Source organism: Lysobacter sp. GQ73 (assembly GCF_059758755.1).
The window spans coordinates 1-57,368 of the sequence record NZ_JCAXEE010000011.1 but is presented as its reverse complement, the minus strand read 5'-3'; the positions used below and the strand labels follow the sequence as shown (position 1 = coordinate 57,368).

The 57,368-nt window shown below is 68.5% G+C and carries 42 protein-coding genes, 3 pseudogenes and 1 riboswitch (1 of these 46 running past the window's edge); of the genes and pseudogenes, 21 read left to right on the top strand and 24 right to left on the bottom strand.

Translation table 11 applies throughout. The features are described from left to right. The 11 genes and pseudogenes from AC6CH2_RS21920 to AC6CH2_RS21870 all read right to left on the bottom strand — a co-directional run. Nucleotides 1-366: pseudogene (locus AC6CH2_RS21920) on the bottom strand (threonine dehydratase); its annotated part reaches 640 nt to the left of the window's first position; the annotation flags it as partial. Nucleotides 367-370: 4 nt separating this feature from the next. Then, the gene (locus AC6CH2_RS21915; RefSeq protein WP_498271066.1) at nt 371-1,492 is read right to left on the bottom strand and encodes an aminotransferase class IV; all 1,122 of its coding nucleotides are present in this window, start codon (nt 1,490-1,492) and stop codon (nt 371-373) included. Further along, nucleotides 1,483-1,719 (bottom strand): ACT domain-containing protein, encoded by a 237-nt coding sequence (locus AC6CH2_RS21910; RefSeq protein WP_031370333.1) that lies wholly within the window; start codon nt 1,717-1,719, stop codon nt 1,483-1,485. Before AC6CH2_RS21910 ends, AC6CH2_RS21915 begins: the two co-directional genes overlap by 10 nt. Beyond that, nucleotides 1,703-3,472, bottom strand: a complete 1,770-nt coding sequence (gene ilvG, locus AC6CH2_RS21905; RefSeq protein WP_498271065.1) for an acetolactate synthase 2 catalytic subunit — start codon at nt 3,470-3,472, stop codon at nt 1,703-1,705. Before ilvG ends, AC6CH2_RS21910 begins: the two co-directional genes overlap by 17 nt. Continuing rightward, nucleotides 3,472-4,500 (bottom strand): ketol-acid reductoisomerase, encoded by a 1,029-nt coding sequence (ilvC, locus tag AC6CH2_RS21900; RefSeq protein ID WP_498271064.1) that lies wholly within the window; start codon nt 4,498-4,500, stop codon nt 3,472-3,474. The genes ilvG and ilvC overlap by 1 nt, the downstream gene beginning before the upstream one ends. Nucleotides 4,501-4,550: 50 nt before the next feature. Then, entirely contained in the window at nt 4,551-6,281 is a 1,731-nt protein-coding gene (gene ilvD, locus AC6CH2_RS21895) for a dihydroxy-acid dehydratase (RefSeq protein ID WP_498271063.1), read from the bottom strand. Nucleotides 6,282-6,883: 602 nt separating this feature from the next. Next, the gene (thrC, locus tag AC6CH2_RS21890; RefSeq protein ID WP_498271062.1) at nt 6,884-8,176 is read right to left on the bottom strand and encodes a threonine synthase; all 1,293 of its coding nucleotides are present in this window, start codon (nt 8,174-8,176) and stop codon (nt 6,884-6,886) included. A 201-nt stretch (nt 8,177-8,377) separates the two neighbouring features. Further along, the gene (locus AC6CH2_RS21885; RefSeq protein ID WP_498271061.1) at nt 8,378-9,370 is read right to left on the bottom strand and encodes a homoserine kinase; all 993 of its coding nucleotides are present in this window, start codon (nt 9,368-9,370) and stop codon (nt 8,378-8,380) included. After that, a complete protein-coding gene (thrA, locus tag AC6CH2_RS21880; RefSeq protein ID WP_498271060.1) occupies nt 9,367-11,958 on the bottom strand; it encodes a bifunctional aspartate kinase/homoserine dehydrogenase I in 2,592 nt (863 codons plus the stop codon). Before thrA ends, AC6CH2_RS21885 begins: the two co-directional genes overlap by 4 nt. Before the next feature lie 360 nt (nt 11,959-12,318). Beyond that, nucleotides 12,319-12,867, bottom strand: coding sequence for a YbhB/YbcL family Raf kinase inhibitor-like protein (locus AC6CH2_RS21875; protein WP_498271059.1), 549 nt, complete (start codon nt 12,865-12,867; stop codon nt 12,319-12,321). A gap of 126 nt (nt 12,868-12,993) precedes the next feature. Continuing rightward, the gene (locus AC6CH2_RS21870) at nt 12,994-13,662 is read right to left on the bottom strand and encodes a hypothetical protein (protein WP_498271058.1); all 669 of its coding nucleotides are present in this window, start codon (nt 13,660-13,662) and stop codon (nt 12,994-12,996) included. Between the two features lie 110 nt (nt 13,663-13,772). Beyond that, nucleotides 13,773-13,881, top strand: a riboswitch (TPP riboswitch). A gap of 80 nt (nt 13,882-13,961) precedes the next feature. Between AC6CH2_RS21870 and thiC the strand changes: the two genes are divergently transcribed. The 6 genes and pseudogenes from thiC to AC6CH2_RS21840 all read left to right on the top strand — a co-directional run bounded on the left by thiC (nt 13,962) and on the right by AC6CH2_RS21840 (nt 24,462). After that, complete coding sequence (gene thiC, locus AC6CH2_RS21865; protein WP_498271057.1) at nt 13,962-15,839, top strand: phosphomethylpyrimidine synthase ThiC; 1,878 nt, start codon at nt 13,962-13,964, stop codon at nt 15,837-15,839. Between the two features lie 425 nt (nt 15,840-16,264). Then, the gene (locus AC6CH2_RS21860) at nt 16,265-16,951 is read left to right on the top strand and encodes an ion channel (RefSeq protein ID WP_498271056.1); all 687 of its coding nucleotides are present in this window, start codon (nt 16,265-16,267) and stop codon (nt 16,949-16,951) included. 265 nt (nt 16,952-17,216) lie between these two features. Beyond that, on the top strand, nt 17,217-19,526 hold the full coding sequence (locus AC6CH2_RS21855) for a winged helix-turn-helix domain-containing protein (RefSeq protein ID WP_498271055.1): 2,310 nt from the start codon (nt 17,217-17,219) through the stop codon (nt 19,524-19,526). A gap of 143 nt (nt 19,527-19,669) precedes the next feature. Continuing rightward, nucleotides 19,670-20,518: pseudogene (locus AC6CH2_RS21850) on the top strand (helix-turn-helix domain-containing protein); the annotation flags it as partial. 710 nt (nt 20,519-21,228) lie between these two features. Beyond that, complete coding sequence (locus AC6CH2_RS21845; protein WP_498271054.1) at nt 21,229-24,150, top strand: TonB-dependent receptor plug domain-containing protein; 2,922 nt, start codon at nt 21,229-21,231, stop codon at nt 24,148-24,150. A gap of 57 nt (nt 24,151-24,207) precedes the next feature. Then, nucleotides 24,208-24,462, top strand: coding sequence for a hypothetical protein (locus AC6CH2_RS21840; protein WP_498271053.1), 255 nt, complete (start codon nt 24,208-24,210; stop codon nt 24,460-24,462). A gap of 351 nt (nt 24,463-24,813) precedes the next feature. Here the strand turns inward: AC6CH2_RS21840 and ppa are convergent, their stop codons facing one another. After that, complete coding sequence (ppa, locus tag AC6CH2_RS21835; RefSeq protein ID WP_031370347.1) at nt 24,814-25,368, bottom strand: inorganic diphosphatase; 555 nt, start codon at nt 25,366-25,368, stop codon at nt 24,814-24,816. Between the two features lie 340 nt (nt 25,369-25,708). On the opposite strand from ppa, the gene AC6CH2_RS21830 reads away from it, so the two are divergent. The 4 genes from AC6CH2_RS21830 to AC6CH2_RS21815 all read left to right on the top strand — a co-directional run bounded on the left by AC6CH2_RS21830 (nt 25,709) and on the right by AC6CH2_RS21815 (nt 29,737). Then, nucleotides 25,709-26,701: a sterol desaturase family protein gene (locus AC6CH2_RS21830; RefSeq protein ID WP_498271052.1), complete on the top strand. Its 993-nt coding sequence runs from the start codon at nt 25,709-25,711 to the stop codon at nt 26,699-26,701. Beyond that, the gene (locus AC6CH2_RS21825) at nt 26,698-27,201 is read left to right on the top strand and encodes a discoidin domain-containing protein (RefSeq protein WP_498271051.1); all 504 of its coding nucleotides are present in this window, start codon (nt 26,698-26,700) and stop codon (nt 27,199-27,201) included. The genes AC6CH2_RS21830 and AC6CH2_RS21825 overlap by 4 nt, the downstream gene beginning before the upstream one ends. 121 nt (nt 27,202-27,322) lie before the next feature. Continuing rightward, nucleotides 27,323-28,864 (top strand): M91 family zinc metallopeptidase, encoded by a 1,542-nt coding sequence (locus AC6CH2_RS21820; RefSeq protein ID WP_498271050.1) that lies wholly within the window; start codon nt 27,323-27,325, stop codon nt 28,862-28,864. A gap of 198 nt (nt 28,865-29,062) precedes the next feature. Further along, nucleotides 29,063-29,737, top strand: coding sequence for a hypothetical protein (locus AC6CH2_RS21815; protein ID WP_498271049.1), 675 nt, complete (start codon nt 29,063-29,065; stop codon nt 29,735-29,737). Between the two features lie 90 nt (nt 29,738-29,827). Here the strand turns inward: AC6CH2_RS21815 and AC6CH2_RS21810 are convergent, their stop codons facing one another. Next, the gene (locus AC6CH2_RS21810; RefSeq protein WP_498271091.1) at nt 29,828-30,343 is read right to left on the bottom strand and encodes an OmpA family protein; all 516 of its coding nucleotides are present in this window, start codon (nt 30,341-30,343) and stop codon (nt 29,828-29,830) included. 12 nt (nt 30,344-30,355) lie between these two features. Then, a pseudogene (locus AC6CH2_RS21805) lies at nt 30,356-32,380 on the bottom strand (sodium-translocating pyrophosphatase); the annotation flags it as partial. Between the two features lie 610 nt (nt 32,381-32,990). On the opposite strand from AC6CH2_RS21805, the gene AC6CH2_RS21800 reads away from it, so the two are divergent. Continuing rightward, a complete protein-coding gene (locus AC6CH2_RS21800) occupies nt 32,991-33,182 on the top strand; it encodes a hypothetical protein (RefSeq protein WP_435394744.1) in 192 nt (63 codons plus the stop codon). 215 nt (nt 33,183-33,397) lie between these two features. Continuing rightward, the gene (locus AC6CH2_RS21795; protein WP_498271090.1) at nt 33,398-33,913 is read left to right on the top strand and encodes a hypothetical protein; all 516 of its coding nucleotides are present in this window, start codon (nt 33,398-33,400) and stop codon (nt 33,911-33,913) included. Between the two features lie 143 nt (nt 33,914-34,056). Here the strand turns inward: AC6CH2_RS21795 and AC6CH2_RS21790 are convergent, their stop codons facing one another. The 5 genes from AC6CH2_RS21790 to AC6CH2_RS21770 all read right to left on the bottom strand — a co-directional run bounded on the left by AC6CH2_RS21790 (nt 34,057) and on the right by AC6CH2_RS21770 (nt 39,027). Beyond that, nucleotides 34,057-34,863, bottom strand: coding sequence for a hypothetical protein (locus AC6CH2_RS21790; protein WP_498271048.1), 807 nt, complete (start codon nt 34,861-34,863; stop codon nt 34,057-34,059). Between the two features lie 285 nt (nt 34,864-35,148). Further along, the gene (locus tag AC6CH2_RS21785; protein ID WP_498271047.1) at nt 35,149-35,589 is read right to left on the bottom strand and encodes a VOC family protein; all 441 of its coding nucleotides are present in this window, start codon (nt 35,587-35,589) and stop codon (nt 35,149-35,151) included. A 127-nt stretch (nt 35,590-35,716) separates the two neighbouring features. Further along, complete coding sequence (locus AC6CH2_RS21780) at nt 35,717-36,547, bottom strand: helix-turn-helix domain-containing protein (RefSeq protein WP_498271046.1); 831 nt, start codon at nt 36,545-36,547, stop codon at nt 35,717-35,719. 74 nt (nt 36,548-36,621) lie between these two features. Then, nucleotides 36,622-37,656 carry a hypothetical protein gene (locus tag AC6CH2_RS21775; protein ID WP_498271045.1) on the bottom strand — a complete coding sequence of 345 codons (1,035 nt, stop codon included), beginning with the start codon at nt 37,654-37,656 and terminating at the stop codon, nt 36,622-36,624. Nucleotides 37,657-37,770: 114 nt separating this feature from the next. After that, nucleotides 37,771-39,027 (bottom strand): 6-phosphofructokinase, encoded by a 1,257-nt coding sequence (locus tag AC6CH2_RS21770; protein ID WP_498271044.1) that lies wholly within the window; start codon nt 39,025-39,027, stop codon nt 37,771-37,773. 185 nt (nt 39,028-39,212) lie between these two features. Between AC6CH2_RS21770 and AC6CH2_RS21765 the strand changes: the two genes are divergently transcribed. The 3 genes from AC6CH2_RS21765 (at nt 39,213) to AC6CH2_RS21755 (ending at nt 43,503) form a co-directional block, all read left to right on the top strand. Continuing rightward, entirely contained in the window at nt 39,213-39,791 is a 579-nt protein-coding gene (locus AC6CH2_RS21765) for an adenylate kinase (RefSeq protein WP_498271043.1), read from the top strand. Between the two features lie 295 nt (nt 39,792-40,086). Further along, the gene (gene mpl, locus AC6CH2_RS21760) at nt 40,087-41,466 is read left to right on the top strand and encodes a UDP-N-acetylmuramate:L-alanyl-gamma-D-glutamyl-meso-diaminopimelate ligase (protein WP_498271089.1); all 1,380 of its coding nucleotides are present in this window, start codon (nt 40,087-40,089) and stop codon (nt 41,464-41,466) included. Between the two features lie 1,446 nt (nt 41,467-42,912). Next, entirely contained in the window at nt 42,913-43,503 is a 591-nt protein-coding gene (locus tag AC6CH2_RS21755; protein ID WP_498271042.1) for an LON peptidase substrate-binding domain-containing protein, read from the top strand. A gap of 56 nt (nt 43,504-43,559) precedes the next feature. Here the strand turns inward: AC6CH2_RS21755 and AC6CH2_RS21750 are convergent, their stop codons facing one another. Continuing rightward, nucleotides 43,560-45,575 (bottom strand): bifunctional DedA family/phosphatase PAP2 family protein, encoded by a 2,016-nt coding sequence (locus AC6CH2_RS21750; RefSeq protein WP_498271041.1) that lies wholly within the window; start codon nt 45,573-45,575, stop codon nt 43,560-43,562. A 201-nt stretch (nt 45,576-45,776) separates the two neighbouring features. On the opposite strand from AC6CH2_RS21750, the gene AC6CH2_RS21745 reads away from it, so the two are divergent. Beyond that, complete coding sequence (locus tag AC6CH2_RS21745; RefSeq protein WP_498271040.1) at nt 45,777-46,436, top strand: protein kinase family protein; 660 nt, start codon at nt 45,777-45,779, stop codon at nt 46,434-46,436. Between the two features lie 346 nt (nt 46,437-46,782). Further along, a complete protein-coding gene (locus AC6CH2_RS21740; protein WP_435394733.1) occupies nt 46,783-47,601 on the top strand; it encodes an SDR family oxidoreductase in 819 nt (272 codons plus the stop codon). 727 nt (nt 47,602-48,328) lie between these two features. Here the strand turns inward: AC6CH2_RS21740 and AC6CH2_RS21735 are convergent. Continuing rightward, nucleotides 48,329-49,906, bottom strand: a complete 1,578-nt coding sequence (locus AC6CH2_RS21735; protein ID WP_498271039.1) for a M20/M25/M40 family metallo-hydrolase — start codon at nt 49,904-49,906, stop codon at nt 48,329-48,331. 357 nt (nt 49,907-50,263) lie between these two features. Here AC6CH2_RS21735 and AC6CH2_RS21730 point away from each other — a divergent pair, with 357 nt between their 5' ends. From AC6CH2_RS21730 to AC6CH2_RS21720, 3 genes are all read left to right on the top strand, one after another. Further along, a complete protein-coding gene (locus AC6CH2_RS21730; RefSeq protein ID WP_498271038.1) occupies nt 50,264-51,484 on the top strand; it encodes an acetylornithine/succinyldiaminopimelate transaminase in 1,221 nt (406 codons plus the stop codon). A 24-nt stretch (nt 51,485-51,508) separates the two neighbouring features. Next, nucleotides 51,509-51,928 (top strand): HIT family protein, encoded by a 420-nt coding sequence (locus AC6CH2_RS21725; protein WP_498271037.1) that lies wholly within the window; start codon nt 51,509-51,511, stop codon nt 51,926-51,928. 133 nt (nt 51,929-52,061) lie between these two features. After that, nucleotides 52,062-54,167 carry a TonB-dependent siderophore receptor gene (locus tag AC6CH2_RS21720; protein ID WP_498271036.1) on the top strand — a complete coding sequence of 702 codons (2,106 nt, stop codon included), beginning with the start codon at nt 52,062-52,064 and terminating at the stop codon, nt 54,165-54,167. Nucleotides 54,168-54,326: 159 nt separating this feature from the next. Here AC6CH2_RS21720 and hemL read toward each other — a convergent pair whose 3' ends face one another. Both hemL and thiE read right to left on the bottom strand, forming a co-directional pair. Continuing rightward, nucleotides 54,327-55,610, bottom strand: a complete 1,284-nt coding sequence (gene hemL, locus AC6CH2_RS21715) for a glutamate-1-semialdehyde 2,1-aminomutase (RefSeq protein WP_498271035.1) — start codon at nt 55,608-55,610, stop codon at nt 54,327-54,329. Further along, entirely contained in the window at nt 55,603-56,241 is a 639-nt protein-coding gene (gene thiE, locus AC6CH2_RS21710) for a thiamine phosphate synthase (protein ID WP_498271034.1), read from the bottom strand. The genes hemL and thiE overlap by 8 nt, the downstream gene beginning before the upstream one ends. 35 nt (nt 56,242-56,276) lie before the next feature. On the opposite strand from thiE, the gene AC6CH2_RS21705 reads away from it, so the two are divergent. Beyond that, nucleotides 56,277-56,501: a rubredoxin gene (locus tag AC6CH2_RS21705; protein ID WP_223621016.1), complete on the top strand. Its 225-nt coding sequence runs from the start codon at nt 56,277-56,279 to the stop codon at nt 56,499-56,501. A gap of 160 nt (nt 56,502-56,661) precedes the next feature. Here AC6CH2_RS21705 and AC6CH2_RS21700 read toward each other — a convergent pair whose 3' ends face one another. Beyond that, the gene (locus tag AC6CH2_RS21700; protein ID WP_498271033.1) at nt 56,662-57,105 is read right to left on the bottom strand and encodes a DUF192 domain-containing protein; all 444 of its coding nucleotides are present in this window, start codon (nt 57,103-57,105) and stop codon (nt 56,662-56,664) included. Between the last annotated feature and the right edge of the window lie 263 nt (nt 57,106-57,368).

Below are 57,368 nucleotides of genomic sequence, written 5' to 3'. Positions count from 1 at the left end.
CAGGCGCACGGTCGCGCCCCAGTGGGCGACGCCGGCGATCTTGGTCTGCGGCGCGCAGCGCGGCATCACCGTGATGACGTTGATGCCCAGGCGGTAAGCCGCCCAAGCCAGGCCTTGCGCATGGTTGCCCGCGGAGGCGGCGATCACGGTGCGGTGATCGCCGCGCTCGCGCGCCGCCAGCAGTGCGTTGAGGGCGCCGCGCACCTTGTAGGAGCCGGTGCGCTGCAGGTTCTCCAGCTTCAGCCAGCAACCGAAGCGCTCGGCGTGATGCAGCGGGGTGGGTTCCAGGTAACGCCGCAGCCGCGCCTGCGCCGCCAACAGATCGGCGGCGCTGACTTGGGCCAGGCTGGCTACGTCGCAGTCCACGGGCTCAGACCGGGGTCAGCCACGAGGCGTAGCGCGATTCTTCGCCCCGCACCACGCGCGCGTACAGGGCGGCCAGCTCGCGCGTGACCGGGTTGTCGCCGAATTCGCGGCGGTCGAGCACGGCGATCGCGGTGGCCTCGGCGGCGGTGCCGCAGACGAAGACCTCGTCGGCATCGAGCAGTTCGTGCAGGGTGACTTCGCGCGACTGCGCGCCCGACAGTTCGATCATGGTGTCGCGGGTGATGCCCGGCAGGGCGTCGCGATGATCGACCGAGGTGATCGCGCCGTTCTTGACCATGAACACGTTGGCGCCGGTGCATTCGACGACGTAGCCCTTGTCGTCGGTGAACAGCGCCTCGTCGAAGCCGCGTTGCTTGGCTTCGCGCTTGGCCAGGATCGAGTTGACGTAAGCCCCGCTGAGCTTCAGCGCCGGCAGCGAAGTGGCGGGGTTGCGCTTCCACGGCGACACGGTCAGGCGGGTGCGCGCGCCGCCCAGGTGCACGACCTTGGCCAGGGTGGCGATCATCAGGTGCTGGGTCAGCGGATCGACGTCCAGGCCGATGCTGCCGGTGCCCATCCAGGTCAGCGGGCGGATGTAGGCGTCGCGATGGCCGTTGGCGCGCAGGGTCGCCAGAGTCGCCTCGCTCGCGCGCTCGACGTCGAAGTCGATGCCGAACATCTGTGCGCCCTTGCGCATGCGTTCCATGTGCTCGGGCAGGCGGAACACCGCCGCGCCGCCGTCGGCGGTGGCGTAGCTGCGGATGCCCTCGAACACCGCGGTGCCGTAGTGCATCGCGTGGGTGGTCAGCGGCGCTTCCGGGGTGTCGCCAGCGATGAAGTTGCCGTCGAACCAAATGAGCGGTTGCTGCGAAGAAGCCGGGACCTCACTGCGAGCGCGGGACTCGGAGTTTTCAGCACAGGTCGGCGCTCCGACTTCAGCACGGGGGACTTCGCTCCGAGCATGGGACTCAGAGCCGCGAGCGGCGGTCGAACTGGCGACTTCAGCGCTCGGGGCTTCGCTCCGCGCCGGCGCATAAGCCCGCTCGCGCATCGCCGCCGCAGCCTGCGCGGACGACTGCGTCTCGGCTTGCGCCGGACGCTCCAGGGTTTCGGTATTCAGGTGCATGGGGAAACCTCGACAGCAAGACAGTCGTACAGCTTGGCGAGTTGGCTCTGCAGGGCGGAGTCGGCGCGGTCGCCCTCCACCGTCATGCGCAGGTGCCAGCGATCGCCGTCGGGTTGCGCTTCGCCGTCCACCGACAGGGGACGGAAGCCGCGACGCTCGGCGGCGCCCAATACGCGAGCCAGCGCGCCTTCGGCCTGGCGCAGGGTCAGTTCAAGCTGGTATCGCATGGGCGTCCTCCTTTTCGGCGGTGGCGGGCGGCGTCAGACCGACGATCGCGTCGGCGTCGTGGGCCTCGGGGTCGAGCATCTGGGCGTTGTTGTGGTTCGGCGGGACCAGCGGCCAGACGTTGGCGGCCTGGTCGATGGCGACGTGCAGCAGCACCGGGCCCGGGGTATCGAGCATGTAGGCCAGCGCTTCGGCGACCGAGTCGGCGCGGTCGACGTACATCGCCTTTACCCCGAACGCGCTGGCCAGGGCGCAGAAGTCCGGGTTGTCGGACAGGTCGATCTCGGAGTAGCGGCGTTCGAAGAACAGTTCCTGCCACTGCCGGACCATGCCCAGGGCCTGGTTGTCGAGCAGGACGATCTTGATCGGCAGGCGATAGCGCGCGGCGGTCGCCAGCTCTTGCACGTTCATCAGGAACGAGCCGTCGCCGCTGACGCAGATGACCTGCGGCTCAGGCTCGCCGTCGCGCCGCAGCGCCAGTTGCGCGCCGATCGCCGCGGGCAGGCCGAAGCCCATCGCGCCGAGGGCGCCGCTGGTCAGGTGCTTGCGCGGGTCGTCGAAGCGCCAATGCTGGGCGACCCACATCTGGTGCTGGCCGACATCGCAGCTCACCACCGCCTCCGGCGCCAGTTCCGACAGACGCTTCAGCAACGACGGCGCGTACACGCTTTCGCCGGGCGCGTCGTAGCGCGGCGTGCAGTCGCGCTTGCGCTGCAGGCAGGTGTCGCGCCAACTGCGGCGCGCATTGCCGTTGCGGCCGCGCAACTGCGCGGTGCACGGCGGGGTCAGCGCGTCGAGGGCGCGGCGCAGATCGCCGTTGACCGCGGCGTCGGCGTGGCGCAGCTTGCCGATCTCGCAAGCGTCCAGGTCCATGTGGACCACGCGCGCGTTCGGCGCGAATTCGGCCAGCTTGCCGGTGGCGCGGTCGTCGAAGCGCGCACCGACCACGATCAGCAGGTCGCATTCCTGCACCGACATGTTGGCGGCGCGGTTGCCGTGCATGCCGAGCATGCCCAGGTTCAGGGGATGCGCGGCCGGCAGGGCGCCGAGGCCCTTGAGGGTCAGCACCGCCGGAATCTGGCAGCCGTCGACGAAGGCGCGGAAGGATTCGACCGCATCGCCCAGGGCGATGCCGCCGCCGCCGTAGATCAGCGGCTTTTGCGCATGCGCGATCAGCGCCGCGGCTTCGTGATAGGCCGCATCCGGCGCGCTCGGCACCGGGTCGGTCGCCAGCGGCACATGCGGCGCCAGATGGCCGGCATCGGCGTTCTGCACATCCTTGGGCAGATCGATCAGGACCGGGCCCGGACGGCCCGAACGCGCCAACCGGAACGCTTCGGCGACCATGCCCGGCAAGTCGTCGACCCGGCGCACGACGAAGCTGTGCTTGACGATCGGCATGGTCATGCCGAACACGTCGAGTTCCTGGAACGCGTCGGTGCCCATCAGCGAAGTCGCGACCTGGCCGGTGATGGCGACCATCGGCACCGAGTCCAGCATCGCATCGGCGATGCCGGTGACCAGGTTCGACGCGCCCGGGCCGGACGTGGCTACGCATACACCGACTCGCCCGCTGGCACGGGCATAGCCGTTGGCCGCGAAAGCCGCGCCTTGCTCGTGACGGACCAGCACATGCTTGAGGTCCGACCCGTGCAGGGCATCGTAGAAAGGCATGATCGTGCCGCCCGGATAGCCGAACAGCGTGTCCACGCCTTCTGCGGCCAGTGCTTGCACCAGCCAGCGGGCACCGTTCATCAGGCAGCCTCTTCCTGTCGTTCGCCACGGGGCGCGGCGGGAGCGGCGGCCGGCGCCTTGGGCGCGGTGTCCAGCCACTTCATGTTGGCGCGCAGCTTCTTGCCGACCGCTTCGATCGGATGGTCGAGATCGCCCTGCTTGAGCGCCTTGTAGTTAGCGTTGCCCGAGGCGTACTCGGCGATCCATTGGCGGGCGAAGGTGCCGTCCTGGATTTCGGTCAGCACTTTGCGCATCTGCGCCTTGGTGTTGTCGTCGACCACGTAGGTGCCGCGGGTCAGCGCGCCGTACTGCGCGGTCTCGCTGATGAACTCGTGCATGCGGGTCACGCCGCCTTCGTAGAACAGGTCGACGATCAGCTTCAGCTCGTGCAGGCACTCGTAATAGGCCACTTCGGGCTGATAGCCGGCCTCGACCAGGGTTTCCCAGCCGGCCTGGACCAGCTTGGTCGCGCCGCCGCACAGCACCGCCTGTTCGCCGAACAGATCGGTCTCGGTCTCTTCCTTGAAGGTGGTCTTGATCGCGTTCTGGCGCGCGCCGCCGATGCCGCCGCAATAGGTCAGGGCGAATTCCTCGGCGCGGCCGCTGCGGTCCTGATGCACGGCGTAGACGCTCGGCACGCCGCGGCCGATTTCGTATTCGCGGCGGACCAGCGCGCCCGGGCCCTTCGGTGCGACCAGCACCACGTCGAGGTCGGCGCGCGGTTCGATCTGGCCGTAGTGCACGTTGAAGCCGTGCGCGAACAGCAGGCAGGCGCCCTGGGCGATGTTGGGTTCGATCACTTCGCGGTAGAGCTGCGCCTGCACCATGTCCGGGGTCAGCACGGCGACGAGCTCGGCGCCGGCGACGGCTTCGGCCGGCGACTTGACGGTGAAGCCGTCGGCCTTGGCCTTGATCTCGGTCGGGCCGCCCGGGCGCAGGCCTACGGTGACGTCGAAGCCGGAGTCGCGCAGGTTCAGCGCATGGGCGCGGCCCTGGCTGCCGTAGCCGACGATGGCGATCTTGGGGCGGGAGGCGGTGCTGGTGGTCATGACGGTCTCGTAAGGAGGAGTGAGCGGAGAGGGGTGAGCGATGGAGCGGGTCAGGCGGGTTGGGGCAGCGCGGTGTCGATCAGTGCCGCGTCGATCTTTTTCGGGGCCGGCGATTGCCGCGGGCCGGGCGCGGTAACCGCACCCTGCGAAGCCGAGCCGACCAGACGCGCGTACTTGGCCAACACCCCGGTGGTCACGCGTGGTTCGATACGCGCGGGCTCGCGCGTGGCCAGGTCGGCGGCGACGTCGAGGCGGCGCGTCTTGACGTCGATGCTGACCACGTCGCCTTCGCGCAGGCGTGCGATCGGGCCGCCGTGCGCGGCTTCCGGCGAGATGTGGCCGACCATGAAGCCGTGGGTGGCGCCGCTGAAGCGGCCGTCGGTGATCAACGCGACGTCGTTGCTCAGGCCCTGGCCGACCAGCGCGGCGGTGACCGCCAGCATTTCGCGCATGCCGGGGCCGCCGGCCGGGCCCTCGAAGCGGATCACCACGATGTCGCCGGCGTTGATCTTGCGGGCTTGCACCGCGGCGAACGCGGCTTCTTCGGAATCGAACACGCGCGCCGGGCCGGCGAAATGCTCGCGGCCGTGGCCGGCCAGCTTGAGGATGCAGCCTTCCGGCGCGAGGTTGCCGTACAGGATCGAATAGCCGCCGCGCGGCTTCAGCGGGTCGGCGATCGGCCGCACCACGTCCTGGACGTCGGCCATGCGCGCCTCGGCCAACTCCTGGAAAAAGGAACGGCCGGTGACCGTCGGAATATCCTCGATCAAACCGGCCGCCTTGAGTTCGCGAGCCACCAGTGCCGCACCGCCGAATTCGAACATCTCCGCGGCGGTGTAACGGCCGCCTGGTTTCAGGTCGGCGATGACCGGCGTATGCGCGGCGGCCTCGAATTCTTCCAGGTCGAAAGCGACGCCGGCTTCGTGGGCGATCGCCAACAGGTGCAGGGCGGCATTGGTGGAACCGGCGGTGGCCGAGACCGCGCGCGCTGCGTTGCGCAACGCATGGGGAGAGAGAAGCGCACGCGGTCTCGGCCCGCCATTGCGCAACTGCTGCATGACCATCTCGCCGCAGGCGCGCGCGGCCTCGGGCTTGTCGGCGTGGATCGCCGGGATGTCGTTGAGGCCCAGCGGCGACAGGCCCAGGAAGGTCAGCACCATCGCCATGGTGTTGGCGGTGAACTGGCCGCCGCAGGCGCCGGCGCCGGGGCAGGCGTGCGATTCGATGCGATGCAGCTCGGCGTCGTCGATGCGACCGGCCGAATGCGCGCCGACCGCCTCGAACACGTCCTGCACGGTCAGCGGCTTGTCGTCCTGGCCGGCTTTCGACGGGCAATGGCCCGGCATGATCGTGCCGCCGTAGAGGATCACGGTCGGGATATCCAGGCGTGCCGCGGCCATCGCCGCGGCCGGGATGGTCTTGTCGCAACCGACCAGCAGCACCATCGCGTCCAGGCAATGGCCGGACACCGCCAGCTCGATCGAATCGGCGATGGTTTCGCGCGAGGCCAGCGAGGCGCGCATGCCGTCGGTGCCCATCGCGATGCCGTCGGTGACCGCGATGGTGTTGAACTCGATCGGCGTGCCGCCGCCGTCGTGCACGCCGCGGCGCACGTGCTGGGCCAGGTCGCGCAGGGTGATGTTGCAGGGTGAAACGTCGGACCAGGTGTGGACGACGGCGACCAGCGGTCTGGCGATGGCCGCGTCGTCGAGGCCGGTCGCACGCAACATCGCGCGTGCGGGGGCTCGGGCCGGGCCTTGCTTGATGGCGTTGCTTCTCACGAACGGGTGTTCCTAAAGTCGTTGGCGACAGGAACCCGGGTCTCCAGAAACGAAAAACCCCGCGCCTTTCGGGCGCGGGGTCTAGGTTCTTTCGACCTGGGTTGTGTGGTTTTGCTACACGAACCCGACTCCCGCGCTGGTTAGCGAGGTAATAAGTACGAGGACGAGAATAAGCGTGGCGATAGCCGGACCGTGTCGGAGCGCAACGCGCGCGGCGTCGTTCGAGGCCTGCCGGGCCTGGACCGAAGTCGTCTGCGAGTGGTTGTTGCGCTGCGTCATGTCAGCGAGAAGAACATGCCCGTTCCGGGCTTGTCAATAGTTTCTTGGAAAACCATCGCAGGCCGCGCAAGCGGTCACACCTCGGCTTGGCCGAGCGAATGTGCTTTGTCTTCCGGCGCCACTTCCTCTCTCTACTATCTGAAAGGGGAATCTGCGTTCCTCCCTTTGAAAAAAGGGGGCGGGGAGGTTTGCTCCGGCTGCGAACTCGAATTCCGAAGCAATTTCCACGCATCGGTGCGTTCAGACTTCCTGTCTGCGCCGGGCGTGGCCCCTTTCCGAAGGGGGCATAGTCGGCGCGCGTTACCTCAGGCGCCACCCACCAACTAGGCCCCTGCTATCAACCGCTCGCGTAACGCCGCGTAGTCGGCCGCCAACGGTTCGGCGCTCGCCGGTCGCGCCAAGGACTCGGCCAAGGCCGGGGGCGGTTCGACCGCATGGCCGACCAGCGGCTCGACGATGCAGTCGAACTTGGCCGGGTGCGCGGTCGCGACCACCGCCCAGGGGCGTTCGTCGCCGCGCGCGCGCAAGGCCTCGAGCAGATGCAGGCCGGTCGCGGTGTGCGGGCAGGGCACGATGCCGTGGCGCAGCGGCGCGTTGCGGATGGTCTCGACGATGGTCGCGTCGTCGACGCCGACCGCGCGCACGGCGGCGCGCAGCTCGGCGTCGTCGCGGTGCCAATGGCGCAGCCGCTCGAAGTTGCTCGGCGCGCCGACGTCCATCGCGTTGGCGAGGGTGGCGCGGGTCGGCTGAGGCAGATAGTCGGCACCGGCGAAGTAACGCGGCAAGGCGTCGTTGGCGTTGGTCGCCAGCACGATCTCGCCGACCGGCAGGCCCATGCGCTTGGCGACGAACGCCGCGCAGGCGTTGCCGAGGTTGCCGGTCGGGACGATGAAGTTGAGCGGCTCGCCGCGTTCGGCGTAATGGCGCGCGGCGGCATGCGCGTAGTACGCGGCTTGCGGCAACAAACGGCCGAGGCTGATGCTGTTGGCCGAACTCAGCGGCCTCAGCGAGCGCAGGGCTTCGTCCGACAAGGCCTGCTTGGCCAGGCGCTGGCAGGCGTCGAAATCGCCGTCGACGCGCAGCGCGCGGACGTTGTCGCCCCAGCAGCCCAGGCCGTGCGCCTGGCGCGGCGACACCCGGCCGTCGGGATACAGGATCACCACCTCGAAGCCGGGACGGCGATGGAACGCGGCCGCGACCGCAGCGCCGGTGTCGCCCGACGTCGCGACCAGGATCGTGGTCGGCGCTGCGCCGGGCGCGCGCAGGCCGGCGAGCGCTGCGGCCAGAAAACGCGCGGCGTAATCCTTGAAGGCGGCGGTCGGGCCATGGAACAACTCGAGCAGCCAGTCGTCGGTACGGGCAAGCGGACGCAGCGGCGCATCGAACGAGAACGCGCGTTCGCAGATCTCGGCGAGACCTTCGCGCAGGCGCGAGTGTTCGAAATACGGCGCCAGGACCGCGTATGCAGTGTCGGCGAGGCGTTCGGCTTCGAGTGGTTGTGCCAGAGGCGGGATGCGTTCGGGAACATACAGGCCGCCGTCGGGCGCGAGACCGGCGACGAGCGCCTGGTCGATCGCAGTCGGCGGAGTGTTGCCGCGGGTGCTGAGGAAGTTCATGCGGTGTCCGGAAGTGATGGGGTGGCGGTTGTTGCGTGAACAGCAACTTCCCCCTCGATCCTTTTGTCAAAGGGGGAAAACAAGCACGTCGGATAGGCGGATGCCGGAAGTGGATGGAAGTACGGAGCTTGCCTTTGCTCTCACCTTTGACGGAGGGACTGGGGGGTTGTTGCTTATGTTCTCAGCCCCCAGGCCACCTCCCTACCCGATCACCTCCGCGCGCGGTCCCGCCACCGGCGTGACGTAGGCGCGCGAATCGAAACCGGCGTCGGCGAAGGCCTGCCGCATCGACGGCGCCGCCGCGGCCGCTTCGGCGCGCGAGCCGAACCAGGCGAAGCAGCTCGGGCCGGCGCCGGAGATGCTCGCGCCGAGCGCGGCGTGATCGAGCGCCGCCGCCTTGACCGCGGCGAAGCCGGGGATCAACGGGGCGCGACGCGGTTCCACCAACAAGTCGACCAGGCCTTCGCGCAACAGGCTCGCATCGCCGCGCTGCAGTCCGGTCAGGAACAAGGCCAGGTGCGCGCTCTGCTTCACCACCAGCGGCAGACCGTAGGGGTCGGCGAGCACGGCGCGGGCGCGCCGCGTTTCCAACACTTGGTCCGGGTGCACGACCACCGCATACAGCCACTCGGGCACCGACAACGGAATCATCCGGGTCGGGGTCGCCATGACCACGCCGCCGAGCAACATCGGCGCGACGTTGTCGCCGTGGCGGCTGCCGCTCGACACCGACTCGCCGTCGAGGGCGAACTCGTACAGCGCATCGCGCGACAGCGGTTGCGCGAGCACCGCATTGGCGGCGACCAGCGCGGCGACGCAGGACGCCGCCGAGCCGCCGAGGCCGGAGCCGAGCGGTATGCCCTTGTCGAGTTCGAGTTCGAAGCCATGGCTCAGGCCGAGTTTCTCGCGCAACGCGATCAAGGCCTGGCCGGCGGTGTTGCGCGCGGCTTCCAGCGGCAGCGAGTCGGCGCCGGGGACGCCGCCGCGAATCGCGCGGATGCGCACTTGCGGCGCGTCGATGCGGCGCACCGTGGCGACGTCGCGCGGGCCTTCGATCGAATGGCCGAGCAGGTCGAAGCCGACGCCGATGTTGCCGACGCTGGCCGGCGCGAACGCGCTGGCCTGGCGCCGGTCCGCGGCGGCGCCGGAGCCGGCCGGAGCGGACGAGGAAGCGGAAGAAAAAGCGGCGCTCATGCACGGGCTCCAAGGGTTTGCGCGATCGTCAGCAGGTCGCCGAAGACGCCGGCGGCGGTGACGTCCGGGCCCGCGCCGGGGCCTTGCACCACCAGCGGATTATCGGCGTAACGGCGGGTGCGGAACTGGATCAGGTTGTCGGTGAGCGCGCCGTGCAAGGCGGCATGCCCCGGCGGCGGCGAGACCACGCCGACGCTGGCGCGGCCGTCGCGATCGAGGCGGGCGAGGTAACGCAGGCTCAGGCCGGCGGCGCGCGCGGCGTCGAAGCGTTGCTGCAGCGGCGCATCGAGTTCGTGCAGGCGCGCGAAGAATTCTTCCTTGGATACCTGGCGCAGCGCTTGCGGTACCAGGCTCTCGACCTCGATCTGCTCCAGCGACAGGGCGCGGCCGGCTTCCCGGGCGAGGATCACCAGCTTGCGGGCGACGTCGGTGCCGGACAGGTCGTCGCGCGGGTCGGGCTCGGTATAGCCGAGCGCATGCGCTTCGCGCACCAGTTCGGAGAACGCGGTCTGGCCGTCGTAGCGGTTGAACAACCAGGCCAGGGTGCCCGAGAGGATGCCTTCGACCTCGGTCAGCTCGTCGCCGGTGTCGAGCAGGGAGCGCAGGGTCTGGATCACCGGCAGGCCGGCGCCGACCGTGGCTTCGTAGCGGAACTGGCCGCCGCTGCGTTCGGCCTCGCGGATCGCCTCGTAACGCGCCAACGGGCCGGAACCGGCGTGCTTGCTCGGGGTGACGATGTGGATGCCGGCGGCGATCCATTGCGGGTAGAACGCGGCCACCGCGTCGCTGCCGCTGCAATCGACGATCAGCGCATGCGGGATGTGCTCGGCGCGCACGTGCGCGGCGAAGCGTTCCAGGTCCAGGGTTTCCACGCCGCCGCCGGCCAGGGCCTCATGCGCATCCTCGAAAGCCATCGCGCGCGGCGCCAGATGCATGCGGCGGCTGTCGGCGATCGCGCGCAGGCGCAGGTCGACCTTGTTGTGGCGGCGGTCGTGCTGGAACCGCGATTGCGCCTGGTGCAGTTGCGCGAGCAGCGCGCGGCCGACCTTGCCGGGGCCGATCAGGCCGATCGACAAACAATGCGGCGACAGCCAGAACGCCGAATGCGCGGCGCGCAGCGCGCGGGTGGCGTCGCGCGCGGCGATCGCGACCGAGATGTTGCGCTCGCCGGCGCCCTGGGCGATGGCGCGCAGGTTGATGCGCGCCTTGGCCAGGCCGTCGAACAACTGCGCGGCGACGCCGGGCGTGCCGACCATGCCGTCGCCGACCGCGGCGAGCACGCAGATGTCCGGGGTGACGGTGACGTCCTGGGCCTGGCCGTCGGCCATGGCGTCGGCGAACGCGGCGACGATGGCGTCGCGGCCGCGCGCGGCCTGGTCGGCGCGCACCACGCAACAGATCGAATGCTCGGACGAGCCCTGCGAGATCATCGTCACCGACACGCCGGCGCTGCGCAGCGCGCCGAACAGGCGTTCGGCGGTGCCGGGCACGCCGACCATGCCGTTGCCGACCAGTTCGAGCACCGCCAGGTCGTGGACCAGGCTCAGGCCCTTGACCGGCGCCGCGTCGGGTTCCGACGCCGGGCTGATCAGGGTGCCGGGCGCCTGCGGGTTGCGCGTGTTGCGGATGCGCAGCGGGATGCCGCGTTGCTGCACCGGCGCCAGCGTTTGCGGATGCAGGACCTTGGCGCCGAAGTAGGCGAGTTCGCAGGCTTCGGCATACGACATCGTCGGCAGGCAGACCGCATCGGGCACCAGGCGCGGGTCGGCCGAGAGCACGCCGTCGACGTCGGTCCAGATCGTCAGCGCATCGGCGTCGAACAGGTTGGCGAAGATCGCCGCGGAGTAATCGCTGCCGTTGCGGCCGAGCGTGGTGTCGCGGCTCTGGCCGTCGCGGGCGACGAAGCCGGTGATGACCACGTCGCCGTCGGCATGCTGCTTGCGCCACTCGGCCAGGCGCGCGCGGCTCAGCGGCCAGTCCACACCGACGCCCATCTCGCCGGGGTGCACCACCAGCACCTCGCGTGCGTCGAGCCGCGCCCAGCCCGCGGCGTCGCCGCCGAGCGCGGCGTACATGAGATGCGAGGACAGGACTTCGCCGAGGCCGGGCAGGGCCTCGCCTCGGGCGGAATCGGATCCGTTCGCCAGCGGTTCGAGCGCCGCGCGCAGGGTTTCGAACTCGGCCTCGATCGCGGCCCTGGCGCCATGACGATGCGAGGCGTCGAGCGCGTCGGCGGTGTCGAGGTGGCGCTGGCGCAGCTGCGCCCAGGCCGGGGCCCAATCCTGGCCGGCGCGTGCGCTGGCGACCAGGGCCACCAGAGCGTCGGTGACGCCCTGCATCGCCGAGACCACCACCACCCGGTGCGGCGCACCGTCGTCGAGCAGACCGGCGGCGATGCGGTAGCGGCCGGCATCGGCCAGGCTGCTGCCGCCGAACTTGTGGGCATGGCGCGCGGGCGCGCGCACCGGCGCATAGGCCGAGCCCTGCACGGGCGGCGAGAAGGCTTGCGCGGGTTTGGACGCTTCGGCGTCGGACCCAGCCGCTTCGGGCTGGTCGTCTAGAACTGGCTGAGGCTGAGCGGACGACATGGAAAACTCCTGATGGAGCTCCGTGTCCCGGTTCGGGTGAGGCTGGCAGCCCGCACCCTGGTCGGGTGCGGAGCGGCGTGGTCGATTAGCTGGACACGCCCGTCCGCACCTGGTGAGAGGTGGTACCGGTACCGGTGGTGGTAATCGACATCGATGCAATCGCCGATACCCCGCCTTGCGGCTGGGTCGAGACGTTGCGGGCGATGGCGAAGGCGGGGTGCATGGGCTAGCAATAACCCGCCGTTGTGCGGCGCGTCAAGTGGGGGCCGTCCAGAGTGTGGCGAACGGCGGAATCGGCCGCCGCCCGGTCCGGCTGCGCCGGCGGGCGCCGGCCCGCGGGCGGACCGGCCCCGGCGCGGACTAGCGGCCGTAGCTCGCGGTGATGCGGGCCTGGCCGATGACATGGTCGCGCAGCATGAAGGCGGCCAGCGCGCCGCCGGCGTTCGCATCGAGCTTGAGCGAGTCGACCTTGAGCGCCCACACGGTGAATTCGTAGCGGTGAGTGGTGCCTACCGGCGGGCAGGGCCCGGCATAACCGGCACGGCCGAAATCGTTGCGCGTCTGCACCGCGCCCGGCGGGAAGGCTTTCGCGACCGAACTCGCGCCGCTGTCGAGAAACGCCGCCTTGACCGGGATATTGACCACCACCCAATGCCACCAGCCCTTGCCGCCGGCCGCGTCGGGGTCGTGCACGGTGACCGCGAAACTGCGGGTGCCGGCCGGCGGGTTGTGCCAGGCCAGCGCCGGCGAACGATTGGCGCCCTTGCAGCCGAAACCGTTGAACACGTGGCGCGCGTCGATGGCGTCGCCCTCGCGGACGTCGGGGCTCTCGACGACGAACTCGGCGGCCGATCCCAGCGGCGATGCGAGCAGCAGGACGAGGGACAGAACGTGGCGCAACAGGTTCATGGCGTGGCATCCGTGTGGGCGATGGACCGAGGCCTGGGCATCGGCGGGGCGTGCGCGCAGCACGCTCATGCGGGGTAGCGGGGCGCATTATCGCCGGCCGGCGCGGCCGGCGACAGGACGCGCCTCTCAGGCGCCCCAGGGCGGCGGAGGGGCCGGCACCGGCCGGGTCAGGTCGAATTCGACCCGGAACAATCGCCCGGGGCGAGCAAGTTCGTAGACGAAGCGGCCTTCGTCGATCTCGATCGCCCAGACGTTGGGGATCGAGACTGCGCGATCGAGCCGGCCGAACAAGGCCTTGCTCTCGTCGTCGGCGGGAAACTCGTAGCGGCCGATGGCCTGCGCCTCGCGCCAGTCGCCGCCGTACATCGTCATCGCGTCGGCGCTGCCGTCGGCGTGGCGATGATCGTGCTTGAGGTTGAAGCGCGCGCCGTCGTCGCGCAGCACCCAGGTGCGCGAGCGGTCCTCGCCGACATGGAACGGCACCCGGATCTCGTTCGCGCCGCATTCGCGCACGTGCATGATCAGGGGCTTGCCGGCGAAGGGGTTGTCGGCGCCGGCCGGGGTGTCGACGACGACGCGCCCGGCGTAGGCCTTGCCGCACAGCGGACGCAGACGGTCGAGCAGATCGGAGCGGTGGCTCGCCGCGGTGGCGGCCGGTGCGGAAGCGCCATCGGCGGAGCCGGGCTTCGCGGCCGGGCCGGCGCAGGCGGCCAGGGCGAGGGCCAGCGGGGCCACGAGCAACGCGGCGAGGGTGGGCGGGCGTTCGGCGCGTCGGCGCGGCAGGGTCGGTTTCATCGCCGAACCCTAGCCGGCCCGGCCGCGGCGGGCAATCGGCGGATTGCGCCTGCGCGGAACTGCCGCGGCCCGCCCGGATTGGCGCCGTCGCCGGTTTCCATGTCTAATGCGCGTTGAAGCGGGGGTACCGCCGACGGCCTGAACGGCCCGGTGGTTGAGACAGACCCTTCGAACCTGATGCGGTTGAGACCGCCGTAGGGAAGCTTCGCCGGAGGCGCCGCGGGCGCGTCCGCGCGCCGCCCGCTTCGTCCCGGCTCGAATGAGCCAAGCTCAAAGAGCTATCCACAGGACGAACTCCGATGAATGCGGTGCCCAGCGAACTGATCCAGCAAGCCGAGAAGCTGTCGGCTGACGTCACCCGCCCGATCCCCGGCTCGCGCAAGATCCACGTGCAAGGCTCGCGCCCGGACCTGCAAGTGCCGATGCGCGAGATTGCGCTGGCGCGCACCCCGACCATCTTCGGCGGCGAAGACAATGCGCCGCTGGCGGTCTACGACACCTCGGGCATCTACACCGATACCGGCGCGGTCATCGACCTCGCCGCCGGCCTGGCGCCGCTGCGCGCCGCCTGGATCGCCGAACGCGGCGACACCGAGGCGCTGGGCGGCCTGTCCTCGGAGTTCGGCCGCAAGCGCGAGCACGACCCCAAGCTGGCGCACGTGCGTTTCGGCAACCGGCCGCTGCCGCGCCGGGCCGTCGCAGGCGCCAACGTCACCCAGATGCATTACGCGCGCCGCGGCATCGTCACCCCGGAAATGGAATACATCGCGATCCGCGAGAACCAGCGCCTGGAAGCGATCCGCGAAGACCATCTGCTGATCCAGCACCCGGGCCAGAGCTTCGGCGCGAACATCCAGAAGATCATCACCCCGGAATTCGTCCGCGACGAAGTCGCGCGCGGCCGCGCCATCATCCCGAACAACATCAATCACCCGGAAAGCGAGCCGATGATCATCGGCCGCAACTTCCTGACCAAGGTCAACGCCAACATCGGCAACAGCGCGGTGTCCTCGGGCATCGCCGAGGAAGTCGAGAAGCTGGTGTGGTCGATCCGCTGGGGCGCCGACACGGTCATGGACCTGTCGACCGGCAAGCACATCCACGAAACCCGCGAGTGGATCATCCGCAACTCGCCGGTGCCGATCGGCACGGTGCCGATCTACCAGGCGCTGGAAAAAGTCGACGGCCGCGCCGAAGAGCTCAACTGGGAGATCTTCCGCGACACCCTGATCGAGCAGGCCGAGCAGGGCGTGGACTACTTCACCATCCACGCCGGGGTGCTGCTGCGCTACGTGCCGCTGACCGCCAAGCGCGTGACCGGCATCGTCTCGCGCGGCGGCTCGATCCTGGCCAAGTGGTGCCTGGCGCATCACAAGGAGAATTTCCTCTACACCCACTTCGAGGAAATCTGCGAAATCATGAAGGCCTACGACGTGGCCTTCTCGCTCGGCGACGGCCTGCGCCCGGGCTCGATCGCCGACGCCAACGACGCGGCCCAGTTCGGCGAGCTGGAAACCCTGGGCGAGCTGACCAAGATCGCCTGGAAGCACGATGTGCAGACCATGATCGAAGGCCCCGGCCACGTGCCGATGCAGTTGATCAAGGAAAACATGGACAAGCAGCTCGAGGTCTGCGGCGAAGCGCCGTTCTACACCCTCGGGCCGCTGACCACCGACATCGCCCCGGGCTACGACCACATCACCTCGGCGATCGGCGCGGCGATGATCGGCTGGTTCGGCACCGCCATGCTCTGCTACGTCACCCCGAAGGAGCACCTGGGCCTGCCGAACAAGCACGACGTGCGCGGAGGCCTGATGGCCTACAAAATCGCCGCCCACGCCGCCGACCTGGCCAAGGGCCATCCGGGCGCGCAGGCGCGCGACAACGCGATGAGCAAGGCGCGCTTCGAGTTCCGTTGGGAAGACCAGTTCAACCTGGGCCTCGATCCGGAGCGCGCCCGCGAGTACCACGACGAGACCCTGCCGAAGGACGCGCACAAGGTCGCCCACTTCTGCTCGATGTGCGGCCCGCACTTCTGCTCGATGAAGATCACCCAGGACGTGCGCGACTACGCCAAGGAACACGGTGTCGAGGAAACCGCCGCGCTCGACGAGGGCATGGCCGAAAAGGCCGCCGAGTTCCGCGCCCAGGGCGCCGAGGTCTACCGCCGCGCCTGATCGTCGCGGGCCGTCGAGAAAATCCGGCGCGGCGCGATGGCGTCGCGCCGGATTTCCAACATCGCGCCGCCTTTCCTGTAGGAGCGGCGTAAGCCGCGACCAACCGAAGCGTCGTACGAAAGCGCCGCAGCCGAAGTTCCGATGCGCGGATGCCCGATCTTTTGCCGTTGGGTAGGAGCGGCGCAAGCCGCGACTAACCGAAGCGTCGTACGAAAGCGTAGTAGCCGAAACCCCGAAGCCCCACGGCTCTGGTCGGATTCGATCCGGATGTTTGCCGCTTCGGATGGATTCGCGGTATTCGGCCTCTTCGGTGGGTCGCGGCTCACGCCGCTCCTGCAGGGGGACGGCCACGCGGACCGCGTTTGGCGGCACCACCCGCTCACCCCTCTGTGCGCCGCCGGCCAAGTCCTGCACACTCTCGCCGCATGAGCGAGCGCAGCTACACCTCCCTGAAATGGCGCGTCCATGCGCGACGCCATCCTTCGGCCTTCCTGCTCGCGGCGCAGCTGCTGAGCATGCTCGCCTATCCTCTGTTCGATCCGTCCGGCGGCGGGCGCGTGGTGTTCGGCGCGTTCGGCGTGCTGGTGCTGGCGCTGGCGGTGTGGGTGGTCAATCGCAGCCCGGCGATCAAGTGGATCGCGTGGATCATCGCGGTGCCGGCGTTCGGGCTGTCGGTGTTGTCGGTGCTGTTCGCCAGCCCGAGCCTGCTGATCGCCTCGTCGGCGCTGGAGGCCGCGCTGTACTTCTATGCCGCCGGCAGCCTGATCGCCTACATGATGAGCGACCACCGGGTCACCGCCGACGAGCTGTTCGCGGCCGGGGCGACCTTCACCCTGCTGGCCTGGGGCTTCGCCTATGCCTTCCTGGTCTGCCAGGCCTGGTATCCGGGCAGTTTCGTCGGCGCCGAACGCCCGGGCGAGCCGCGCACCTGGCTCGAACTGCTGTTTTTGAGCTTCACCAATCTGTCGGCGGTCGGCCTCGGCGACATCCTGCCGATGAGCCCCGCCGCGCGGGTGCTGACCATGTTCGAGCAGTTCGCCGGGGTGGGATACATCGCCGCGGTGGTATCGCGCCTGATCGGTCTGACCATCCTGCGCAACGAGCGGCGCTGAGCCGTTAACACCCCCGGGTTACAGGACCACGTGCGGCTCGCGGGCCCTTTTGGAACGATACGTTCCGGCGTTTCGGCCGGTTTCGGGCCGGCTGCGTCACTCGAACAGGCCCGGCTCAGCTTCGCGGACGCTAGAATAGGCGGTTCCAGCGCGCTTTACCGATTGCGCCATCGCGCCATGCCGGATATGTCGGTTTGTCGTCTCGCCGCCCATGCGTTCAGGCACATGACCGGCGCTAGGCGAGTGCGCATCATCAGCAGGATACATGCCGCGAATTCACGAGCCATCGTTACCGCCCCCGCCCGCCGAGCAACTGCGGGTGGGGGAGTGCCTGGTCGACATCCCCTTGCGCGAGATCCGCGCACCGGGCGCCCGTCGGCCTCGCCGCATCACGCCCAAGTCGATGGGCGTGCTGCTGGTGCTCGTCGAACACGCCGACCGCGTGGTCAGCCGCGATGCGCTGCTGACCGAGGTCTGGCCCGACACCCTGCCGACCGACGATGTGGTCACCCAGGCCATCACCCAGTTGCGCAAGGCCTTCGACGAGGACCGCGGCAACCCGCGCTACATCGAGACCATCGCCAAGAACGGCTATCGCCTGCTGGCCGAGGTCGAATGGCTGCAGCCCGAGAGCGCGCCCTCGCATAACCACGAGCCGGCCGACGAGGTCGAACTGTCGGCCGCGCCGGCGCCGATCGACGAACGCCTCGAACCGGTGCCGTTGCCGAGCAGCGCCTGGCCGCGCGGCACCTGGCGTTCGATCGTCGGCGTGATCGCGCTGGTGATCGGTCTGGTCGGCGGTCTGGTGTGGTGGTCGCTCGCGCGCCAGCCGCAATCGCCGGCGGCCGCGCCGGCGGTCGACCCGGCGCGCGCGACCAGTGCCCCGCGCCCGTACCGCCTGATCACCTCGATGCCGGGCTTCGAGCTCGCCCCGACCCTGTCGCCGGATGCGGCGATGGTGGCTTACGTGGCGATTCCCGAAGGCCAGCGCGGAACCGCGATTCTGGTCCAGACCACCGACCAGACCCCGCCGCGCCAACTGACCCAGCCCAATGGGCAGGCCGAGGACAGCGCCCCGGCCTGGTCGCCGGACGGCCGTTCGATCGCCTTCCTGCGGCTGGAGCCCGGGGTCTCGTGCCGGGTGCTGGTGATCGCCGCCAACGGCGGCGCCGAGCGCGAAGTCGGCAGCTGCGACTCGCGCAACCCGCCGACCTTCGACTGGACCGGCGACGGCCGCGGCCTGATCTTCGGCAGCATGTGGACCCCGCAGGGCATCGCCGGCATGCGCGTACTCGACCTCGCCAGCGGCGAATGGCGCGCGGTGCCCTACGAGCCCGGCGCCGGCAACCTCGACCTGTCGCCGCGGTTCTCGCCGGACGGGCGCTGGCTGGTGTTCGTGCGCAACAGCCCGCAGGGCGATTTCTGGCGCCTGCCGGCCGAGGGCGGCAAGGCCGAACGGCTCAGCCACCTCAGCGCCGACGTGCGCGGCTGGGACTGGCTGCCGGACAGCCGCAACATCCTGTTCGGGCGGATGATCGACGGCGACACCCGGATGTTCCGCCTCGACCTCGACACCGGCCAGGCCCGCGACCTCGGCATCGAGTCGGCGCAGGCGCCGGCGGTGGCGGCGGCGCGGCCGGCCGCGGCCTTCGTCCAGCGCAAGCCGTACTTCGGCCTGTTCCGGGTGGTGCTCGGCGACACTTCGCAGGGCGCGGTGCACGTGGTCGACCCGCTGTTCCCGTCCTCGGCCCGCGACATCCTGCCGACCATCGCCCCGGACGCGCACCAGATCGTATTCGTCTCCGACCGCTCCGGCAGCACTCAGCTGTGGTGGGCCGACATGGACCAGCCCGACTCGCTGCGCATGCTCCAGGGCGTGCAGCCCGGCACCCGCTATGCGCCGTCGTGGTCCGGCGACAGCACCCGGGTGACCGTAGTCGGGCCGGACGCGGAAGGCCGCAACGTGGTCTACGAGATCGTCCCGGCCAGCGGCCGCGTGACCCGCCTGCCGGTACCGCTGTCAGACCCGATCCAGGCGGTACAGCTGCCCGATCCGCATCGCCTGCTGGTCCTGGCCGGCACCGGCGACGGCCGGCTGAGCCTGAATCTGTTCGACCGCCGGCTGAGCCCTTGGCGGCTGCTGGCCCAACTGGCCGACGTGTCCGAGGTGCGGGTCGACGGCGCGCGCAACCGCCTGTTGTTCACTCGCCAAACCGAGGCCGGGCTGTGGCAGTCGGACCTGGATCTGGCGCCGGCCAGCGTGCGTCGCATCGACGACGGAGAACCCGTCGCCGACCGTTACCGGCTATGGGACGTCGCCACCGAGACCGGCGAGCTGCGCTATCTCGACCAGCAGCCGACCTGTCTGTCGTTGCTGCGCCGGATCGCCTCGCCCGAACTGCCGCCGTCGGTCCTGTGCCTGGACCAGAGCCGCCGCTCGGCCATCAACGGATTCAGCCTGAGTCCGCGCGGCGATGCCGTTTATCTGGCCCTGGCCAAGTGGGACGGCGCTGATATCGGTTACATGGACTTGCCCGAAGAGCCGAAGACCTTTGTGCCCGGCTGGCTCAACTGATTGATTTTTCTTAAAAATGTGCTTTCGGAAAAGCTTCGGTTGTGACGTCGTTCCGAATTCGCCTAACTCTCCGTCAAATTTCTGAAGTCGCGCGCCGGAGTTAGGCAAAACAACACCTCATTCTCGGCACATGAGGTGGACCAATGGAGCAAGCATTGTGGGCGGATCGCGGACAGCTGCTGCAGCTGGACGGTCAGGATCCCGCCGTTCAGGCCAGTTGCGTCGGCGTCTCCCGTCTCGGCAGCGCCCAGCTGTCGGGCGCGCATTTCTCGATCTGGGTCCAGCTGCGCGGCAGCTCCTGGGTCGAAGCCAAGGAAGGTAAGTTCCGGCTCAAGCGCGGCGACTGGATCGCGTTCGAGCGCGACTCCAAGCCGGTCCTGCAGGCCGACCGCTACGGTGTCTGCATCGGCCTGAACCTGACTGCCGAGGCGATCAAGGCCATGGCACGGCTCGCCGAGTGCAACCTGTACGCCGGCCGCGGCCACATGAGCCGCCACGACGCCCGTATCGCCCTGCGCCTGTGGCGCCAGGCCCATGCCCGCAACGGCGAGGCCGACGGCGGCCTGGACATCAACGCCCTGCGCCCGATCCTGTTGCACCTGGCCGGTGTCCAGCGCGAGCTGACCGCGCGCATCCAGCGCTGCCCGGGCCGCTCGCGCAGCCGCAAGCGACAGGTGTTCGGCCGTCTGCAGCGCGCCCGCCTGTACCTGGAAGGCAACTGCGACCGGGTGGTGCGGATCAGCGAGCTGGCCGAGCTGACCAGCTTCTCGAGCTGGTACTTCTCCAAGACCTTCCACAGTCTGTACGAGGAGAGCCCGCAGGCGGCGTCGGCGCGCATGCGCCTGGAGCACGCGGCCGATCTGCTCAAGAACACCTCGATGATGATCGGCGAGGTCGCCGCGGCCAGCGGTTTCGACAATTGCTGCAGTTTCGCCCGCGCCTTCCGCGCACGCTTCGGCACCTCGGCGACGCGTTACCGTAGCGCCGCCGCCGGCGCCAAGCTGGAAGCGGTCCAGCTGAAATCGGCCCAGTCGAAGGCAGCTCAGCTGAAATCGATCCAGCCGAAGTCGGCTGAGTTGGAAACGGCGAAGCCGGCAGCCGAGCCCCTGCGCAAGGCCGCGTGACCGCGGTCATCGCGGGCCGGCAGGTCGGCGTGCGCGGCATCGAATACCGCAACATCGCAACAGATAATCAGGACGACCGCTGAAGTTTCGAATGCGCGCCGCGCGCGCATCGAAACTTCGGCGAGGATCGTGGCTACGGCCGCGAGCGCAGGGCTAGCCCGGCACGATCGCCGCACGCGATCTCCCAGCACGCAGCCCCATCTCGATTTCTTTCTCCAGCAACCCGCGCTGAATCGTTGCGCGGCGATTCGCGTCGCGTACGGCGTTCCGATGCGGCGCGAATTCATCGATCGTTCATGCCGAGCGCATCGACAGCATCGGCAAATATTTCGGTCGTCGCGCGCCAACGCATGCATGGCAAGAGTGCAGCGTGGCATCGACAGGCCGCGCGAATTCGCTCGCGAACGAGGCAACGCGTTTTCATCGGCGCTTGATTGCGTGGCTGCGTTGTGACCACGACCGCGACGACTCAATCGGCAAAGTCTCCCGGCCTCAAGGGCAAAGCACCAGCGGCGTTCGGGTCGTACTTTTGCAAAGCGTTTTAACACGCCCATAACGAGATTACTGGAGAGAGATAGATGAACCATCGCAGTCTGCGCCCCGCGGCGCGGTACGGCTTGCTGCCGTCCGCCATCGCTACGGCGTTAGTGTCGGCCCTGATCCCGGCGATCGCTGGCGCACAGGAAGCCGACGCCTCCAATCAGGCCACCACCACCCTCGACCGCATCGAAGTCACCGGTTCGCGCATCCGTCAGGCGAACCTGGAAACCTCGCAGCCGGTCGTCACGATGACGCGCGCCGACATCCAGAAGCAGGGCTTCACGAGCGTCGCGGACATCGTCCAGAACATCACCGCCACCGGTTCGCCGGCGATCTCGCGCGCCGACGCGCTGGCGTCGGGCGAAGACGTGGGCGGCCAGTACGTCGATCTGCGCAACCTCGGCCCGCAGCGCACCCTGGTGCTGATCGACGGCAAGCGCATGGGCATCAGCTCCAGCGGTTACTCCGACCTGGCGGCGATCCCGAGCTCGATCGTCGAGCGCATCGAAGTCCTCACCGACGGCGCTTCGGCGCTGTACGGTTCGGACGCGATCGCCGGCGTGGTCAACATCATCACCCGCAAGCGTTTCGACGGCCTCGAAGCCAGCGCCTACCTGGGCCAGTACGGCCAGGGCGACGGCAACAAGGAAGTCTATAACTTCGTCGTCGGCCAGACCGGCGAGCGCGGTTCGGTGACCTTGGGCGCCGAGTACAGCAAGGAAGATCCGGTCATGGCCCGCGATCGCGCCTTCACTCGCTACCCGAACGGTCGTGGCCATCCGGTCCCGGACATCGGCCCGGACGGCATCCGCACCAACGGCTGGAGCGGCATCAACCAGTGGGGCACCCTGTTCGACGACGCCGGCAACGGGCTGACCGCGAACCGTGGCACCACCGACACTTCGAACATCGCGAACTTCCACGCGACGAACCCGCTGACCGACTACGCCAACGCCAACGAGCAGATGTATCTGTCGACCGGCCTGGAGCGTCGTTCGGTGTTCGCCAACGCCGAGTTCGACATCACCGACAATCTGCGCGCCAAGGCCGACGTCCTGTACACGGACCGCGAAGCCGTCCAGCAGATCGCCGGCTATCCGTTCCGTTCCACCGGTTTCCGCGACCGCTACGAAGGCGACCTCAGCCTGAAGGCCGGCAGCGCATTCAACCCGTTGGGTTATGACGCCGACTTCTACCGCCGTGGCTGGGAAGTCCCGCGCCAGACCAAGTCCGAGCTGACCACCTACCGCTTCAGCGGCGGCCTGGAGGGTTCGTTCGAACTGGCCGGCAAGCCGTGGGATTGGGACGCCGGTTACATGTACAACCAGAACAAGGGCGTCAAGACCGGCACCGGCAATCTGTACCTGCCGCACGCCGAGAAGGCCCTGGGCCCGTCGTTCATCGACGCGGGCGGCGTGGCCCGTTGCGGCACCGCAGCCAACCCGATCGCCGACTGCCTGGCCTGGAACCCGCTGCTGGGTCCGGACGTCAACGCACCGGGTTCGTTGAACAACAAGGATCTGCAGAAGTACCTGTACCTGCCGACCCACGACACCTCGACCACCAAGACCGAGGTCTACAGCCTCAACCTCAGCGGCGTGCTCGCTGCGCTGCCGGCGGGCGACCTCGGCCTGGCGGCCGGCTACGAGCACCGCAAGGAATCGGCGCACTACTCGCCGGACGCCCTGCTGCAGTCGGGCCTGAGCACCGACCTGGCCGGTAGCGAAACCCAGGGCGGCTACTCGCTCGACGAGTTCTACGTCGAACTCGCCGTGCCGGTGCTGGCCGATGTGGCCTTCGCGAAGGAACTGTCGTTCAGCCTCGCCGGCCGTTACTCGGACTACAACACCTTCGGCGACACCACCAACGGCAAGTTCAGCCTGAAGTGGAAGCCGATCGACGACCTGCTGGTCCGCGGCACCTACGCGACGGGCTTCCGCGCGCCGACCGTGGCCGACCTGTACGGCGGCGTCAGCGAGAGCTTCGACAACTACACCGATCCCTGCGACACGCTGTTCGGCTCGGCCGTGCGTAACCCGCAGGTCGCCGCGCGTTGCGGCGGCGTGGTCCCGGCGAACTTCCGCCAGGTCGCCTCCGGCGGTCGTCCGGCCACCGGTCCGAACGCTCAGTCCGACAGCGCGTTCCTGTCCGGCTCGAACCCGGATCTGATGCCGGAAACCTCGAAGTCGACCAGCATCGGTTTCGTCTACAGCCCGAGCTACGTCAGCGGCCTCGACATCAGCCTGGACTGGTGGAAGATCAAGATCGACGACGTCATCGCGGCTGAAACCGTCACCTCGATCCTCAACAACTGCTACGTCCTCGGCATCGACTCGGCCTGCGGCCGCTTCGTGCGCGACGGCGAAGGCCAGGTCGTGGGCGTGACCCGCAACCTGATCAACGGCGGTTACCAGGAAACGGCCGGTTACGACCTCGGCATCGCCTACCGTCTGATGGACACCCGCTTCGGCAACTTCTCGTTCACCTGGAAGACGACCTACGTCGACTACCTGGAATACAAGCGCGACGGCGAGTCCACCACTCCGGTCGAGCAGCGTACGAGCTGGGTCGCCGACGGCGGCAGCAACTTCCGCGTGCGTTCGAACTTGAACGCCGACTGGAGCTACGGCGACTTCGGCGCGAGCTGGGGCATGCGTTACTACTCCGGCCTGAAGGAAGAGTGCTCGTACGACCTGGACGGCGGCGCGGAATGCGACAAGCCGAACTACCAGTCGAGCTACAAGGGCATCCAGCCGATTCGCGAAGTGGGCGGCAACACCTTCCACGACGTGCAGGTCCGCTACAACACCCCGTGGAACGCCACGGTGGCGCTGGGCGCGAACAACGTGTTCGACCACGTCGGCCAGACCATGTACAGCCAGCCGAACAGCAGCTTCTCGTACAACGGCAGCTTCGACATCGGTCGCTTCGTCTACATGAAGTACACGCAGCGCTTCTGATAAGCGTCAAGTAGTACCGCCATACGACTACGGCCCCGAAAGGGGCCGTAGTTCTTTGTGGTGGAAGCGGTCGATGAGGTTGCGGCCATTGGTTCTCGCCGATTGTTGGAAGAGCGAGAAATGGAGAAAGAGGCGAGTGTTGTGAGCCGGCGCTTTTGGAAAGAGCAGAAAGTAGCTGCCTTTGTGGCTATCGCGGGCGGGCTGCCCTTCTGGTTTGGCTACGGTTTGTTTAAAGGGATGTTGTTCGCCTTGCTCGTTATGGCGGTTCAGCAGCTGCCGATCCTTTTCGATTGGTTGAAAGGGCGTGAATAGTGCAGTGCGAGTTGGGCTTGAAGGGCAAGAATCGAGAGCGATGCCATGACACTTCGACACTTCGACACTTGGCTGGTACCGAGATCTTTCTGTCCTTGGTGGCTGTGTTTACGACGGTGGTTTATTGCTTCATGCACGATCTGGAGACCGCGGCCTATGCATTTTTGGCCGGGGGCTTAGCCGTTCTTGCTCTCGGGAAGACCTGCTCGAATCAAAAGAGGAAGGCGTTGACTGCGGTAACGGCGTGGCCCTCGAATCGGCTTCAGGCTCGCCAGGGAGCCAACGGTGCCTCGCCGCAAAGCGAAAGGCCGCCCGAAGGCGGCCTTTGTTTGATGCAGAACCGAGTACCGATCAGAACTTCGGCTTGTCTTCCTCCGAGGTGGCCGCGTAGCGCTCGATGGCTTCGACCAGGATCTTCTTGGCTTCCTCGGCATTGCCCCAACCGTCGAGCTTGACCCACTTGCCCTTCTCCAGGTCCTTGTAGTGCTCGAAGAAGTGGCCGATGCGCTCGAGCCAGTGCGGGCTGACCTGTTCGATGTCGTGGATGTGGCTGTAGCCGGCGAAGACCTTGTCGACCGGCACGGCGAGCAGCTTTTCGTCGCTGCCGGCTTCGTCGGACATCTTCAGCACGGCCACCGGACGGCAGCGGATCACCGAGCCCGGGATCAGCGGCAGCGGCAGGATCACCAGCACGTCGGCCGGATCGCCGTCGCCGCAGACGGTGTGCGGGACGTAGCCGTAGTTGCAGGGATAGCGCATCGGGGTCGACAGGATGCGGTCGACGAAGATGGCGCCGGAGGACTTGTCGACCTCGTACTTGACCGGCTCGGCATCCTTCGGGATTTCGATGATGACGTTGATCTCGTGCGGCGGATTCTTGCCGGTGGAAACGAGGTCCAGACCCATGTGTGCTCCGACTGCTGTGGCCCGCCAGAAGGCGGGCGGTGAAAGAAGATGGGCCATTCTACGCGGCCGGGTGCTGCGTTGCAGCACGAGGCGGGAACCAGCCCGGCGCGGCGCCAGCCGGCGCGTAAACGGTCAATCGGCGGCAAAGCACTGACTTCGTGCGCCGAACGGCAGTGAACGGGCCACCGTCGCGAGGGCGGTCGGGCGGCGATCCGCGCCGCGTCCAAACAGGTCCAGGCCTTGTCCAACGCTCGCCGGGCGGGTTCGGCCCGGCGCGCTTGCCGCTCCCGTCGGTCGGTGTTAATCCTGAATTTAGATCGAGATAAATTCGGGGGCGGCGATGGCGTGGTGGGGCTATGTCGAGCAGGAGCTGATCGGTTTCTTCGGCCTGGGGGCCTTGTTGAAGTTGCTGGCCGAGCAAGGCTACCGGGCTTTGCTCAGTGCCGACGGTGCCGCCGCCCTGCTGTATCCGGTCATCCCGATCCTGCTGGTCTACGAACTGCTGCGGACCGTGGCCCAGCGCCGGTTCAAGCTCGAGGACTACAAACTCCCTTTCCTCACCCTGCTGGCCAACCGGCTGATCTCGACTTTCCTGACCTTCGGGGTGGTCACCCTGTGCATCGGCCTGTTCCAGCCGTATGCGCCGTTCCAGGTCGGGATCGGCGTGCCCGGGTTGATCTACGGCTACCTGGTCTGGGAGTTCGCCCACTTCGTCTATCACTACCTCGCCCACAAAGTGCGCCTGCTGTGGTGCCTGCACTCGACCCATCACGCGCCGGTGGCGATGAATCTGTCGGTCAACTACGCCCATCTGTTCCTGGAGGCGCCTTACGCCGACCTGGTGCGGACCACGATCTGCATCCTGGCCGGGGTAGAGCCGCCGCTGCTGTTGCTGATCATGTTCGTCGACGGGCTGTGGGGGCAGTTCATCCACCTGGGCGAGCACGCGCTCAAGGACGGGCGCCTCGGGGCGCTGCACCGGCTGATCCTGACCCCGGCGCACCACCGCGTGCATCACGCCCGCAACGCGGTCTACATGGACACGAATTTCTGCAACCTGCTCAATGTCTGGGACCGGGTGTTCCGTACGTACCAGCCACAGCGCGACGACGTGCGGATCGAGTACGGCATCACCCGGCCGCTGAAACCCGGCAGTTTTTTCGATGCCTATCTCGGCGAGTTCGTCGCCCTGTCGCGCGACATCGCCGGCGCGCCCGGATGGAAAAACAAACTGCTGTACCCGCTCATGCCGCCGGGCTGGAGCCACGACGGCGAGCACAAGACCGCGCAGGTCGGCAAACGCGCGTGGCTCGCGCAACGGGGGGCGCCATGAGGCGCGGGGCGGTCGTCGCGTGGCTGCTGTTCGCCGCGTGCGGGCCGGTCGCGCCGGCGGCGAGCGGCGAGCCCGCGCCAGCCAATCTGGCTCTGCATCGCCCGGCCACCGGCTCGGCGATCTGCAAGCCCGGCGAGGAAGCGGAGAAAGCGGTCAACGGCCTGCTCGCCAGCAAGACCCACGACAAGTTCTGTTCGCTGCAGCGGCCGGCCTGGCTGCGCATCGACCTGCAAGCCCAGCGCGAATTGCGCGGCTTCACCGTCAAGCACGCCCAGGCCGGCGGCGAAGCGGCGGCGATGAACACCCGCGCGTTCGCGCTGTCGGTGTCCGACGACGGCGCGCGCTGGCGGCAGGTGGCGAAGGTCGACGACAACGTCGATAGCGTCAGCGTGCATCGCATCGCGCCGACCCGGGCGCGTTATGTGCGCCTGGACGTGACCCAGCCGGCGCAGAACCCGGCCGATCCGGCCACCCCCATCTACGAACTGGAGGCCTGGTGAGCGCCAGGCCTGGCTGCCGAACCGCTCCTGGGGACGACCCTAGCTTGGGTACGCCCTAGCTTGGATGCGGCCATACGTCTGCGTATCTAGGAGGCTCGTACTCTTTCCACGCAGGCCTGCCATGTCCGTACAGCTCGACGCCACCCGTTCCGCGCCGCCGGTCGACTCTTACTGGAACGACCCGGTCGCCGCCGATCCGAACCGGCTGGCCGAGCCGCAGTCGCCGGCGATCGAACCGACGATCGCCGAGGCGGGCAACCCGACGATCGCCAATCCGGGGCTGGACGAGGCGGTGGCGATCGACGGCAGCGACACCAACCCGCAGCAGCGCAGCGAGGGCCGCACGCCCGACGGCAAGACCGTGCAGATCGATCCGCTGCACCGGGGCGCCGAGGTCTCGATCGCGCGCGAGCAGACCCTGGCCGATGCCGGCCTGGGTCGCAGCTACGTCAGCAGCGACCAGGTCGTGCTGACCACCGGTACCAAGAACGACGACGTGCAGATCACTCAGCGCGACGACGGCACCCTCGACGTCGGCATCAACGGCGAGAAGTACGAGGTGCGCCTGGGCGAGAACCAGGAGCTGACGATCCGCAGCGGCGCCGGCAACGACACCATCAACGTCGCCCCGAACGTGAAGGTGAACATCGTCGTCGACGGCGGCGCCGGCGACGACGCGATCAGCACCGGCGCCGGCAGCGATCGCATCGACGCCGGCCTCGGCAACGACGTGGTCTCCACCGGTGCCGGCCGCGACGATGTATTCGGCAACAGCGGCGACGACCGTCTCGATGGCGGCGACGGCGACGACGTGGTTTATGGCGGCGACGGCGCCGACACGCTCGGCGGCGGCAGCGGGGTGGACTTCCTCGAAGGCGGCCGGGGCGGCGACACGCTCGACGGCGGCGCCGGCAAGGACATGCTGTCGGGCGGCCTCGACGACGACACCTTGCGCAGCGGCGACGGCGACGATGCGGTCTACACCGGCGCCGGCCGGGACACGGTCGACAACGGCGGCGGGAACGACACCGTGTACGCGCAGCAGGCCAGCGACCTCGTCAATGCCGCCACCGGAGCGCGCAACACCGTGATCAACGTCGAGATCAGCGCCAGCAAGGGCGTGACCATCGAGGGTTCGGACGCATTCAAGCAGCGCGTCGGCGCGGAGATCGAGTTCCTGCGCAGCTCGCCGAACGGACAGCAGATGCTGGCCGAATTCGACCGGGCCGCCGCGCGCGGCAACAGCGTGACCATCAAGGAACTGGCCAACGAACAAAACGGCTACGCCCAGACCTTCAGCAACGACGCCGACATCGTCAACGGCAAGCCGGGCGCCGGCGGCGACGTGCAGATCAGCTACAACCCCTCGTTCCACCTGGCCGAGTTCCCGGCCCCGGTGGTGGTGCTGTATCACGAGATGTCGCACGCCTACAACGGCGTCACCGGCACCTTCCAGCCGGGCACTTATCAGGGCACCGGACCCGACGACGGCCGCGTGCCGAACGCCGAGCGTCAGGCGGTGGGCCTGGAGACCAGCGCACCCGCTTACGATTTCGACGGCGACCCCGCTACGCCCAAGACCACTGCCAATCCCGATCATCTGACCGAGAACGGTATCCGCGGCGAACTCGGGCTGCCGGATCGGCCGAGTTATGCGTTCTGACCGCGCGGCCTTCCGCACATCGTGACGAGGGGCTCTGGGGAGACAGGCGGGCAGCCCGCGTTCAGCGGGCTGCCCGGTTTTGTCCGGGAGGTTTTGTCTAGGATTGGCGGACGTTGTCATTCCTGATGGCGCGCGGGCCGTGGCGGCCGTGATGATCCGTCCCCTGCGCCGCCCCTTCTTTTCGACACGAGTGCCGGCATGACCTCGACGATGTACCCTCGTTACGCCTGCATTCGCCGCTTGCTGGTGTGTTCGCTGGCGCTCGCCGCGATCGCCTGCGCGCATGCGCAACCTTCCTCATCCGCGGAGCCCGACCCCATGCCTGCTGACCGCGCTTCGGACGCCGCTCGTACCGCGAAGGTGCAGGGTCACGGTGTCGCGCTCGAAGCGGAGTTCGATTATGCGGCCTCCAAGCGGGTGTTGACGGTTGCGTACCGCCTGCACAACCAAGGCGATATGCCGCTGGCCGTGTTCGACCGCGGCGACCGTCACGCGGTGGCGACGGGGCGGCAGACCGCCGGCGCGATCGCCGCGCCGGCTTGGCGGATGGAGGGAGGCGATGTGTCGTTGAGCCACGCCGCTGCGCCGTTGCCGAATCCGGCGCCGGTTTCGCCGCCGACGCCGTTGGCGGTCCGGGTAGACGCGGGTGCGCAGACCGCCGGGCGTTTCGAGTTCGCGCTGCCCGGCCTCGATGCGCCGAAGCGGTTGCGCTGGTGCCTCGGTGTGGCGGCGTTCGAAGACCGGGATTTCGCCGCGCCGCAAAGTGTCGGCGGGACCGAAGTCTGGCGCGCTTCGTTCGCGGTAGTCGAGCGGCAGCAACTTCTGTGCACACCGTGGTTCGACGTAGCGGCGAACGGGTTCGCGGCGCGCTGAGCCGCCCGGTTGCCGGATGCACCCGAGCTTCGGGACGCAAAAGAAAACGGCGGCCGAGGCCGCCGTTTTCCGTTCGAGACGGTGCCGGACTTATTCGACCTTCACCTCCACCCGCCGCGCTTCCTCGGCGCTGCCGCCGCCGGTGGTGACCGTCGGTTTGTCGAGAACGATGCGGTCCTGGCCGATACCCTGCGATTCCAGCCAGCGCTGCACCGCTTGCGCGCGCTGCTTGGCCAGCTCGGCGTTGCTCGCGGCATTGCCCGACTCGTCGTGGAAACCGGAGATGCGCGCCTTCGTCGAGGGCTCGGCTTTCAGCGCGGCGACCACGCCGGCCAGGTCGGCCCCGGCGGTGGCCGGCGGCGTCGCCGAATCGACCCCGAAGTAGAGCTTGGCGGTGCCGGCGGCCGCCGCGGCCGATGCGCTGTCGGTGGACTCGACCGCGGCCGATGCCTCGGTGCCGGTCGAGCCCGCTGCGGTGGAATCGGCTCCAGTGGAAGCCGCTCCAGTTGAATCCGCTCCGCTCGAAGCCACCGGCCCGCCGACGTCGGTCGCCGGCGCGGTCAGCACGACTTCGCCGACACCGTGCGCGGCGCCCGCGGTGCCCATGCCGTTCACCGGCAGCAGCGGCACCAGCAGCAGGGCGACGATGTTGATGATCTTGATCAGCGGATTGATCGCCGGGCCGGCGGTGTCCTTGTACGGGTCGCCGACGGTGTCGCCGGTGACCGCGGCCTTGTGCGCTTCCGAACCCTTGCCGCCGTGGTGGCCGTCCTCGATGTACTTCTTGGCGTTGTCCCAGGCGCCGCCGCCGGTGGTCATCGAGATGGCCACGAACAGGCCGGTGACGATGGTGCCGATCAGCAAGCCGCCGAGCGCCTTCGGCCCGAGCAGCAGGCCGACCACCACCGGCACCGCGACCGGCAGCAGGGACGGCACGATCATTTCCTTGATCGCCGACTTGGTCAGCATGTCCACGGCCTTGTCGTACTGCGGCTTGCCGGTGCCTTCCATGATCCCGGGAATGTCGCGGAACTGGCGCCGCACTTCCTCGACCACCGCGCCGGCGGCGCGGCCGACCGCTTCCATCGCCATCGCGCCGAACAGGTAGGGGATCAGGCCGCCGATCAGCAGGCCGATGATCACCATGTGGTCGGACAGGTCGAAGTTGAACAGCACGCCCGGATGCGCGGCCTGCAGGTTGTGGGTGTAGTCGGCGAACAACACCAGCGCGGCGAGCGCGGCCGAACCGATCGCGTAGCCCTTGGTCACCGCCTTGGTGGTGTTGCCGACCGCGTCGAGCGGGTCGGTGACCGCGCGCACGTCCGAGGGCAACTCGGCCATTTCGGCGATGCCGCCGGCGTTGTCGGTGATCGGGCCGTACGCATCGAGGGCGACGATCATGCCGGCCATCGACAGCATCGACGTCGCGGCGATGGCGATGCCGTACAGGCCGCCGAGCGCATGCGAGCCCCAGATCGCCACGCACACCGCGATCACCGGCAGCGCGGTCGACTTCATCGACACGCCGAGGCCGGCGATGATGTTGGTGCCGTGACCGGTGGTGGAAGCCGCGGCGACGTGCTTGACCGGTGCGTACTGGGTGCCGGTGTAGTACTCGGTGATCCAGACGATGGCGCCGGTCAGGACCAGGCCGATCAGCGCGCAGCCGTACAGGTTGATCGCGCCGTGGCTGGCATCGCGCATCAGTTCGGTGGTGATCGGATAGAACGCGATCGCCGCGAGCACCGCCGAAACGATCACGCCCTTGTACAGGGCACCCATGATCGAGCCGCCGGCCTTCACCTTGACGAAGAACGCGCCGATGATCGAGGCGATGATCGACACGCCGCCGAGCACCAGCGGGTACAGCACGCCGTTGGCGCCGACCGTGCTGGCCATCAGGCTGCCGAGCAGCATCGTCGCGATCACCGTGACCGCGTACGTCTCGAACAAGTCGGCGGCCATGCCGGCGCAGTCGCCGACGTTGTCGCCGACGTTGTCGGCGATCACCGCCGGGTTGCGCGGGTCGTCCTCGGGGATGCCGGCTTCGACCTTGCCGACCAGGTCGGCGCCGACGTCGGCGCCCTTGGTGAAGATGCCGCCGCCGAGCCGGGCGAAGATCGAGATCAGCGAAGAGCCGAAGGCCAGGCCGACCAGGGCGTGCAGCGCTTTCTCGCCGGTCACGCCGAGCTTGGCCAGCGCCAGCCAGTAACCGGCCACGCCGAGCAGGCCCAGGCCGACCACCAGCATGCCGGTGATCGCGCCGCCGCGGAAGGCCACGTCCATCGCCGGGCCGATGCCCTTGCGCGCGGCTTCGGCGGTGCGCACGTTGGCGCGCACCGACACGTTCATGCCGATATAGCCGGCCGCGCCCGAGAGCACCGCGCCGAGCAGGAAGCCGATCGCGGTCGGCCCGCCGAGTGCGAACCAGATCAACACGAACAAGACCGCGCCGGCGATGCCGATGGTCATGTATTGGCGGTTGAGATAGGCGCGTGCGCCCTCCTGGATCGCGCCGGCGATCTCCTGCATTCGTTCGTTGCCGGCGGGTTGAGCGCTGATCCAGCGCGCGGACACGATGCCGTAAAGGATCGCGATGACGGCGCAGCCCAGCGCCAAGGTCAAACCGTACTGCTCCAGCATGAACCCCTCCCCAAATGTAGAAGTGGACATCACAGGACAACGGGTCGATCGTGTTGTGCCGCGGAAAGCTGTTGGCCGGTGTGCCGCGGAATCGCTTCTTGCGCTGATGCGTGTTGCATTGCAGCGACGCCGTGCTGCGAACACGGCGGTGTCGCGACTATCGCACACGCACTGGGCCGGTGAAACCTCGCCGCAGCGAGGCGGTGCGAGCGGCGAGGCGGCGTCGGCGGGGCTGCGACTCCAGTCACGGATCGGGTCCGGTTCGTTCCCGGGATCGACCCCGTTATGGGCTTGACCGGTGCACGCGCGCGCTGTGACGCAGCGGCTGAATACGCCCGGCGAGCGAGATCGCGGCGGCGGCGCGCACCCGCGTTCCGGCGCGTACGCCGTGGCGGAACGGCCGCGGTTTGACAGTGCCCGCGATGCGCCGTGTAGTCGGTGGCGCGCATCGCGCCGGCCAGGGAATCGCCACCCGGGGAAACGCTGAGGTTGCCGATGCGCACTGCGGGTGTCCCGCAGGGGAGTACGGATGCCGGCGTCGTCGCGACGCCGAGGTCCGTGCGCTGAGCCAAGCAAACGCTTTCCCTCGAACCTCAATCAGGAGATGTCCATGAGCAAGAAGCTGATCGCATGTTGTGTGTTCGTGTTCGGTATGGGGCTGGGCCTGACCGCCGCCGCCGGCGGCTCGAGCATCACTCCGGAAATGGCGCAGTGCATCTACGACTGCAAGCTGGCCGGCAACACCCAGACCTATTGCTGGGCGTGCTGCGTGCAGAAGCAGTGCCCCATCCCGCTGGAGTGATCGCCGCCGGCGTAAATCCGGCGGGTTGAGCCCCGGGTCGGTCGACCCGCGCGTCGGCCGCCCTTCGAGGCGGCCGGTGCGTTCGCGGTCCGGACCGCCGCCGGGCCTGTGAACGCGGCCGGCCAGGCTCCGCCTCCGGCCGGCGAGGGTTCAGCCGATGCGTGCCAGTCTGCGCCGGCCTTGTCAGACCGGAGCCGACGATGCGATTCGTCCCAGTGCTGTTCGTTTCGATCCTGTGCGCGGGCCTGCCTGCGCTCGCGATCGCCGCCCCCGCCGATCCGGCGCCCGAAATCCAGCGCGGGCCGATCCCGGCCCAGGCGGTCGCCCGCCTGCACACCCTGCGCCAGATTCCGGAAGCTTGCGCGCGGGTCGAGGGTATATTCACCGGCCAGGCCGCCGAGCCCTACAAGTTCGCGGTCGTGCGCACCAGCCCGAACTGCCAGCCGCGTGCGCGCTTCGTCGACGCCGCCAAGGCCCAGCCGTCGGAAGCGAGCGGCTGGAAATTCAACGACCTGATTCGCGTGCCCAGTGCCGCCTGCCCGCAGCAACAGGCGGTGGTGAGGATCTGGCGCAAGCCGGCTGCGGCCGCGGTGCCGCCGACCCTGGATGCGCAAGGCAAGTCGCGCCTGTACCTGCAGGACGAAAAGGAAAAGGCCGCGGCCAACAAGCTCGCCGCGGTGCCGATGTTCGCCGCGTCGATGAAGGTCGAAGGTGCGAGCTGCGGCGGCTGATCTACCACGGCGACGGGCATCGCGCGACGAGGACTCTGCGATCAGCATCCCGCGAAGAGCGTCGCGCATAAAGAAAGGGCCGCAATGCGGCCCTTTCTTTCGTCCCGTTCGAGTGCGGCGGCTTCGTCGCGAAGCCGCTGCGCTTACTTGGCGGCCCGGCAGTTGCCGAGGTGGATCAGGCGGGTGTCGGCCTGGTAGGAGTCGAAGGTGCCGATCAGGTCGAGCTTGTCGCCCTTGCGCAGGGTCATCGAATAACCGCGCTGGTCCGAAGCCATGTGGCACATCACGCGGGTGAAGACGATGGCGTCGCGGCTGCTCGGGATGAAGCCCGGCAGCAACGAGGGCTTCATGTCGTAGAACACGCTCAGGCCGCCGCTGCCGGATTCCGAACCCAGGAAGTAGCCGCTGACCCGGTAGGTCTTGCCCTTGTTGCGCACGTCGATCATCGCGACGTTGTCCTGGACGGTCTTGGACACTTCGTCGGCCAGCTTGATCGCCGAGATCGAGATCGGCTTGGCGCTGCCGCCAGTGGCCTTCGGCGGTGCCTTGCCGGGCTTGAGCTGGTACAGCATCTTGCACATCGAGGTCTTGATAGAGTCGGCGTTGGCGAGCGCGCCGCGGCGCGTCTTCATCAGCATCGTCACGGTGCCGTCCGCCACCGCGGTGACGTAGACCTGCAGGCCGCGGTGGGCGAGGTTGGGCGACACTTCGAGCAACAGAGAACCGGACTCGCTGTTCGCATCGATCACGTTCATGCCGTCGGACACGGCGATGTTGTTCATCTGGCCGACCGCGCTGGCGACGCTGAGCCCTGGCACGGTGACCGAGGTGGAGTACTCGGTGCCCTTGAGCGGGTTGCCGGACTTGGTGAAATTGTCTTCGCACTTGCCGGCCAGGGCCGAAGCCGAGGGCAGCAAGAGAATGAGCAGCGGTAACAGCTTGCCTTTCATGAAGGCCTCCTTGATGGGTCGAAACTCAGCGTCCGTGCGTCCGCCATTAAGTGCATGAACGCGCGCGATGGCAGAGTGCCGCAATCGACCAGGCGATTCAACGGGTTTCGGCGCAGGCTTAATGTGCTGTGTGCCTATTCCTGACGCAGCGCACAGCTTGCGGCGTTCGCGAAAGCTGAACTCGCAGCCGCGCAGACGCCTCGGCAGCGGTCGTGCGCACAGCGATGCGGCCTGCGGTGCTCGCTGTGTGGCCCTTGCGCTGCGGTTGTCGAGAGCGCGCAGCCCTCAGCAGCCGGGCTCGCGTTCGTAGCGTCGCTGCATTTCCTCGGGCTCGATCTGCTCGATGCTGTGGCCGATGTTCCAGCGATGGCCGAACGGGTCGATGACCGTGCCCGAGCGTTCGCCGTAGAAGTGATCGCGCGGCGCCATCGCCAGTTGCGCGCCGGCGGCGACCGCGCGCGCGACCACGTCGTCGGCGTCGTCGACATGCAGGTGCAGGGTGTGGCTGTGGCCGCGTTTGGGTTCGGGGCGGCGGATCTCGACCTCGGGAAACTCTTCGCACAGCATTAAGGTGGTGCCGCCCAGATCGAGTTCGACGTGGCCGATGCGGCCGCCGGGTTCGACCAGGCGGAATTTCTCGGTGGCCTCGAAGACCTTGCAGTAGAACGCGATCGCGGCCTGGGCGTCGCCGACGCACAGATAGGAAAACAGTTCGTGGACGGCCATGGCGGGCTCCGTGGTGGATGTCGGCGCCAGCATGGGGGCGGGCCGCTCGCGGGGATTGGATAAAATTGACCGTCGCCGTCGCCGTCGCCGTCGCCGTCGCCGTCGCCGTCGCCGTCGCCGCACGCGGCTAGCGCGGCCCGATCGGCAGATGATGCGGCGCGGCGAGCGGCGCGGCCAGGTACTCGCGCGGGCTGACTCCGGCGAACTCGCGGAATTCGCGGATCAGATGCGACTGGTCGAAATACCCGTGCTCGATCGCGAGTTGCGCCCAGGCCGGCCGTGGCGCGGCGGACAAGGCCGCGAGCAGGCGGCGGAAGCGCTGCACCCGCGCATAGCGCTTGGGCGCCAGGCCGACCGCATCGCGGAAGGCGGCGATGAAATGGCGATGGCTGCGACCGCCGCCGGCGGCGATCGCGGCGATGGCCTCCTCACCGCCGCAGGCGCGTTGAAGCCGGCTCGCGGTCTGCACGATCTGCGGGTCGAGGCCGCGCGGCGGGCGCAGGCGTTCGCGCAGGAAATCTTCGAACACTCGGCGGCGACACTCGGGGTCGCCGGTCGCGGCCAAGCGCTCGACCAGCAGGTCGGCGGCGCTGCCGCACAGATCGCCGAGCGCCACGTGCTGGCCGGCGAGCTCCGCCGCGGACACGCCGAACAAGGCCAGCGCCGCGCCCGGCCGCAGCACCGCGCCGACCGAGGCGGCCGGCGCGGAGGCGTCCTTGATGCAGTACCCGGCACGGATCCCGGCCACGGTCGCGGCGGCGTGGCGGCGGCCGATGCGGTCGTCGGCATCGGCGTACAGGCGCAGCGGCCGCCCGTCCAGGCGCACCACCAGATGCATCGCGCCGTTCGGCAAGGAATGTTCGCGAGGGGCGCGCGGTGGCTGGCTCGGACGCCCGCACACCCAGATGCGTTCGATCCACGGATGCAGCGAAGCCGGCAGCGGAGATTCGGCGGTCATGGGTCAGCAGGCGATGGCGCGGGGCAAGCCACGATCATGCGCGCCCGGACGCGAGGTTGGGCGCTCTCGCGCATTCACATCGACACCGAGCGCATCGGCACCGCGGCGTTCTCGCACGAGGTGCCGGCGCCGATGGCGGTGTAGTCGAAGACGGTGCCGTTGCGGACGATGAACTTGATCGCGCAGCGGCCGGCGTCCGCGGCCGGCGCTGCCGGCCCGCCCTGGGATTCGGCCGCCGGCAGGAGGTAATGCAGCAAGCGGCTGCGGTCTTCGTCGCGATACGAGACCGGATCGCCCCAGGTGCCCACCAGCAATTGCAGCGGCGCGTCGATCCAGTTTTCCAGCGCCGGGTTCGGCGTGCGTTCGCGGCGTTCGCGCGCGCGGGCGCTGCGCGCCGCGGCTTCGGCCTGGGCGCGGGCGTCGTCCTGCTGGTCGCGCAATTCAGCGTGGACCTGGTCCATCGCGCCGGACAGGCGCGCCAGCGCACCTTCGACTTCCTGCCGGCGCGCGGCGATCTGGGTCTCGGAGCGGCTGCTGGTGTAGCGCGGCCGCTTGCCGTCGGTCCAGAAGCGTTGCCAGGACAGCTCGACCACGCTCAGCAGATTGGCCGCGCTGTCGAGCCGGGTCATGCCGTGTTCGGCCGTGCGCGAGGCCGGCTCGCAGGCGAAGCGCTGGGCCTGGCTCATCCAGCCGGCCGGTGTGGGCGCCCAATCGGTCGGCGCCAGGGTGTCCTGGGTGTCGTTGCGCCGGTACACCTCGGCCGCGGTGCTGCGCATTCGACCGCGCGTGCAGTCAAACTGCAGGCGGTGGACGATCTTGTCCGGCGCGGATTCGTGTTCCATGACCTCGAACACCTGGATCGAGCGCGGCGCCGCCTCGCGTGCGCTCATCGCCGCGTCGGGGCCGTCGGCGAACAAGATCCGGCTTTCGTCCTCGGGCGGCAGCGCGCTCTCGATCCAACTGCTGTCGGCATAGATCAGGCCGCGCGCAGGGCGCTCGCCGTAGCGATGCAACAGAAAGCTCTCGCCGGCGCAGGCCGGCGCCGACGCCAGCGCGGCGAGGCAGGCCGCCCAGGCGGCCCGGGTAGCGGTGTTCGTGCGACTGTCCATGAGCGAATGCGGTCCTTGGTGCGGCGACCCTCGACGAGGATAGCGCCGCCCCGCCCGGGCGGCGCGCCCGGGGCGATGCGGCCGCCCGGTTAGCGGCCGGCCGTCGCAGTTCGCTTAGCCTTCGAAGGCCGGCAGCTTGGGTTTCACCGCGATGTTCTTCAGCGCCACGTACTTGGGCAGGCCGTCGCGGCCGTACGGCGGCGGGGCCTCGCCGCGGATCAGCGGTTCCAGGTAGGCGCGCGCCTTGGCGGTGATGCCGTAGCCGTCCTTGCGCAGGAACCCGGCCGGCATCTTCTTCTCGTGATTGGCCACTTTGCTCAGCGGCGCGGCCTCTATCTTCCAGCGGTAGGGCGCGTCGGAGGTGCGCACGATCACCGGCATCACAGAATTCTGGCCCTTCAGCGCGAACTCGACCGCGGCCTTGCCGACCGCGCGGGCCTGCTCGACGTCGGTCTTGGAGGCCAGGTGGCGGGCCGAGCGCTGCAGGTAGTCGGGCAGGGCCCAATGCACCTTGTAGCCCAGGGCGTCCTTGACCCGCCCGGCCAGGTGCGAGGCGACCCCGCCGAGCTGGGTGTGGCCGAACGAGTCGTGGCCGCCTCCGGCATCGGCGACGAAACGGCCATCGGCGGTCTGGATGCCTTCGCTGGCCACCACCACGCAATAGCCGACCCGCTCGACCGTGGCGCGGACCTTGGCGAAGAAATCGGCCTCGTCGAAGGGGCGTTCCGGGAACAGGATCAGGTGCGGGGCGTCGTCGGGGCCCTGGCCGGCCAGGCCGGCGGCCGCGGCCAGCCAGCCGGCATGGCGGCCCATGGCCTCGTAGACGAAGACCTTGGTCGAGGTCTCGGCCATCGCCGCCACGTCGAGGGCGGCCTCGCGCACCGACACCGCGGTGTACTTGGCGGCCGAGCCGAAGCCGGGGCAGCAGTCGGTCACGGCCAGGTCGTTGTCGACCGTCTTCGGCACCCCGATGCAGGTCAGCGGATAGCCGAACTCAGCCGCGAGCCGGGACACCTTGAGTGCGGTGTCGGCCGAGTCGTTGCCGCCGTTGTAGAGGAACCAGCGCACGTCGTGGGCCTTGAGCACGGCCAGCAGGCGCTCATAGCGGGCGCGGTCGGCCTCCAGCGACTTCAGCTTGACCCGGCACGAGCCGAAGGCGCCGCCGGGGGTGTGGCCGAGGGCGCGGATCGCTGCGGCCGACTCCCGGGAGGTGTCGATCAGCTCCTCGCGCAGGGCGCCGAGGATGCCGTTGCGGGCGGCCAGCACCTTGACCTTGCGGGCTCGGGCGGTCTCGATCACGGCCGAGGCGGTGGCATTGATGACGGCGGTCACACCGCCGGATTGGGCGTACAGCAAAGTTCCGTTGGGCATGGGGATTCCAGGATTTCGGCCGGATTGCGGTAAGCTGCCAGCAATATTTTGCCCGGCGGGTGAATGGCGGCTCCGAGTGTAGCGCCGCCCCGCGGACTGGCCAGCCTGGGGCGGCCGGTGGGCTGCGAGGCCGGCGTGGCGAACGCCGGTCGCGACGATTTCGTTAGTTTTCAGGAGCGATGTTGATGCGATTGGTACTTCTGGGCGCGCCCGGTTCCGGCAAGGGCACGCAGGCTGCGCGGCTAAAGGAGCATTTGCAGGTGCCGCATATTTCCACCGGCGATCTGTTGCGCGGCGAAGTCGCGGCCGGCTCCAAGCTGGGGCTGGAAGCCAAGGCGGTGATGGACGCCGGCAACTTGGTCAGCGACGAAATCCTGCTCGGCATGCTCGAGGACCGTTTCTCGCGTCCCGACACCGCCGGCGGTTTCATTCTCGACGGTTACCCGCGCAACCTGGCCCAGGCCGATGCGCTCGACGTGCTGCTCAAGAAGATCGGCCAGCCGATGGACTTCGCGGTGCAGTTGGAAGTGCCGACCGAACTGCTGGTCGAGCGCATCGCCGGCCGCGCCGCCGAGCAGGGCCGCGTCGACGACAGCCCGGAAGCGGTGCGCACCCGCCTGAAGGTCTACGACGAGGTGACCGCGCCGGTCATCGAGTACTACCGTCAGCACGGCCGCCTGACCGTGGTCGACGGCGTCGGCTCGCTCGACGTGGTGTTCACCCGCATCATCGAAGCGCTGGAACCGGCGCCGACGGTCGGCTGACCCTCGCCCTCACGCACCGCGTTCGCGCTTCGGCCTTGCGCTCTTTCCCGCCGCGCCGCGTTCGCGCTCCGGTCGTTCTCCCCCTCCCGCTTGCGGGAGAGGGGCGGGGCGAGGGCACACGTTTTATCAGCCGCGGCCCAACTGCCGCGTTCCCTGCGGACGCCGATTCACGCACATGCTTGCCGCTGGCTCTGTCGGCTGCGCGCTTCCCTCGGTCGCCGCAGCGGGGGAGGGGGCGTCGATGCCGTGCGGCAGCCGACTCGTTGAACCTTCGCAGCCTTATTCGGAACGTCGAATCTTGAAGCTCCATATTCTTGGCATCGCCGGCACTTTCATGGGCGGCGTCGCCGCGCTCGCGCGCGAACTCGGCCACGAGGTCGAAGGCAGCGACCAGGCGGTCTATCCGCCGATGTCGACCCAGCTCGAACAGCTCGGCATCGCGCTCAAGCAAGGCTACAAGCCCGACCACATCGGCGCCGATTGCGACGAGATCGTGGTCGGCAACGCGTTGTCGCGCGGCAATGCCGCGGTCGAGCAGGTCCTCGACGACGGCCGCCGCTACACTTCCGGTGCGCAGTGGCTGAGCGAGCAGGTGCTGCCGGGCCGCGACACGCTGGCCGTCGCCGGCACCCACGGCAAGACCACGACCACGACCATCCTGACCTGGCTGCTCGAAGCCGCCGGCCGCCAGCCGGGTTTTCTGATCGGCGGCGTCGCCGAGGATTTCGGCGTGTCCGCGCGCATCGGCGCCGGCCGCGAGTTCGTCGTCGAAGCCGACGAGTACGACACTGCCTTCTTCGACAAGCGCAGCAAGTTCGTCCACTACCGGCCGCTGGTGGCGATCCTCAACAACCTCGAATACGACCACGCCGACATCTTTCCCGACGTCGCCGCGATCCAGCGCCAGTTCCATCACCTCGTGCGCACCGTGCCGCGCCGTGGCCGGCTGATCGTCAACGGCGAGGACGAACGCTTGAGCGAAGTGCTGGCGATGGGCTGCTGGACCCCGGTCGAGCGCTTCGGCCTGCACTCCGAATCGGCCGAGCCGGCCTTCGAATGGACCGCGCGCCTGATCGAGGCAGACGGCAGCGCCTTCGCGGTGATCCACGACGGCGTCGAAGTCGGCGAAGTGCGCTGGCCCTTGCTCGGCCGCCACAACGTCATGAACGCCCTGGCCGCGCTGGCCGCCGCGAATGCGGTCGGCGTCGATGTCGCCGGCGTACTGCCCGCCCTGGCCGCGTTCCGCAGCGTCAAGCGCCGCCTGGAAGTGATCGGCGAAAGCGGCGGTGTGACCGTCTACGACGACTTCGCCCACCATCCGACCGCGATCGCCACCACCCTCGCCGGCCTGCGCGCCCGCGTCGGCAGCGCGCGCATCGTCGTGGCGATGGAACCGCGCAGCAATTCGATGCGCCTGGGCGCGCATTCCGAGGCCCTGGCGCCCTCGCTCGACGGCGCCGACATCGTGGTCTTCCTGCACCGCCCCGAACTGGCCTGGGATGCCGGCAAGGTCGTCGCCGGCCTGCGCGGCGAAGGCGTGACCGTACCCGACGCCGACGCCCTGATCGCCGCATTGCGCGAGCGCGTGCGCGCCGGAGACCACGTGGTGTTCATGTCGAACGGCGGTTTCGACGGCGCGCCGCGCCGGTTCTTCGCCGCGTTGAGGGACGTGTAGACGGCATAGCTTCCATCGCCGTCGCAGATCCCGTTGCGGGAGCGGCGCCAGCCGCGACCGCGCAGCGTCGGCCCCCGCCGTAACCGGCTGGGCCCCATACGGGTAAGAGCCACGCAAGCCGCGACCGCACAGTTCCCCGCAACGGCGCCGGCGCGATTGCGGCTGCGCGTGCGCCTGTCATTGTTGCCGTTGCCGTTGCCGTTGCCCTTGCCGTTGCCCTTGCCCTTGCCCTTGCCGTTGCCGTTGCCGTTGCCGTGCGCCGCCTAGCACTAGCGAAGGCAATAGAAGACCCGGAGGGCGGCCCGCAGGGACGCGGGCCGTTTTTCATCGGGACAGGGATGTCCCGTATGAAAAATCACCGCGTATGCATCGAACGCGCGGGCCCTTGATTCAAAAAGAAGCACTTTTCTTTGGTTACCTTTCTTTTGTTGCTTTAGACAAAAGAAAGTAACCCGCCGCTTTAGTGGCGGAAGCTTTGGGTTTGATCCTGATCTTGATCTTGATGCTGATCTTCCACGAGGAATACGCCGCAAGACCGTCGCGGCGATGTCGCGGCTTGCGCCGCTCCTACCCTGCGAAAGAGACGCCGCTTCCAAGGCCGGCGACGGCCCCGTCATTTCTGCGCGTCCCTTGTCGCGACTCACGTCGCTCCTACAAGGTCCGGCCTTGCCGTACCGCGTTGCTTGCGCAAGAACAAAGCAACGAAGCTTCGGACTTGATATTGATGCTTCCACGAGGAATGCGCCGCAAGACCGTCGCGGCGATGTCGCGGCTTGCGCCGCTCCTACCCTGCGAAAGAAACGCCGCTTCCAAGACCGGCGACGGCCCCGTCATTTCTGCACGTCCCTTGTCGCGACTCACGTCGCTCCTACAAGGGCCGGCCTTGCCGTACCGCGTTGCTTGCGCAAGAACAAAGCAACCGAAGCTTCGGACTTGATATTGATGCTTCCACGAGGAATACGCCGCAAGACCATCGCGGCGATGTCGCGGCTTGCGCCGCTCCTACCCTGCGAAAGAGACGCCGCTTCCAAGACCGGCGACGGCCCCGTCATTTCTGCGCGTCCCTTGTCGCGACTCACGTCGCTCCTACAAGGTCCGGCCTTGCCGTACTGCGTTGCTTGCGCAAGAACAAGGCAACGAAGCTTCGGACTTGATATTGATGCTTCCACGAGGAATGCGCCGCAAGACCATCGCAGCGATGTCGCGGCTTGCGCCGCTCCTACCCTGCGAAAGAGACGCCGCTTCCTAGACCGGCGACGGCCCCGTCATTTCTGCACGTCCCTTGTCGCGACTCACCTCGTTCCTACAAGGGATGGATCGCCGCACCGCGTCGCTTGCGCAATAACAAAGCAACCGAGGCCATTGCCGCGCGCCACCGCCCGCCACAAACCCGCCCGCCGCCCGACCCATATCGTGGCCGCCACCATTCTTGGCTACACTGCGGCCATGTCCGAAGACATCGCCGCCCCCGAATCGCTGGGATTGTTCCCGCTGCATACCGTGCTGGTGCCCGGTGCGGCGCTCGGTTTGCGGGTGTTCGAACGGCGGTATCTAGACCTCGTGCGCGATTGCGGCCGCCAGGGGCGCGGTTTCGGGGTCTGCCTGATCATCGATGGCCAGGAGGCCGGCGCACCGGCCGCGGCGGCGGCCTACGGTACCGAGGCGGTGATCGAGGATTTCGGCACCGGCGACGACGGCCTGTTGACCTTGCGGGTGCGCGGCACGCGCCGCTTCCACGCCGAGCGCGTGCGGGTGCGCGACAACGGCCTGCAGGTCGCCGAGGTGGCGTGGTGCGCACCGGACCCGAGCGAGGTGGTGCGGCCCGAGCATTCGCTGCTGGTCACCCTGCTCGAGCACCTGCTCGAACAGATCGGCGGCGAGCACGCCAAGGCGCCGCATTCGCGCATGGACGACGCGGCCTGGGTCGGCTGGCGCCTGACCGAGCTGCTACCGCTGTCGTTGACGCAACGGCAGGCGCTGCTGCAGATGGACGGGCCGCACCAGCGCCTGGATCACTTGCTGACGGTCTTGCCCTGAGCCCGCGCCTGCGGGCCTGATCGGCGCCGCGCAAGCGGGCGTCGACCCTGGCGAACTCATGGCGCCGGTTCGGTGCCCGGCACGCGGTACCGCGATTGCAGACGCAGCACCCGGGTGCCGTTCTTCGGATGCGCCTGTTCGATCATGGTGAAGCCGGTCAATGCCTTGCGCACCTCGGCGTGGGCGCGGCCGTCGTCGGACTGCGGCAGCCACAGCGCCGCGGCGTTGAAAGGCTTGTTCAAGCGCAGGGTCTGGGTGGTGCCGACCCACAGCGGGGTGCCGTCGGAGAGCACCGCCGGGGCCGGCCACAGGCGCAACGCGTACTGCACGTTCGGGCCGGGCCCGTCGCGCAGCATCAGCAGCGCCTCGGCCTGCGCATCGAGCGTGGCCGGCAGCACGATCTGCTCGCGCGCCGGCGCGTCGTCGTCGAGCAGGGCGATGGTCGCCAGCCAGTCGGCTTGCTCCTGCACCCGCCAGCCGTTGGCCTCCAGGCTCGCGCGCAGCGGCGGCAAGGGGCCGGCGATCTGGATGTCGAGCGGCCAGCGCTGGCGCACGTCGCTCTCGTTGCGCTGCGCCGGCAAGGTCGCCCAATCGCTGCTCCACCACGGCCCGGCGTCGAGCACGGTGGTCGGCGTGGCGGCGGCGAACTTGGCCAGCAAGGCGTCGGCCGAGCGCGGCGCATGCCACAGCGCGGCGGCGACGAACACGGTATAGAACAGCCAGGCCAGCGGCCGCATCCAGAACGAACGCGCGACGTGGCGGCGGTAGGCGATGCCGAGCACCAGCAGCCAGACGATGCCGAACAAGGTGCCGCCGACCAGGTCGCTGGGCCAGTGCGCGCCCAGGTACAGGCGGGCGAAGCCGACCAGGGTGGTGACCACGCCGGCCAGCAGGTACGGCCAGACCCGCTGCCGGCCCGGCAGCTCGCGTGCGATCAGCACGGCGAAGAAACCGAACACGATCGTGGTCATCGTTACCGCGACCGACGGGAAGCCGAAACCGGCCGGCGCGGTCGGCGGGCGGGGCATGTCGATCGCCGCTTCCAGCAACGAGGTCAGGGCGAGGCCGAACACGATCGCGCCGACCCAGTGCGCCGCTGCCATCCAGCGCCGGCGCCAGGCCAGGTAGACCAGCACCGCGAGCGAGGCCGGGCCGAGCACGGCGGCATCGCCCAGGCTCGCCAGCCCCGCCATCAAGCGGTCGGCGAGCGGATTGCGCAGGGTCCACATGAACTCGTGGACGCTGTGGTCGATCGCCAGCGGCCCGCCGCTCGCGAGCAGGGTGGCGAGCAGGGTGAACCAGATCCAGCTGATCCCGAGCAGGCAGACCGCCAGCATCACCAGCGAGGCCGATTCAGGGCGGTTCGGGTCGATCAGGGCCGCGGCGTAGCGGCCCAGGCGCGGATGCGCGCGGGTCCAGCGCAAGGCGCGCGCGAGCAGATTGTTGGCGTGCGTGGCGAACCAGCGCCAGGTGTAGAGCACCGTGGCCCAGACCAGGGCGACCGCGGCCAGCAAGGCGCCGAGCACGATCGCGAGGCGGTCGGCGACCGCGGCGACCGCGTCGTAGGAGGCGCCGAGCACCCAGCCCGGCGCGAGGAACAGCGCCGACCACACCAGACAGGCGAGAAAGCTCGGGATCGCGTAGCGCTTCATCGGCATCTTCAACATGCCGGCGATCGCCGGGACGAACGGCCGTACCGCGCCGACGAAGCGCGCGATCACGATGCTCTTGCTGCCGTGGCGGCGGAACAGGTTCTCGCCGCGGTCCAGCCATTGCGGATAGCGCGAGAACGGCCAGCGCTGGCGCAACTGCGGCCCCCAGCGATAGCCGACCCAGTAGCTCAGACCGTCGCCGGCGAAGGCGCCGAGGGTCGAGCAGACCAGCGCATACGGACCGCTGATGTGGCCGAGGCCGACCAGGGTGCCGACCGCGAACAACAGAGGCAGGGCCGGCACCACGATGCCGACGATGACCAGGGCATCGCAGAACGCGATCAGGAAGATCACGATGCCTGCGGCGATCGGATTGGCCGCGATCCATGCGGTCGCGCTTTCTAGCCAGGCAGGTTCCATCGGCCGATTATAGGCAGCGATGTCTGTTGCGCGGATGACTGCCCGCGCTTGACGGCAGGCCGTGACCAACGGCACTGCCTTGAGGGCGGCAAGGGGGCGGGGAAATCGAGAGTCGCACAAACGCTTGCCTGGCCCGGGCCGATGCATTTGCCTGTCCCGAGTCCCGAGTCCCGAGTCCCGAGTCCCCGCTACACTGGCGGCATGTCCTCCGATGTCATCGAAGTCGCCGCACTCAAGGCCGACAGCTTCGGCCGTATCGCCCTGATGCGCGATCGCGCCGGGCTGTTCGTGCGCCGCGACCTGGGCCACGTGCCGTGGTGGCTGCGCCTGCCGGCCTGGTGGCTGGCGCGGCGCGAGGCGCGCGCGTTGCAACGCGTCGACGGGCTCGACTCCACCCCGCAGTTGCTGCGCTGGGACGGGCGCCGGCTCGACCGCAGCTACCTCGACGGCGCCGCGATGTACCAGCGCCCGCCGCACGGCGACCTGGTTTATTTCCGCCAGGCCCGGCGCCTGCTGCAGCGGCTGCATCGGCGCGGCCTGGCCCATAACGACCTGGCCAAGGAAGCCAACTGGCTGGTGCTCGTCGACGGCCGTCCGGCGATCATCGATTTCCAGCTCGCCACCCGAGGCGACCCACGCTCGCGCTGGATGCGCCTGCTGGCGCGCGAGGACTTGCGCCATCTGCTAAAGCACAAGCGCACCTATTGCCCGCGGGCGCTGACCCCGGTCGAACGGCGCGTGCTCAAGCGCCATTCCTGGCTGCGCGAGCTGTGGTTCGCGACCGGCAAGCCGGTCTACCGTTTCGTCACCCGGCGCATCCTGCACTGGGAGGACAACGAGGGGCAGGGGCCGAAGCCTTGAGGGCTGCTCGGGTTTCGGGTTTCGGGTTTCGGGACTCGGGACTCGGGACTCGGGACTCGCCGGAGCGGTGACTCGGCGATTGAGGCTTCGATGGCAGGCGATGTGGATCGCGTTGGTATGGAGCTGCGGTTCGGAAGCCGGGATTCGTCGAGGCGGTAACGCGGCGAGTGAGTCGCCAACGTGCGGTACGTATCGCGTTGGTATGGTCCGTCGCCTGCCGAGGATTCGATTCACCGCGATTCGGGAGGCGTCGGACTCGCAGCGTCGTGTTCGAGCCTGCGGTCCGGATTCGCGCGGCGCGAATCGGATTAGGATGGCGACCGACACCCGCCTTTCGAATCCCGCCATGTCCACACTCTCCGGCAAGACCATCTTCATCACCGGCGCCTCGCGCGGCATCGGTCGCGAGATCGCGCTGCGCGCCGCGCGCGACGGCGCCAACATCGCCATCGCCGCCAAGTCCTCGGTCGCCAATCCCAAGCTGCCGGGCACGATCCACAGCGTCGCCGCCGAAGTCGAGGCGGCCGGCGGCCGCGCGCTGGCGCTCAAATGCGATATTCGCGAGGAAGACGAGGTCAACGCCTCGGTGGCCGCGGTCGTCGACACGTTCGGCGGCATCGACATCCTGATCAACAACGCCAGCGCGATCTGGCTGCGCGGCACGCTCGACACCCCGATGAAGCGCTTCGACCTGATGCAGCAGGTCAATTCGCGCGGCAGCTTCCTGTGCGCGCAGGCCTGCCTGCCTTACCTGCAGCAGGCGGCGAACCCGCACATCCTGACCCTGGCGCCGCCGCCGAGCCTGGACGTGAAGTGGTGGGCGCCGCATACCGGCTACACCCTGGCCAAGATGGGCATGAGCTTCGTCACCCTGGGCCTGGCCGGCGAATTCGGCCCGCAGGGCATCGCCGTCAACGCGCTGTGGCCGAGGACGATCATCGCCACCGACGCCCTGAACCTGATCCCCGGCGTCCCGATGGACCGCTGCCGCAAGCCGAGCATCGTCGCCGACGCCGTGCACGCGGTGCTGGTGCGCCCGGCGCAGGGTTTCTACGGTCGCTTCCTGATCGACGAGGAAGTGCTCGGCGAAGCCGGCGTGACCGATTTCAGCGGCTATGCGGTGGACGCGAGCAAGCAACCGTTGCCGGATTTGTTTCTCGATTGAACGACAGCGGGCGGGCTCTCAGGGGGTGCGGCGCAAGCCGCGACCGCGCCGCCTCATGTTCGCGTCGTTACTCGCCGAGCCCTTGTAGGAGCGACGTAAGTCGCGACCGCGGGACGCGTAGTAGTAACGAGGCCGCCGCCGTTCGTCGAAGCGGCCGCCTTCGCCAGTGTAGGAGCGGCGCAAGCCGCGACCACGGGACGTGTAGAGGCGGCAATGCCTTCGTGATCGATCGAAGGGATAATCTTCGCGGGGTAGGAGCGGCGCAAGCCTCGACATCGTCTGGCGGCCTCGCGGCGCATGGATCGAGAAAGATCAGGATCTATATCTAGATCAACATCTAGACCAAGATCACGATCAAGATCAAACCCAAAGCTTCCGCCACTGAAGCGGCGGGTTACTTTCTTTTGTCTAAAGCAACAAAAGAAAGGTAACCAAAGAAAAATGTTTTGTTTTGAATCACAGGCCCGCGCGTTCGATGCATACGCGGTGATTTTTCATACGGGACCTCCCTATCCCGATGAAAAACGGCCCGCATCCCTGCGGGCCGCCCTCCGGGTCTTCTATGGCCTTCGCTAGTGCGAGGCTGCGCACTGCAACGGCAGAATCTTTACGGCAACGGCAACGGCAACGGCAACGGCAACGGCAACGGCAACGGCAACGGCAACGGCAACAACGGCAACAGCCGGCCATCGCAGCATCAGGCTCCCGTCCGAAGCCGTCGCAATCATCACTTCGGTTGCTTCAACGCCTCCGCCAACGAGTACAACAGGTCGACATAGAATCGTTCGGCCTGTACGAGGCCGGCGATCTTCGAGCCTTTCGGGGGGTCGATCACCATGTATTCGTTCGGGGCATGGGCGCCGCTGCCGTGGCCAAGGCCGCCGGCGATCATCGGCAGGCCCAGGGTCTGGGTGAAGACGTAATAAGGGGCGCTGCCGCCTATGCGCGGGGCGACCGGCGGGGTGAAGCCGTGTTTGCGGTAGGCGCCGATCGCGGCGCGGGTCAGCGGCGCGTCGACCGAGGTCTGCGCCGGCGGGTAGCCCGACAGCTTGCGGATTTCGATGTCGTCGAAGCCCTCGGCGTCGAGTTGTTTGCGGATCAGGGCGACGGCCTCGTCGGGGGTCTGGTTAGGCACCAGGCGCGAGTCGACCTTGGCCACGGCGCGGTGCGGCAGGATGGTCTTGACTCCTTCGCCGGTGTAGCCCGCGACCAGGCCGTCGATGTTGAGGGTGGTGTCGAACAGTTCCGCGGCGCTCGCATCGCGGTCGCTGCGGCCGTTCTTCCAGCGCGCCGCGGCGAAGGCGTCGAGCTGCTTCTGGGTGTCGTTGCCGCGCTTGGCCACCAGGCCGTTGAACAGACGCTGCTCTTCGACGTTGGGCGGGCGGATCGCGTCGCGATAGCCGGGTACGGCGATCTCGCCATCGGGCGTGGTCAGAGTGGCCAGCGCCTGCACCAGGCGCCAGCTCGGCGAGTCGAGCTTGGCCGCGAGCGAGCCGTGCACTTCGCTCTTCTGCGGGCCGCCGGTCTTGGGGTTGCCCTTGGCTTCCAGCTCTAGATACAGGATGCCTTTGACGCCCAGAAACATCGAGGCTTCGCCGTCGCGATCCTGGGTGTTCATGGGGAAGAACACGCCGTCGGCCTTGCGCAGCTGCGCCTCGTACTTGGCGACGACTTCCGGGTAGTGCGGCGAGCCGAGTTCTTCCTCGCCTTCGGCCAGCACGATCAGGTTGACCGGCGGTTTGCCGCGCACCCGGATCACCGCGTCGAGTGCGTTGAGGAAGGCGCGCTGCGGGCCCTTCTGGTTGGTCGCCCCGCGCGCCATCAGCACCTTGCCGAGCTGCGGGTCGTCGACGAGCGCGCCGTCGAAGGCGTCGACCTTCCAGCCGGTGGGCTCGATCGGTTGCACGTCGTACATCATGTAGACCACCAGCGTGTGCTCGGCGCCGGCGTCGTAATAACCGTAGACGCCGGGATGGCCGGAGGTCGGCACCAGGGCGGTATCGCGGAAACCGAGCGCCTGCAGATCGCCGCGCAGCAGTTCGGCCATCGCCTCGATGCCCTTGTCCTGGGCGCTGATCGAAGGCTGCCTGACCCAGCGCTGCAACTGGGCGAGGTCGGCCGCACGCTGTTTCTCCAGGTGCGCATACACGTCGGCGTAGTCGCCGGTGAAGGCGGGCACCGAGGCGGCGTCGAAGGCGGCGGTCTCGGTGATCGCGATCTTCGGCGGCGCGGCGCCGGCCTGGGCCAGGACCAAGGCCAGCACGGCGGGAAGCAGGCGAACAGTGCGGCTACGGCGTGAACTCATGACGTATCCCTCATCGATGAAGTGCATGGAAAGTCCGGCGAGGCGCCATCGCGGCGCCGGCGCGTCGCTCAGGTTGGTAGCGAACCGCGCGCGAGGGAAGTGCCGCGGGCGTGTCGTGTTGCGCGATCGGCGACGACGGTCGCCGGCTCGCTCCGACCCGGCAGCGGCGGCCTGGCCCGGCCGGCGCGCGGCCGGTGAGCGCGCCGTCTCGCTGCGGCCCAGCAGCGGCGGCCCGGCCCGGCCGGCGCGAGGGCGGCGAGAGCGAAACCGGCGAAAGCGCAGCGGCGCGCCGCTGCGCCCGCCGGCACGATGCGCGACAATGGCGGTCTTCTTCCTTCGATCGCGACCGCCGCCCGCATGGACACCGCCTCGCTCTACGCCCTTTCCGAGCGCTATTACCTGCCCGTCTACCGTCCGCGCCGGATCGTGCTCGAACACGGCAAGGGCTCGCGAGTCTGGGACCTCGAGGGCCGCGAGTACGTGGACTTCGGCGCCGGCATCGCAGTCAACGCGCTCGGCCACGCGCATCCGGCGCTGGTCCAGGCGCTGACCGAACAGGCCGGCAAGCTCTGGCATACCAGCAACGTATTCATCAGCGAGCCGCCTTTGCGCCTGGCCGAGCAACTCGTGTCCGCGGCCGGTTTCGCCGAGCGCGTATTCCTGTGCAATTCCGGCGCCGAAGCCAACGAGGCGGCGATCAAGCTGGCGCGCAAATGGGCTACCGCGCAAGGCCGCGAGCCCGAGCGCCGGGTGATCCTGAGTTTCCGCGGCAGCTTCCACGGCCGCACTCTGGCGGCGGTCACCGCGACCGCGCAGCCGAAATACCACGAGGGTTTCGAGCCGCTGCCGCCGGGCTTTCGCTACAGCGATTTCAACGACCTGGCCGCGGCCGAGGCGGCGATGGCCGCGGGCGATGTCTGCGCGGTGCTGGTCGAGCCGGTCCAGGGCGAGGGCGGAGTCACTCCGGCCACCGCCGAGTTCCTCGGCGGCTTGCGCGATCTGTGCGATCGCCACGACGCCTTGTTGATCCTCGACGAGATCCAGTGCGGCATGGGCCGCAGCGGACGCCTGTTTGCCTGCCACGGCTACGGGGTCGTGCCGGATGTGGTGACCCTGGCCAAGGCGCTCGGCAGCGGCTTCCCGATCGGCGCCATGCTGGTCGGCCCGAAGGCCGCGCAGTCGATGCAGTTCGGCGCCCACGGCACCACCTTCGGCGGCAATCCGCTGGCCGCGGCGGTCGCGGGCGCGGCGCTGCGCGAGTTGAATTCGCCCGAGCTGATGGCCAACGTCGAGCGTCAGGCGCAGGCGATCCGTGCCGGGCTCGCCGCGCTCGATGGCGAACTCGGCCTGTTCTCGCAGATCCGCGGGCGCGGCCTGATGATCGGCGCGCAGCTGCGCCCCGAATACGCCGGCAAGGCCGGCGAGATCCTCGACCGCTGCATCGAACACGGCCTGCTGGTGCTGCAGGCGGGGCCGGACGTGCTGCGCTTCGTGCCCGCCTTGAACATCGGCGATCGGGACATCGCCGACGGGCTCGCCCGCTTGCGCGCGGCCCTGCTGCAGTTCCTCGAGCGCTGACCCGAACACCGGTTTTAATGCGCGATGAGCGACTGCATCTTCTGCGCCATCCTCGCCGGCCGCGCGCCTGCGAGCCGGGTCTACGAGGATGAGGTCGCAGTGGCCTTCATGGACCTGCGCCAAGCGGTCGAAGGCCACGTCCTGGTCGTGCCGCGCGAGCACATCGAGGACATCTACGCCCTCGACGAGGCCGCCGCAGGCCATCTGATGGCGATCGCGGTGCGCATCGCCAAGGCGTTGGCTGCCGAGCAACGGCCGGCCGGGCTCAATCTGTGGCAATCCAACGGCGAGGCCGGCGGCCAGGAGGTCGCGCACGTGCATCTGCACGTGCAGCCGCGTCGCCCGCACGACGGCGTCCTGCGCCTGTATCGCGACGGTTTGCCGGCACCCGCCGATCGCTGCGTGCTGGACCGGCTGGCCGCGCGCATCGCCCGCCATCTCTGACGATTAAGCAGCGAAATCGCGCCGGCGGAACGGCCCACACCGCCCTCGCGGACGCTCCGGCCCGAGGTGGGTCTTTACGGTTCTTTTCTAAACGATAATAATTCTCGTTTGCTTTAGATCCCGGAGTCCCCGCATGTCCCGCAGCCGTCCCGTCCCGGCGCCGCTCGCCCTGGCCATTGGTTGTTGCCTCAGTTTCCCGGTCCTGGCCGACAGTCCCGATGCCGCGGCCGACCAGGCCAAGACCCTCGACCACATCGTCGTCCAGGGCGCCTCCGTCGGTTACAAGGCCGACAACGCCAGCACCGCGACCAAGACCGATACGCCGATCTCCGAGACCCCGCAGGCGATCACCGTGGTCACCGGCGAGCGCATGACCGACCAGGGCGCGGCGAACGTGCAGGACGCGCTCAACTACGCCGCCGGCGTGCGCTCGGACGCCTACGGCCTGGACTCGCGCACCGACTCGGTGCTGATCCGCGGCAGCGCGCCGCAGGAGTACCTCGACGGCCTGCGCAGTTCGTTCAACTACTACACCAGCACCGCGCGCACCGACCCCTACATGCTCGAGCGCATCGAAGTGCTGCGTGGCCCGTCCTCGATGCTGTTCGGTCAGGGCAGCACCGCCGGTTTGGTCAACCTGGTCAGCAAACGTCCGCAGGCGCAAACCTTGCGCGAGGTCGGGGTGCAGCTCGGCAGCTTCGACCGCCGCCAGCTCAATGCCGATTTCACCGGGCCGCTGACCGCCGACGGCACCTGGCTGTACCGCATCGTCGGGGTTTACCGCGACAGCGAAACCCAGGTCGACCAGGTCGACGACGGCCGCCGCCTGATCGCGCCCTCGCTGACCTGGAAGCCGAGCGAAGACACCTCGCTGACCCTGCAATTGCGCTGGCAGCAGGATCGCGGCGGCTCGACCGCGCAGTTCCTCGGCTGGAGCGGCCTGCTGGCGCCCAATCCGAACGGGCGCATTCCGATCGATCGCTTCGCCGGCAATCCGGGCGATCATTACGACACCGACCGCACCTCGGCCGGCTGGTTGTTCGAGCATCGCTTCAACGACAACTGGAGCATCCGCCAATCGTTCCGCGCGGCGCGCAACAAGGTCGACTATGCCAGCGCCTATGGCGATCCCTTCACCGATCCGTTGAACCCCTTCGTCGACGCGCAGCAACGCGTGATCCGGCGCGAAGGCTGGTTCGCCGATACCGAGGTGCGGATGCAGAACATCGATCAGCACGTCGAGGGACGCTTCAAGACCGGCGCGATCGAGCACCAGATGCTGCTGGGCCTGGACGCGGCGCGTTTCAAGCAGGAAGAGCGGCAACTGTTCGAGAGCGCGGTAGACCGTGGCGGCACCATGCCGGCGATCGACATCTACGATCCGGTCTACCTGCCGCACACGCCGCCGCCGTTCGGCCCGGCGGTCAAGAGCAGCCAGCGCCAGGTGGGCGCGTACCTGCAGGATCAGATGCGTATCGGCGATCACTGGATCGTGGTCGCCGGCCTGCGTCACGATCGGGCCAAGAACGGCCTGGCCGGCGCCGGCACCGAGGAGTCCAGCGCCACCACCAAGCGCCTGGGCGTCATGTTCCACGATTGGGCCGGCTGGTCGCCGTACGTGAGCTATAGCGAGTCCTTCACCCCGGTGGCGGGCAGCCACGCCATCACCGGCGCTCGCTACAAGCCGAAGAAGGGCGAGCAGATCGAAGCCGGCCTCAAGTTCGAACCGGCCGGCCGCGACTTGAGCTTCACCGCCGCGGCCTACGAACTGCGCGAGGAAAACCGCCTGGTCGCCGACCCGGACCACCCGAACACCAACGTGCAGGCCGGCGAGACCAAGGTCAGCGGCCTGGAGCTCGAACTCACCGGCCAGGTGACCTCCAGCTTCGACATCACCGCGCACTACAACTATCTCGACAACGACAAGCAGCTCGAAGCGACGCCGCGCCACCAGGCCGCGGTATGGGGCAAGCAGCGCTTCAGCATCGGCGGACGCGACGGTTTCGCCGCCGGGCTGGGCCTGCGCTACATGAGCGCCTTCGACAGCCTGCCCGCGCCGACCACGCCCTCGGTCACTCTCGCCGACGCGATGGTCTCGTTCGACACCGGCGCCTGGCGCTGGGCGCTCAACGTCAACAACCTCACCGACAAGCGTTATTTCAGCATCTGCATGGGCCGCGGCGACTGCTGGTTCGGCGCCCGCCGTACCATCGGCCTCAGCGCCACGTTCACTTTCTGATCGTCATCAAAAGCAAAGGGCCGGCGATCGCCGGCCCTTTGTTGTCTATGCGACTGCAGAAACGAGGTCGAGGCCATTGGCAGGCCCGCTTCCTCATGCTGCTCCCTTTGAAAAACGGGGCAGGGCATTTGCGGTTGCTTCTGCTCTGCGGTCAAACGCCTACAACGTAGCGAAAGTCGCCCGCGCCGCCTCGATGGTCTCGGCGATTTCCGCCTCGCCGTGCGCGCTCGACACGAAGCCGGCCTCGAACGCCGACGGCGCCAGGTACACGCCGCGTTCGAGCATGCCGTGGAAGAAACGATTGAAGCGCTGAGTGTCCGAGCCCAGCGCATCGGCGAAGCTCTGCACCGGGCCTTCGCGGAAATACAGCCCGAACATGCCGGGTGCGCGGGTGGTGTGGAAGGCGACGCCGGCGGCCTTCGCCGCGTCCTCCAACCCATCGCACAGCTGGTGAGTGCTGCGTTCCAGCGCGTCGTGGAAGCCCGGCGCCTGGATCAGTTCCAGGGTCGCCAGGCCCGCGGCCATCGCGACCGGATTGCCGCTGAGCGTGCCGGCCTGATAAATCGGGCCGCTCGGCGCGACCTGGCTCATCAGCTCGCGGCGACCGCCGTAGGCGCCGACCGGCATGCCGCCGCCGATGATCTTGCCGAAGGTGCTCAGGTCCGGAGCGATGCCGTAGCGCTGCTGCGCGCCGCCGAGCGCGACGCGGAAACCGGTCATGACTTCGTCGAAGATCAGCAGCGCGCCGTGCCGGGTGCACAGTTCGCGCAGGTGCTGCAGATACCCGTCGCGCGGCAGGATGCAGTTTGCGTTGCCGACGATCGGCTCGATGATCAGGCCGGCGATGTCGCCGCCCACCTCATCGAACAGAGCGGTCGCGGCATCGAAATCGTTATAGGGCAGGGTCAGGGTCAAATCGGCCAGCGCCGACGGCACGCCCGGCGAATTCGGCAGGCCCAGGGTCAGCGCGCCGCTGCCGGCCTTGACCAGGAAGCTGTCGCCGTGGCCGTGGTAGCAGCCTTCGAACTTGACGATGCGGCTGCGGCCGGTCGCGCCGCGCGCCACGCGGATCGCCGACAACGTCGCCTCGGTGCCCGAGTTGACCATGCGCACCATCTCGCAGCTCGGCACGATGCGGGTGATCGCCTCGGCCATCGTCACCTCGAGCGCGTTCGGCACGCCGAAGCTGAGGCCGTGGCGCATGGTCTCGGCGACCGCGGCCAGCACTTGCGGGTGCGCGTGGCCGGCGATCATCGGGCCCCAGGAGCCGACGTAGTCGATGTAGCGGTTGCCGTCGACGTCGTACAGATGGGCGCCTTGCGCGCGTTCGGCGAAGAACGGTTCGCCGCCGACCGACTTGAAGGCGCGTACCGGCGAATTGACGCCGCCGGGCAGCAGTGCGGACGCGCGGGTGAACAGCTCGTGGGAGCGGGTGTTATTCATGGGGGGCTTCTTCGAAACAGGAAAGGTAGGCGCGCACCGCGGCGGCCGGATCGGGCGCGTCGAATACGCCGCTGATGACCGCCAGCAGATCGGCGCCGGCATCGACGAGCGAACGCGCATTGTCCGGGGTGATGCCGCCGATCGCCACCCGTGGCAGCTCCAGCGCCGCAGCCTGGGCCAATAGCTGCGGCGAGGCTTTCCGCGCCTGCGGCTTGGTCGGCGAAGGGAAAAATGCGCCGAAAGCGACATAGCTGGCGCCGTGGGCCGCGGCGCTGCGGGCGAGTTCGATCCGGTCGTAACACGACGCGCCGACGATCGTCCCGGCGCCGAGCGCCTTGCGCGCCGCATCGAGTTCGCCGTCGTCTTCGCCCAGGTGCGCGCCGTCGGCGCCGAGCTCCGCGGCCAGGCGCCAGTCGTCGTTGACGATCAGCGGCACCCGATGGCGCCGGCACACCGTCAGCAGGGCCTGGGCCTGTCGCCGGCGCAGCGCGGCATCGGCCGATTTATTGCGGTACTGCAGCCATTGGGCGCCGGCCGCCAATACCGTCTCGACCCGGGCCGACAGGCGAGCGGTGTCGGCCTCGTCGGGCGTGATCGCGTACAGGCCGCGGGGCGGCCAAGGAGAGTTCATGCTTCGGCTTCCGTCGGGGAGAGCGGGGTGTGACAATGCGTGTCCCGCAGTCCCCGCATTATCCGCCCATGTCCGAGATCGCCGCGACCACCGCCTACCGCACCTGGATGTGCGTCGTGTGCGGCTTCATTTACGACGAAGCCCAGGGGCTGCCGGAAGAGGGCCTGGCCCCGGGAACGCGTTGGGCCGACGTACCGGACACCTGGACCTGCCCGGATTGCGGGGTGACCAAGGACGACTTCGAGATGATGGAAGTCTGAGTCGGCGCTGTGGCGGGCCTGTCCCGCCGATGACCGGCCGGCGCTGGCTCGGCGCCTGAACGAGGGTGCCGCCGGGCCGAATGCGCCCGGGCTCCCTTAAGCCCACCGCGCTTCCGCGTCGCGGGGCCTGCCTCGCCAGGCGCGACCGCGCCGCCCGGCCTTATTCGATACCCGGCCCGAACTTCAGCGCGGCGCCGTCGCGCAGGTTCAGCTGCGCCGCCTGGCCGGCATTCAGTTCGAGCACGTATTTCGCCGGCGCATCGCTGGGATAGGGCGGGCAGCCGTCGCCGCCCGAGCAGGGCGGCACCTCGCGGCGCTGCGAGACCAGCCGCCCGCGGGCATCGAAATAGAGGATGTCGAGCGGGATCCGGGTGTTCTTCATCCAGTAGGCCAGCGGCTGTTCGGCTTCGTGTACGAACACCATGCCGCGGTCGGCGGCCATCTCGTCGCGGAACATCAGCCCGCGCGCCCTGGAAGCATCGTCGGCGGCCACTTCCACGGTATAGCGGCGGCCGGCCAGTTCCACCCAGGTCTCGCCGGCATCGGATGCGCAGCCTGCCGCGCTCAGGCCCAGGCAAACGATCGCTATACGTAAGCTCGACATGGCGCTTATCCCTGGGGGTGGAGACTGCGTACGAACATCATCGAAGCGGCTGGCGCGCGTCAATGCGAGCGCCGCGAATTCTTTTCGTGATCCTCTTCCCAATGCGTATTCATGTATGCATAATGCGCGGCCCCGCTGAGCGGATGCATCGAACGGCGGGGGCGCGCAGAAGCGGCGGTTTAGACAGGTGTTGACGGTCTGAAACATTGCTGTAAGATGCGCGGCCCGCCGACCGGTTGGTAAGGTTGTCGGGGCGCGGAAAA

What these genes read in the sequence shown, in the direction of transcription:
- AC6CH2_RS21915 (WP_498271066.1), bottom strand. Translation starts at nt 1,492, where the DNA reads ATGCACCTGAATACCGAAACCCTGGAGCGTCCGGCGCAAGCCGAGACG.
- AC6CH2_RS21910 (WP_031370333.1), bottom strand. Translation starts at nt 1,719, where the DNA reads ATGCGATACCAGCTTGAACTGACCCTGCGCCAGGCCGAAGGCGCGCTG.
- ilvG (WP_498271065.1), bottom strand. Translation starts at nt 3,472, where the DNA reads ATGAACGGTGCCCGCTGGCTGGTGCAAGCACTGGCCGCAGAAGGCGTG.
- ilvC (WP_498271064.1), bottom strand. Translation starts at nt 4,500, where the DNA reads ATGACCACCAGCACCGCCTCCCGCCCCAAGATCGCCATCGTCGGCTAC.
- thrC (WP_498271062.1), bottom strand. Translation starts at nt 8,176, where the DNA reads ATGAACTTCCTCAGCACCCGCGGCAACACTCCGCCGACTGCGATCGAC.
- AC6CH2_RS21885 (WP_498271061.1), bottom strand. Translation starts at nt 9,370, where the DNA reads ATGAGCGCCGCTTTTTCTTCCGCTTCCTCGTCCGCTCCGGCCGGCTCC.
- thrA (WP_498271060.1), bottom strand. Translation starts at nt 11,958, where the DNA reads ATGTCGTCCGCTCAGCCTCAGCCAGTTCTAGACGACCAGCCCGAAGCG.
- AC6CH2_RS21875 (WP_498271059.1), bottom strand. Translation starts at nt 12,867, where the DNA reads ATGAACCTGTTGCGCCACGTTCTGTCCCTCGTCCTGCTGCTCGCATCG.
- AC6CH2_RS21870 (WP_498271058.1), bottom strand. Translation starts at nt 13,662, where the DNA reads ATGAAACCGACCCTGCCGCGCCGACGCGCCGAACGCCCGCCCACCCTC.
- thiC (WP_498271057.1), top strand. Translation starts at nt 13,962, where the DNA reads ATGAATGCGGTGCCCAGCGAACTGATCCAGCAAGCCGAGAAGCTGTCG.
- AC6CH2_RS21860 (WP_498271056.1), top strand. Translation starts at nt 16,265, where the DNA reads ATGAGCGAGCGCAGCTACACCTCCCTGAAATGGCGCGTCCATGCGCGA.
- AC6CH2_RS21855 (WP_498271055.1), top strand. Translation starts at nt 17,217, where the DNA reads ATGCCGCGAATTCACGAGCCATCGTTACCGCCCCCGCCCGCCGAGCAA.
- AC6CH2_RS21845 (WP_498271054.1), top strand. Translation starts at nt 21,229, where the DNA reads ATGAACCATCGCAGTCTGCGCCCCGCGGCGCGGTACGGCTTGCTGCCG.
- ppa (WP_031370347.1), bottom strand. Translation starts at nt 25,368, where the DNA reads ATGGGTCTGGACCTCGTTTCCACCGGCAAGAATCCGCCGCACGAGATC.
- AC6CH2_RS21830 (WP_498271052.1), top strand. Translation starts at nt 25,709, where the DNA reads ATGGCGTGGTGGGGCTATGTCGAGCAGGAGCTGATCGGTTTCTTCGGC.
- AC6CH2_RS21825 (WP_498271051.1), top strand. Translation starts at nt 26,698, where the DNA reads ATGAGGCGCGGGGCGGTCGTCGCGTGGCTGCTGTTCGCCGCGTGCGGG.
- AC6CH2_RS21820 (WP_498271050.1), top strand. Translation starts at nt 27,323, where the DNA reads ATGTCCGTACAGCTCGACGCCACCCGTTCCGCGCCGCCGGTCGACTCT.
- AC6CH2_RS21815 (WP_498271049.1), top strand. Translation starts at nt 29,063, where the DNA reads ATGACCTCGACGATGTACCCTCGTTACGCCTGCATTCGCCGCTTGCTG.
- AC6CH2_RS21810 (WP_498271091.1), bottom strand. Translation starts at nt 30,343, where the DNA reads ATGGGCACCGCGGGCGCCGCGCACGGTGTCGGCGAAGTCGTGCTGACC.
- AC6CH2_RS21800 (WP_435394744.1), top strand. Translation starts at nt 32,991, where the DNA reads ATGAGCAAGAAGCTGATCGCATGTTGTGTGTTCGTGTTCGGTATGGGG.
- AC6CH2_RS21790 (WP_498271048.1), bottom strand. Translation starts at nt 34,863, where the DNA reads ATGAAAGGCAAGCTGTTACCGCTGCTCATTCTCTTGCTGCCCTCGGCT.
- AC6CH2_RS21785 (WP_498271047.1), bottom strand. Translation starts at nt 35,589, where the DNA reads ATGGCCGTCCACGAACTGTTTTCCTATCTGTGCGTCGGCGACGCCCAG.
- AC6CH2_RS21780 (WP_498271046.1), bottom strand. Translation starts at nt 36,547, where the DNA reads ATGACCGCCGAATCTCCGCTGCCGGCTTCGCTGCATCCGTGGATCGAA.
- AC6CH2_RS21775 (WP_498271045.1), bottom strand. Translation starts at nt 37,656, where the DNA reads ATGGACAGTCGCACGAACACCGCTACCCGGGCCGCCTGGGCGGCCTGC.
- AC6CH2_RS21770 (WP_498271044.1), bottom strand. Translation starts at nt 39,027, where the DNA reads ATGCCCAACGGAACTTTGCTGTACGCCCAATCCGGCGGTGTGACCGCC.
- AC6CH2_RS21765 (WP_498271043.1), top strand. Translation starts at nt 39,213, where the DNA reads ATGCGATTGGTACTTCTGGGCGCGCCCGGTTCCGGCAAGGGCACGCAG.
- AC6CH2_RS21755 (WP_498271042.1), top strand. Translation starts at nt 42,913, where the DNA reads ATGTCCGAAGACATCGCCGCCCCCGAATCGCTGGGATTGTTCCCGCTG.
- AC6CH2_RS21750 (WP_498271041.1), bottom strand. Translation starts at nt 45,575, where the DNA reads ATGGAACCTGCCTGGCTAGAAAGCGCGACCGCATGGATCGCGGCCAAT.
- AC6CH2_RS21745 (WP_498271040.1), top strand. Translation starts at nt 45,777, where the DNA reads ATGTCCTCCGATGTCATCGAAGTCGCCGCACTCAAGGCCGACAGCTTC.
- AC6CH2_RS21740 (WP_435394733.1), top strand. Translation starts at nt 46,783, where the DNA reads ATGTCCACACTCTCCGGCAAGACCATCTTCATCACCGGCGCCTCGCGC.
- AC6CH2_RS21735 (WP_498271039.1), bottom strand. Translation starts at nt 49,906, where the DNA reads ATGAGTTCACGCCGTAGCCGCACTGTTCGCCTGCTTCCCGCCGTGCTG.
- AC6CH2_RS21730 (WP_498271038.1), top strand. Translation starts at nt 50,264, where the DNA reads ATGGACACCGCCTCGCTCTACGCCCTTTCCGAGCGCTATTACCTGCCC.
- AC6CH2_RS21725 (WP_498271037.1), top strand. Translation starts at nt 51,509, where the DNA reads ATGAGCGACTGCATCTTCTGCGCCATCCTCGCCGGCCGCGCGCCTGCG.
- AC6CH2_RS21720 (WP_498271036.1), top strand. Translation starts at nt 52,062, where the DNA reads ATGTCCCGCAGCCGTCCCGTCCCGGCGCCGCTCGCCCTGGCCATTGGT.
- hemL (WP_498271035.1), bottom strand. Translation starts at nt 55,610, where the DNA reads ATGAATAACACCCGCTCCCACGAGCTGTTCACCCGCGCGTCCGCACTG.
- thiE (WP_498271034.1), bottom strand. Translation starts at nt 56,241, where the DNA reads ATGAACTCTCCTTGGCCGCCCCGCGGCCTGTACGCGATCACGCCCGAC.
- AC6CH2_RS21705 (WP_223621016.1), top strand. Translation starts at nt 56,277, where the DNA reads ATGCGTGTCCCGCAGTCCCCGCATTATCCGCCCATGTCCGAGATCGCC.
- AC6CH2_RS21700 (WP_498271033.1), bottom strand. Translation starts at nt 57,105, where the DNA reads ATGTCGAGCTTACGTATAGCGATCGTTTGCCTGGGCCTGAGCGCGGCA.